At 52.3% G+C, this 57,671-nt stretch carries 53 protein-coding genes and 1 pseudogene (2 of these 54 running past the window's edge); 5 read left to right on the forward strand and 49 right to left on the reverse strand.

Annotated elements, in window-relative coordinates; all coding sequences use genetic code 11:
- The 13 genes from ACTHPM_RS11175 to cymR form a co-directional block, all read right to left on the reverse strand.
- A protein-coding gene (locus ACTHPM_RS11175) for a peptidase U32 family protein (protein WP_440395414.1) crosses the window boundary here: on the reverse strand, positions 1-1,203 show its 5' portion. Its footprint begins 75 nt before the window's first position; the window shows 1,203 of its 1,278 coding nt (coding positions 1-1,203); the start codon lies at positions 1,201-1,203; its stop codon lies off the left edge, out of view.
- A gap of 35 nt (positions 1,204-1,238) precedes the next feature.
- Positions 1,239-2,171, reverse strand: coding sequence for a peptidase U32 family protein (locus ACTHPM_RS11180; protein WP_440395237.1), 933 nt, complete (start codon positions 2,169-2,171; stop codon positions 1,239-1,241).
- A gap of 12 nt (positions 2,172-2,183) precedes the next feature.
- The gene (gene mltG, locus ACTHPM_RS11185; protein WP_440395238.1) at positions 2,184-3,230 is read right to left on the reverse strand and encodes an endolytic transglycosylase MltG; all 1,047 of its coding nucleotides are present in this window, start codon (positions 3,228-3,230) and stop codon (positions 2,184-2,186) included.
- Positions 3,231-3,335: 105 nt separating this feature from the next.
- A complete protein-coding gene (locus ACTHPM_RS11190) occupies positions 3,336-3,647 on the reverse strand; it encodes a DUF1292 domain-containing protein (RefSeq protein ID WP_440395239.1) in 312 nt (103 codons plus the stop codon).
- Positions 3,640-3,951: a DUF1292 domain-containing protein gene (locus ACTHPM_RS11195; protein WP_440395240.1), complete on the reverse strand. Its 312-nt coding sequence runs from the start codon at positions 3,949-3,951 to the stop codon at positions 3,640-3,642. The genes ACTHPM_RS11190 and ACTHPM_RS11195 overlap by 8 nt, the downstream gene beginning before the upstream one ends.
- Positions 3,952-3,963: 12 nt before the next feature.
- On the reverse strand, positions 3,964-4,380 hold the full coding sequence (gene ruvX, locus ACTHPM_RS11200) for a Holliday junction resolvase RuvX (RefSeq protein WP_440395241.1): 417 nt from the start codon (positions 4,378-4,380) through the stop codon (positions 3,964-3,966).
- A 9-nt stretch (positions 4,381-4,389) separates the two neighbouring features.
- The gene (locus ACTHPM_RS11205) at positions 4,390-4,650 is read right to left on the reverse strand and encodes an IreB family regulatory phosphoprotein (protein WP_127601893.1); all 261 of its coding nucleotides are present in this window, start codon (positions 4,648-4,650) and stop codon (positions 4,390-4,392) included.
- A 233-nt stretch (positions 4,651-4,883) separates the two neighbouring features.
- Positions 4,884-7,505, reverse strand: a complete 2,622-nt coding sequence (alaS, locus tag ACTHPM_RS11210) for an alanine--tRNA ligase (RefSeq protein ID WP_440395242.1) — start codon at positions 7,503-7,505, stop codon at positions 4,884-4,886.
- Positions 7,506-8,096: 591 nt separating this feature from the next.
- Positions 8,097-9,164, reverse strand: a complete 1,068-nt coding sequence (locus ACTHPM_RS11215; RefSeq protein ID WP_440395243.1) for an AI-2E family transporter — start codon at positions 9,162-9,164, stop codon at positions 8,097-8,099.
- Positions 9,165-9,460: 296 nt separating this feature from the next.
- The gene (locus tag ACTHPM_RS11220; RefSeq protein WP_440395244.1) at positions 9,461-9,667 is read right to left on the reverse strand and encodes a hypothetical protein; all 207 of its coding nucleotides are present in this window, start codon (positions 9,665-9,667) and stop codon (positions 9,461-9,463) included.
- A 13-nt stretch (positions 9,668-9,680) separates the two neighbouring features.
- Positions 9,681-10,202: a PRC-barrel domain-containing protein gene (locus ACTHPM_RS11225; RefSeq protein ID WP_440395245.1), complete on the reverse strand. Its 522-nt coding sequence runs from the start codon at positions 10,200-10,202 to the stop codon at positions 9,681-9,683.
- 142 nt (positions 10,203-10,344) lie between these two features.
- Positions 10,345-11,496, reverse strand: a complete 1,152-nt coding sequence (locus ACTHPM_RS11230; RefSeq protein WP_440395246.1) for a cysteine desulfurase family protein — start codon at positions 11,494-11,496, stop codon at positions 10,345-10,347.
- Positions 11,497-11,512: 16 nt separating this feature from the next.
- Positions 11,513-11,932, reverse strand: a complete 420-nt coding sequence (gene cymR / locus ACTHPM_RS11235; RefSeq protein ID WP_440395247.1) for a cysteine metabolism transcriptional regulator CymR — start codon at positions 11,930-11,932, stop codon at positions 11,513-11,515.
- A 382-nt stretch (positions 11,933-12,314) separates the two neighbouring features.
- On the opposite strand from cymR, the gene mnmA reads away from it, so the two are divergent.
- Positions 12,315-13,451 carry a tRNA 2-thiouridine(34) synthase MnmA gene (mnmA, locus tag ACTHPM_RS11240; protein WP_440395248.1) on the forward strand — a complete coding sequence of 379 codons (1,137 nt, stop codon included), beginning with the start codon at positions 12,315-12,317 and terminating at the stop codon, positions 13,449-13,451.
- Between the two features lie 124 nt (positions 13,452-13,575).
- Here the strand turns inward: mnmA and ACTHPM_RS11245 are convergent, their stop codons facing one another.
- The 25 genes and pseudogenes from ACTHPM_RS11245 to ACTHPM_RS11365 form a co-directional block, all read right to left on the reverse strand.
- On the reverse strand, positions 13,576-14,901 hold the full coding sequence (locus ACTHPM_RS11245) for a replication-associated recombination protein A (protein WP_440395249.1): 1,326 nt from the start codon (positions 14,899-14,901) through the stop codon (positions 13,576-13,578).
- Positions 14,902-14,975: 74 nt separating this feature from the next.
- Positions 14,976-16,403, reverse strand: coding sequence for an alpha-L-fucosidase (locus tag ACTHPM_RS11250; protein ID WP_440395250.1), 1,428 nt, complete (start codon positions 16,401-16,403; stop codon positions 14,976-14,978).
- Positions 16,404-16,681: 278 nt separating this feature from the next.
- A complete protein-coding gene (locus ACTHPM_RS11255; RefSeq protein ID WP_440395251.1) occupies positions 16,682-17,635 on the reverse strand; it encodes an aminopeptidase in 954 nt (317 codons plus the stop codon).
- Positions 17,636-17,685: 50 nt separating this feature from the next.
- The gene (locus ACTHPM_RS11260) at positions 17,686-18,357 is read right to left on the reverse strand and encodes an AroM family protein (RefSeq protein WP_440395252.1); all 672 of its coding nucleotides are present in this window, start codon (positions 18,355-18,357) and stop codon (positions 17,686-17,688) included.
- Positions 18,358-18,480: 123 nt separating this feature from the next.
- The gene (locus ACTHPM_RS11265) at positions 18,481-19,416 is read right to left on the reverse strand and encodes a DUF1177 domain-containing protein (protein ID WP_440395253.1); all 936 of its coding nucleotides are present in this window, start codon (positions 19,414-19,416) and stop codon (positions 18,481-18,483) included.
- Between the two features lie 34 nt (positions 19,417-19,450).
- On the reverse strand, positions 19,451-20,509 hold the full coding sequence (locus ACTHPM_RS11270) for a DUF917 domain-containing protein (protein ID WP_440395254.1): 1,059 nt from the start codon (positions 20,507-20,509) through the stop codon (positions 19,451-19,453).
- Between the two features lie 13 nt (positions 20,510-20,522).
- Positions 20,523-22,133 carry an OPT/YSL family transporter gene (locus tag ACTHPM_RS11275; RefSeq protein WP_440395255.1) on the reverse strand — a complete coding sequence of 537 codons (1,611 nt, stop codon included), beginning with the start codon at positions 22,131-22,133 and terminating at the stop codon, positions 20,523-20,525.
- A 78-nt stretch (positions 22,134-22,211) separates the two neighbouring features.
- Positions 22,212-22,850, reverse strand: coding sequence for an aspartate/glutamate racemase family protein (locus ACTHPM_RS11280; RefSeq protein WP_440395256.1), 639 nt, complete (start codon positions 22,848-22,850; stop codon positions 22,212-22,214).
- 200 nt (positions 22,851-23,050) lie between these two features.
- Positions 23,051-24,589, reverse strand: a complete 1,539-nt coding sequence (locus tag ACTHPM_RS11285) for a PucR family transcriptional regulator (RefSeq protein ID WP_440395257.1) — start codon at positions 24,587-24,589, stop codon at positions 23,051-23,053.
- Positions 24,590-24,895: 306 nt separating this feature from the next.
- Positions 24,896-25,204, reverse strand: coding sequence for a CD3324 family protein (locus tag ACTHPM_RS11290; protein ID WP_440395258.1), 309 nt, complete (start codon positions 25,202-25,204; stop codon positions 24,896-24,898).
- Positions 25,205-25,494: 290 nt separating this feature from the next.
- Positions 25,495-26,091, reverse strand: a complete 597-nt coding sequence (locus ACTHPM_RS11295) for a TetR/AcrR family transcriptional regulator (RefSeq protein ID WP_440395259.1) — start codon at positions 26,089-26,091, stop codon at positions 25,495-25,497.
- Positions 26,092-26,123: 32 nt separating this feature from the next.
- Complete coding sequence (locus tag ACTHPM_RS11300) at positions 26,124-27,089, reverse strand: SDR family NAD(P)-dependent oxidoreductase (protein ID WP_440395260.1); 966 nt, start codon at positions 27,087-27,089, stop codon at positions 26,124-26,126.
- A 158-nt stretch (positions 27,090-27,247) separates the two neighbouring features.
- Positions 27,248-29,413: a HelD family protein gene (locus ACTHPM_RS11305; RefSeq protein WP_440395261.1), complete on the reverse strand. Its 2,166-nt coding sequence runs from the start codon at positions 29,411-29,413 to the stop codon at positions 27,248-27,250.
- A gap of 297 nt (positions 29,414-29,710) precedes the next feature.
- A complete protein-coding gene (locus tag ACTHPM_RS11310; protein WP_440395262.1) occupies positions 29,711-31,261 on the reverse strand; it encodes an ABC-F family ATP-binding cassette domain-containing protein in 1,551 nt (516 codons plus the stop codon).
- Positions 31,262-31,608: 347 nt separating this feature from the next.
- Positions 31,609-32,013, reverse strand: coding sequence for a hypothetical protein (locus ACTHPM_RS11315; RefSeq protein ID WP_440395263.1), 405 nt, complete (start codon positions 32,011-32,013; stop codon positions 31,609-31,611).
- 28 nt (positions 32,014-32,041) lie between these two features.
- On the reverse strand, positions 32,042-33,001 hold the full coding sequence (locus tag ACTHPM_RS11320) for a 3'-5' exoribonuclease YhaM family protein (protein WP_440395264.1): 960 nt from the start codon (positions 32,999-33,001) through the stop codon (positions 32,042-32,044).
- 128 nt (positions 33,002-33,129) lie between these two features.
- Positions 33,130-33,346: pseudogene (locus ACTHPM_RS11325) on the reverse strand (NCS2 family permease); the annotation flags it as partial.
- 155 nt (positions 33,347-33,501) lie between these two features.
- Positions 33,502-34,257, reverse strand: a complete 756-nt coding sequence (locus ACTHPM_RS11330; protein WP_440395265.1) for a tRNA threonylcarbamoyladenosine dehydratase — start codon at positions 34,255-34,257, stop codon at positions 33,502-33,504.
- Between the two features lie 24 nt (positions 34,258-34,281).
- Complete coding sequence (gene aspS / locus ACTHPM_RS11335; RefSeq protein ID WP_440395266.1) at positions 34,282-36,066, reverse strand: aspartate--tRNA ligase; 1,785 nt, start codon at positions 36,064-36,066, stop codon at positions 34,282-34,284.
- A 21-nt stretch (positions 36,067-36,087) separates the two neighbouring features.
- The gene (hisS, locus tag ACTHPM_RS11340) at positions 36,088-37,353 is read right to left on the reverse strand and encodes a histidine--tRNA ligase (protein ID WP_440395267.1); all 1,266 of its coding nucleotides are present in this window, start codon (positions 37,351-37,353) and stop codon (positions 36,088-36,090) included.
- Positions 37,354-38,000: 647 nt separating this feature from the next.
- Positions 38,001-38,480, reverse strand: coding sequence for a hypothetical protein (locus ACTHPM_RS11345; protein WP_440395268.1), 480 nt, complete (start codon positions 38,478-38,480; stop codon positions 38,001-38,003).
- 88 nt (positions 38,481-38,568) lie between these two features.
- Entirely contained in the window at positions 38,569-39,075 is a 507-nt protein-coding gene (locus tag ACTHPM_RS11350) for a type 1 glutamine amidotransferase domain-containing protein (protein WP_440395269.1), read from the reverse strand.
- Positions 39,076-39,279: 204 nt separating this feature from the next.
- Positions 39,280-39,438 carry a hypothetical protein gene (locus ACTHPM_RS11355; RefSeq protein WP_440395270.1) on the reverse strand — a complete coding sequence of 53 codons (159 nt, stop codon included), beginning with the start codon at positions 39,436-39,438 and terminating at the stop codon, positions 39,280-39,282.
- Between the two features lie 61 nt (positions 39,439-39,499).
- Entirely contained in the window at positions 39,500-39,949 is a 450-nt protein-coding gene (dtd, locus tag ACTHPM_RS11360; RefSeq protein ID WP_440395271.1) for a D-aminoacyl-tRNA deacylase, read from the reverse strand.
- 38 nt (positions 39,950-39,987) lie between these two features.
- Positions 39,988-42,165 carry a RelA/SpoT family protein gene (locus tag ACTHPM_RS11365; RefSeq protein WP_440395272.1) on the reverse strand — a complete coding sequence of 726 codons (2,178 nt, stop codon included), beginning with the start codon at positions 42,163-42,165 and terminating at the stop codon, positions 39,988-39,990.
- Between the two features lie 278 nt (positions 42,166-42,443).
- Here ACTHPM_RS11365 and uraA point away from each other — a divergent pair, with 278 nt between their 5' ends.
- Entirely contained in the window at positions 42,444-43,748 is a 1,305-nt protein-coding gene (gene uraA / locus ACTHPM_RS11370) for a uracil permease (protein WP_440395273.1), read from the forward strand.
- Between the two features lie 243 nt (positions 43,749-43,991).
- Here uraA and ACTHPM_RS11375 read toward each other — a convergent pair whose 3' ends face one another.
- From ACTHPM_RS11375 to ACTHPM_RS11400, 6 genes are all read right to left on the reverse strand, one after another.
- On the reverse strand, positions 43,992-44,510 hold the full coding sequence (locus tag ACTHPM_RS11375) for an adenine phosphoribosyltransferase (RefSeq protein ID WP_440395274.1): 519 nt from the start codon (positions 44,508-44,510) through the stop codon (positions 43,992-43,994).
- A 40-nt stretch (positions 44,511-44,550) separates the two neighbouring features.
- The gene (gene recJ, locus ACTHPM_RS11380) at positions 44,551-46,953 is read right to left on the reverse strand and encodes a single-stranded-DNA-specific exonuclease RecJ (protein WP_440395275.1); all 2,403 of its coding nucleotides are present in this window, start codon (positions 46,951-46,953) and stop codon (positions 44,551-44,553) included.
- 54 nt (positions 46,954-47,007) lie between these two features.
- Positions 47,008-47,958: a cation diffusion facilitator family transporter gene (locus ACTHPM_RS11385; protein WP_440395276.1), complete on the reverse strand. Its 951-nt coding sequence runs from the start codon at positions 47,956-47,958 to the stop codon at positions 47,008-47,010.
- A gap of 186 nt (positions 47,959-48,144) precedes the next feature.
- Positions 48,145-49,050: a protein translocase subunit SecF gene (gene secF / locus ACTHPM_RS11390; RefSeq protein WP_440395277.1), complete on the reverse strand. Its 906-nt coding sequence runs from the start codon at positions 49,048-49,050 to the stop codon at positions 48,145-48,147.
- Positions 49,040-50,311, reverse strand: a complete 1,272-nt coding sequence (secD, locus tag ACTHPM_RS11395) for a protein translocase subunit SecD (protein WP_440395278.1) — start codon at positions 50,309-50,311, stop codon at positions 49,040-49,042. The genes secF and secD overlap by 11 nt, the downstream gene beginning before the upstream one ends.
- A 143-nt stretch (positions 50,312-50,454) precedes the next feature.
- Positions 50,455-50,697, reverse strand: coding sequence for a post-transcriptional regulator (locus ACTHPM_RS11400; RefSeq protein WP_440395415.1), 243 nt, complete (start codon positions 50,695-50,697; stop codon positions 50,455-50,457).
- Positions 50,698-50,918: 221 nt separating this feature from the next.
- On the opposite strand from ACTHPM_RS11400, the gene spoVB reads away from it, so the two are divergent.
- Positions 50,919-52,535 (forward strand): stage V sporulation protein B, encoded by a 1,617-nt coding sequence (gene spoVB, locus ACTHPM_RS11405; RefSeq protein ID WP_440395279.1) that lies wholly within the window; start codon positions 50,919-50,921, stop codon positions 52,533-52,535.
- A gap of 11 nt (positions 52,536-52,546) precedes the next feature.
- Here spoVB and ACTHPM_RS11410 read toward each other — a convergent pair whose 3' ends face one another.
- Complete coding sequence (locus tag ACTHPM_RS11410) at positions 52,547-53,416, reverse strand: YetF domain-containing protein (RefSeq protein WP_440395280.1); 870 nt, start codon at positions 53,414-53,416, stop codon at positions 52,547-52,549.
- Positions 53,417-53,593: 177 nt separating this feature from the next.
- Between ACTHPM_RS11410 and ACTHPM_RS11415 the strand changes: the two genes are divergently transcribed.
- Together ACTHPM_RS11415 and ACTHPM_RS11420 are read left to right on the forward strand one after the other, a co-directional pair.
- Positions 53,594-53,989, forward strand: a complete 396-nt coding sequence (locus ACTHPM_RS11415; protein ID WP_440395281.1) for a TIGR04086 family membrane protein — start codon at positions 53,594-53,596, stop codon at positions 53,987-53,989.
- Between the two features lie 67 nt (positions 53,990-54,056).
- Complete coding sequence (locus ACTHPM_RS11420) at positions 54,057-54,899, forward strand: phosphatase PAP2 family protein (RefSeq protein ID WP_440395282.1); 843 nt, start codon at positions 54,057-54,059, stop codon at positions 54,897-54,899.
- Positions 54,900-54,985: 86 nt separating this feature from the next.
- Here the strand turns inward: ACTHPM_RS11420 and yajC are convergent, their stop codons facing one another.
- The 4 genes from yajC to ACTHPM_RS11440 all read right to left on the reverse strand — a co-directional run.
- Positions 54,986-55,315: a preprotein translocase subunit YajC gene (gene yajC / locus ACTHPM_RS11425; protein ID WP_440395283.1), complete on the reverse strand. Its 330-nt coding sequence runs from the start codon at positions 55,313-55,315 to the stop codon at positions 54,986-54,988.
- A 68-nt stretch (positions 55,316-55,383) separates the two neighbouring features.
- On the reverse strand, positions 55,384-56,523 hold the full coding sequence (gene tgt, locus ACTHPM_RS11430; protein ID WP_440395284.1) for a tRNA guanosine(34) transglycosylase Tgt: 1,140 nt from the start codon (positions 56,521-56,523) through the stop codon (positions 55,384-55,386).
- 35 nt (positions 56,524-56,558) lie between these two features.
- Positions 56,559-57,587 carry a tRNA preQ1(34) S-adenosylmethionine ribosyltransferase-isomerase QueA gene (gene queA / locus ACTHPM_RS11435; RefSeq protein WP_440395285.1) on the reverse strand — a complete coding sequence of 343 codons (1,029 nt, stop codon included), beginning with the start codon at positions 57,585-57,587 and terminating at the stop codon, positions 56,559-56,561.
- 6 nt (positions 57,588-57,593) lie between these two features.
- On the reverse strand, positions 57,594-57,671 hold the end of the coding sequence (locus tag ACTHPM_RS11440; RefSeq protein WP_440395416.1) for a SpoIID/LytB domain-containing protein. It continues 2,019 nt past the right edge of the window; 78 of the gene's 2,097 nt are visible here — the last part of the coding sequence; the start codon falls outside the window, past its right edge; it ends in the stop codon at positions 57,594-57,596.

Here is a 57,671-nt window from a genome sequence, read left to right on the forward strand (position 1 = left end):
CCGTGCTGCTTCCAATGGTTGTCCCTCGTCATCCCACATTTCCGTCACGGTTTGTTTGAAGAAGGTTCCGTTCGGGCCAAAAAACTCGATCTCCTGGCCTTGCTTGAAATAATTGCGCTGCTGAATGACAGCCATTCGGGATGTTTCATCATACTCAAGCACTAGTCCGGCAAAATCATAGGGAGCAGCCTTATCTTCAGGCTCGTAAATATGATCCTCGTGATCCGGAATGTCATAGAAAAAGCCGGTGTTCAGCGGACGGTTGGCAGCTTTGTGGAGTTCGTCCAGCCACTCCTGCTTCAATTCATAATTTTCGGGGTCTTCGAAGTAGGCGTCGATGGCTTGGCGGTATACGTTGACCACCGTTGCAACATAATGGATGGACTTCATCCGTCCTTCGATTTTGAAGCTGTCGATGCCTGCCTCAATCAAATCCGGAATGTGCTCCAGCATACAGAGGTCCTTCGAGCCCATCGTAAAAGCAGGGTCCTCCTCTTCAAATAGCGGAATGCGCGCTATCCCCCCAGCTGGATTCTCCTCTTCCGTTCCGTCTTCGAACAGATCGTATTTCCATCGGCAGGACTGACAGCAGCCTCCCCGGTTGGAATCCCGGTCTGTGAAGTGGTTGGAAAGCACGCAGCGGCCCGAGATCGAGGAGCACATCGCCCCGTGGATAAAGGTCTCCATCTCGATTTCGACATTATTTTTAATCTCCGCGATTTCCTCCAAACTTGCCTCTCTGCCCAAGACGACACGAGGAAGTCCTTCGTCCTTCCAGAACTTAACGGCCTGCCAGTTCAGCGTGGACTGCTGCGTGCTGAGATGCACCTCAAGCAGCGGCACGGCCCGCTGAGCCACCTCGATAATGGCGGGGTCAGCCGCAATGATGGCCGTAATTCCGGCTTCATAAAGATTTCGCAAATATTCCTCAATACCTTCGATATCCTCGTTATGCACGTAAATGTTCGTAGCCACGAACACTTTGGCTCCGTATTTGCTCGCAAATTCCACACCCTCGCGCATTTCCTCGAAGGAGAAATTGTCAGCGTTTGAGCGCAGTCCGTATTTTTGGCCGCCGATGTATACCGCATCCGCTCCGTAATGAACGGCGAATTTCAGTTTTTCCAGGTTGCCGGCAGGTGCCAGCAGCTCGGGTTTGTCGAGTCTGACCCGTTTCCCCCGGTATTTCGGTTTAGAGAGCATTTCCTCCAAGGCGATTGACACCTCCCTTTCATGTTCTAATAGACTTGCTCCTTGTAAAAGAATCCGAACGTAAGCTCCCGCTCCGGGTCCTGAAGCTCCCTGACCTGATCGAGCCACTCCTCGCGGAAGACATAATCCGCCGGATGATTCAGGTACGTATCGATCGCCGTCCGGTATGCCTTCACAACTGCCGTGTTGTAATCAACGGGCTTCATGAAGCCTTCGATTTTGAAGCTGTCGATGCCTGCCTGCATCAGCAAATGCAAATCCTCCAGTATGCAAATATCGTCGGAGCTCATAATATGCGTCCCGTTATGGTCTTCAAAAATCGGGTATTTCTCCTGCGGCCGGTCTGCTTCGACCAGAAATAATCCGCGATCCTTGTCCAGACTGCCGCCTTCGACCGGCCGGCCTTGACGGATCATGTAGCTCTCGACCAGCTTCCTTTTGGAATGGTAGATGTTCGTCATGCCATGTACCTGGACCTGAGCCTCGATATCCAGATGCTGCTTGAGCTCCAGAAGCTCGTCCATGTTCAGCTCTTTAGCCGTGGCAATCCGCGTAGCCCCTTTGCGTCCCCAATAGTTGGCAGTGGCATAGTTGGTGGACATCATTTCTGCGTTCCAATGCAGTCTGATGGATGGTGCGTAAGTTTTAACGGCGGCGAGTACGGAAGGATCGCTGTATTCCACCGCGTACACGCCCGCATCCTTCAGCAATAAAATATAGTCGGGAAGCAGCTTGAGCATGTCATTCGTCATGACGTTGGTCAAACTTACGATGACTTTGGCATGGCGGGCATGTCCAAGCTGCACCGCCTCACGAATCTCCGATTCTGTAAACGGCCCGGGCAGCCTGAGCCCGAACCGTGCATCTCCGATAAGCAGTTCGCTCGCTCCCGCGTCCAGATATGCAGCACATTCCTGCAATGAGCCTGCGGTAACGAGCAGCTCAAGTTGTTTCGTCATACGGCACCTCTTTTATTTCGTCGTGCTATTGCTTTTCTTTATGTTTTTCAAATGCTCCTGATACGTCTTGGCAAACAGATGCTCATGCGAGCCGTCCTTCTTCGTAACGTAATATAAATATTCGGATGCCTTGGGGCTGAGTGCCGCTTCGATAGAGGCCACGCTCGGACTGCAGATCGGTCCCGGTGGCAGCCCGTCGTGCAGGTACGTGTTGTATGGGCTTTCGACCTTAAGGTCTTTGTATAGGAGCCTTTCCTTCGGTTCGGCTAGCGCATATTGTACCGTGGCGTCGATTTCAAGCTTCATTCGTTGATCCAGGCGGTTATAGATAACTCCAGCCACCAAAGGCCGCTCCTTATCCACCACGACCTCGCGCTCAACAAGGGATGCAATCGTCAGAAGCTCATGCAGCGTCATATCACGATCCTTCAGCTTCTGCTGCAAATCAGGAATACTGTCAATTTTACTTTGCATTTGCTCCATCATTCTATGAAAAATGTCACTGTCATTTGTTCCTTTTTTGAACTCATAGGTGTCCGGGAACAAATATCCCTCTGCTGCATGCTTCAAGTCTGCGTCTGCCGGAACCTCTTTAAAGGCAACGACCGCCTCATCTCCCGGATGATCCGCCAGCTTTATAAACTCCTCTGCCGAAGTTCCGGTTGCCTCGCTAACCTTCTTGGCGATCTGCTCGACGGTATAACCTTCAGGAATCGTAATCTTGACCATCTCTTCCTTGGCGACATCCCCGCTATTCAGCTTCGCGATCAATTCGCCGAATGTAGCACCGGGCTTCGCTTCGTACACGCCAGCTTGAAAACGGGAGCCTTCATGCTTCCACTTCAGGTATCCTTTAAAGATCGTTGAATTCTTGATCAGGCCATTCTGATGCAGCACTTCCGCGATTTTCGCGGTTCCCATACCCGATTCGATCGTGAATTTCACAGGTTGGTCCGAGGCTTTCACCGGCTGCAGGCCGTTCCATACGTAATACGCTCCTCCCCCTGCCCCAAGCAGAAGAATCACCAGAATTACTACAAATACTTTCACAGCTTTCAAGAAAAATCCAACCCTTCACAACCAAAAAGGACGGTCTGCACCGCCCTCTTAGGTTTATTCATTTTGAAATTTTGTCTGTTCATAAGGAAGCTGCAGATCTTTAATCTAATTCATGCTGTCATCCGGGAAAGTCATTTCATCGTACAGCTCGGTGATGTTTTCCCATTCGTCGTCATCATCGATCGTTGCCAGCTCGAGACTCCCGTCTTCCGCCTTCACGACTTTGAGTATATTGTACTCGCCGTCGCCGTCCTCGGGGCTTTGAAGCACCGCGTACGTTTGGCCGCCTATTTCAAATTCCGCTGTCAGATCATAGACTTCTGTGGAACCGTCTTCATCCTCCAGCTCTACAGTCGGGCCGAAGGCTTCCTTCAGAACGGAAGTCCAGACAGCCTGGTCTGCAGAATAATCAGTCATGTTCATTACCTCCGTCGAGTTCAGCCACCAGGGTGTTGAATGTTTCTTCGACGATCTGCCACTCTTCATCGTCTTCAATCATATAAAGCTTCAGGTCATCGCCGTCTTCTTCATAGCGGAATGCGTAAACCTCGTCTGAATCCTCGTCCCCGGCTTCCAGCGGAACGACCATCATGTACTTGGAGTCCGATCCGTCCACTTCGAATTTCATGATGACTTCGAATTCTTCCTCGTTGCCTTCGTCATCGGGAATATATATAACTTCCGGTTCTTCTTCCTCAAATAAGTTACGCTCATTGGCCATCTGTTATCACCCTCACCCTTTAGTCTTTGAGTCTAAATAATTTTGCAAAATCAAGCTTGCAGCCATCTTATCCACAACTTGCTTTCGCTTCTTCCGGCTGACATCAGCCTCAATCAGCGTCCGCTCGGCAGACACGGTTGTCAGCCGCTCATCCCACAGGTGGACGGGTAATTCCAGCATTTCCTTAAGCTTGTCAGCGAAATCGATACAGATTTCACCACGGGGACCGATGCTGCCATTCATGTTCTTGGGCAGTCCAACGACGAGCTCCTCGACCTCGTACTCACGGACAAGGTCCGCGATACGCTCCATCTCGGCACCGTCACGCCGGCGTTCCACCACTTCGAGCCCCTGTGCAGTCCATCCGAATAAATCACTGACGGCAACGCCAATTTTGCGGTCGCCGTAGTCCAATCCCATGATTCTCATAAAGCTCTCCTAACGGTGATTGGCTAAGTAGAACCGGACCAGCTCTTCAATCAACTCATCACGCTCTTTTTTTCTTACCAGGCTTCTGGCGTTATTATGGCGCGGAATGTAGGCCGGATCCCCGGAGAGGAGATAGCCGACAATCTGATTGATCGGATTGTATTCCTTCTCAACCAGCGCGTCATACACCGTAAGAAGGATATCCTTCGAGGATGCTTCCTTCTCGTCGCCCTTAACGTTAAACTTCATCGTTTTATCCATGGAGTCCATTTGTGACACCTCGCTTCTTCAAAAGCATGCCTTACGCACACTTTGACGAATTGATTCTTTAGGCTTCATATCTACTTCTAATATAACATACTCATCCCGCGGTAAGGAAACTCCATTCGCAAATAAAACGAAAATTCTTCGAATTTGACAGCTTCAGGGTTTATTGTATAAATGGAAGGTTCGTGCAAATCAGCCCCTGCTTCATTGCCGAATCCCTCCATTAGAATTTTGTGTTAAGCCTGCGATACGAGCTCTTCCGCCAGCTTCAGCGCTTCATCCAGCTTGCTTGCGTCCTTGGCACCAGCCTGCGCCATATCTGGACGCCCGCCTCCGCCTCCGCCGCAAACCGAAGCGATTTCCTTCACCAGCTTGCCTGCGTGCAGTCCTGACTTGGTCAGTTCCTGAGGCACGGATACGACGAAATTCACCTTGTCTTCGATCGCTGCGCCAAGAACCAGTACTGCCGATGGCAGCTTATTCTTCAGCTCATCCGCAAGGGTACGGAGCCCATCCATGCTGCCGACACTCACGCGGGCCGCAAGCAGTTCCTTGCCGCCTACCGTCTTCACCTGATCCGTCAGCTGTCCGGCTTCAATCAGGCTGAGCTTGCTTTGCAGCGATTCGTTCTCCCGGCCCAGTTCCTTCATTTGGGCATGAACCGATTCGATGCGTTTTGGTACGTCATTCAGATTGGACTTCAGCAGCTCTGCCGATTGTTTAAGCAAATCGAGCTGACCTTCGATGAACTGGTATGCGGAGCGTCCGGTCACCGCCTCGATCCGGCGCACGCCGGAGCCGATGCCGCTTTCGCTCACAAGCTTGAAGATGCCGATCTCTGACGTATTGCGGACATGGCAGCCGCCGCAAAGCTCAAGGCTATAATCCCCAATTTGAACGACGCGCACGATGTCGCCGTATTTTTCGCCGAAAAGGGCCATAGCTCCCATCGACTTGGCTTCATCAATCGGTTTGAATTCGATATTGACCTGAATGCCGTTCCAGATTTGCTCGTTGACGCGGCGCTCGATATCGGTAAGTTCTTCAGGTGTAATGCTTCCGAAATGGGAGAAGTCGAACCGCAGACGCTGCGGCTCTACCAAGGAACCTGCCTGGTTAACATGCTCGCCCAATACTTCTTTCAGCGCTTTATGAAGCAGGTGGGTCGCCGTATGGTTCTTGACGATATCCCGGCGGTTCGCTTGATCCACTTCCGCCTTCACCGTTTCACCGACCTTCAGTTCGCCGGCCTCAACGGTAACGACATGCACGTGCTGGCCATGCGGGGCTTTGTACAAGCCTTCCACTTTCGCCGTTACGCTACCGCCGCGCAGAAGCCCCTGGTCGCTGACCTGGCCGCCGCTTTCGGCGTAGAATGGCGTCGCATCCAGAATGACCTGGCAGGACTGTCCTTCTACTGCCGTGTCTACCATCGCATCATCCACGATGATGGCTAATATTTTGGACTCGGTTACGGTGTCATTATAACCAACAAATTCGCTTTTAACCGTATAATCGGAGAGTACGCCGCCCTGCACCTTCATGCCGCCGTTATCTTGACGGGCTGCACGCGCGCGGTCGCGCTGCTCCTGCATCGAGGCGTCAAAGCCGTCCTTGTCGACGGTCAGGCCATGCTCCATGGCGTAGTCTTCCGTCAAATCGAGCGGGAAGCCATAGGTGTCGTACAGCTTAAAGGCATCCGGGCCGCTGATCATTTTGCTGCTGCTTTCCAGCGCGTTTTTGCTGATGTCTTCCAGAATCGCCAATCCCTCGGACAGCGTCTCGTGGAAACGTTCCTCTTCGGTACGGATGACCTTCTCGATGAATTCGCGCTTCTCGACAACCTCCGAATAGTACACACCCATAATGTCGCCGACCGTCTCGGTCAGCGTGTACAGGAACGGACGGTCGAGACCCAGCACCTTGCCGTAACGCACGGCACGGCGGAGCAGGCGGCGGATAACGTATCCGCGTCCTTCATTGGAAGGGAGCACCCCGTCCGCTACCGCGAAAGCAACCGTACGTACGTGGTCGGCAATCACTTTAAGCGCCACGTCTTTTTCCACGCTGTCATTGTATTTCACCCCCGCCAGTTTGGCCGTCTGCTGAATAATCGGCTGGAACAGGTCGGTATCGAAGTTCGAATCCACGTTCTGCAGAATGGAAGCAAAGCGCTCGAGACCTGCGCCGGTATCGATATTCTTGTTGGGAAGCGGCGTGTAAGAGCCGTCTTTGTTATGGTTGAACTGCGAGAACACGAGGTTCCATACTTCCAGGAAGCGCTCGTTTTCCCCGCCAGGGAACATTTCGGGATCGGACAGGTCGCCGTAGGCATCGCCGCGGTCATAGAAAATTTCCGTACATGGTCCGCAAGGACCTTCGCCGATATCCCAGAAGTTGTCCTCCAGCTTCACGATGCGCTCTGCCGGCAGGCCGATTTTTTCATTCCAGAACTTGAATGCTTCTTCATCCTCCGGATATACGGTTACGGACAGGCGCTCAGGGTCGAAGCCGATCCATTCTTTACCGGTTAGGAATTCCCATGCCCATGTAATAGCTTCTTCTTTGAAGTAATCGCCGATCGAGAAGTTGCCGAGCATTTCGAAAAACGTATGGTGACGGCGGGTTTTGCCGACGTTCTCGATGTCGTTGGTGCGGATGCATTTCTGAGAGTTGGTCAGGCGCGGGTTCTCCGGGCTGATCCGTCCGTCGAAATATGGCTTCAGCGGTGCCATGCCGGCATTAATCCACAAAAGGGATGGATCGTTATGCGGAACGAGCGGTGCGCTCGGCTCGATTTTGTGTCCTTTACTTGCGAAAAACTCCAGCCACTTGGCACGGATTTCACTTGCTTTCATTTTTAACAGCCCCCAGCTTCAAAATTAGTCTTTAGCAAAAACGGTTCAACAATCACAAATAAGATTTGATCAGGGCAAGAGCAGCGGAGGTATGATCAAATGAATACAGTTGGTTATGTATTTCATGTGATATTCACGGAATCGGTCTGAAGAAGACAAGAACGATCCGTAACCGAAGTCGCCACCTTGCACGCGGTCAAGAAATTATTTTTGTTTGTTATGACCCTGAACAACATAAAAACGCCCCTGAATAAATTCAGGGACGATCATATCGCGGTACCACCCTGGTTATTGCGCTTCGTATCTTCAGCAAATGCAAGCACATGACATGCACACCGCTTCTATACTTCGAGCAATCTCCTCGTATCAGCCTGTAACGGGGCTATCCGGCGGGTTTTGCCCGCACTCCGAAATCAGCTTTCCGGCATCGCCCGCATGCGGATTCTTGCAGCCATCACGCGAAGCGTGAAGGAATCCGTTCTCTGTCCCAGGGAGCTCAGCTGCCGTACTTTATTTCGTCGACGCTTTGTCCATTTTTACTCATATGTTATCCAGTATATCGGCGGCGCATTTGAATGTCAATGAGGCAGCTCAGACGGTTTTGCGCTTCACGTAATAAGCGAATATATGCTGGAGAAGCACCTTCAGCACCGCAAATACCGGGACAGCCAAAATGAGGCCTACGATACCCGCAAGCTCTCCCCCGACCAACAATGCAAAAATGATGACGATGGGATGCAAATGCAGCTTTTTCCCGACCACCTGCGGAGAGATGACATTGCTTTCGAGCAGTTGGCAGATCCAGTTCACGACGATGACGAGCATCACCATTTTCCAGGAAATCGTGGATGCCATAACCACCGCTGGTGCTGCCCCAAGAAATGGGCCCAAATACGGTACGATGTTAAATACGGCGACGATACTGGCCATAAGCAGCGCGTACGGCATGCCGATCAGCATGTACCCGATATACGCAAGCACCCCGATGATCAGGCATACCAGGAACTGTCCGCGCACATAATTCCCGAGGGCAAGATCGATCTCCTTGAGCAGGCTCACCGTTGCTTTTCGGCGGGAGCGTGGCAGATAGGACACAATAGCCCTCTCAAACACATCAAAATCCTTGAGAATATAAAAGATAAGAAACGGAATGATGAACAGGTTCAAAACGATGTTGATCGTTGTGCCGATATGGTCGATGAAATCGGATATACCTTTGGCAAGCCTGTCCTCCCACTGCAGAAACCATCGGTCTACCCCGGCCATAACCCCGTCAGGCAGCAGCTTTTGATCCAGCCGGGTCATCAGGCTCTGGGCGTGCATGGTCATTTCGGGCAGATGCTCGTTCAGTTCTTCCATCTGTTCCAGAAGCAGCGGGATCATGTTGATCAGGATGACGGCCAGGCTGGTAAGGAAAACAGCATAGATGAGAAGCACCGCAATGCCCCTCGGCATTTTCCGGTCAGCCAGCATACATACGACGGGATTCAGCACGTACGAGATAATCATGGCCACGATGAACGGAGCCAGAATCGCCTTGAAAAAGTGATAAATATTCATGAACATCGGCCGGAGCAGCCAAATGAAATATAGTGCGATGAGGCCAAGTATGACCCATATTAACAGGCGGAACCATTTGTTAGAAGCCAGCTTTTCCAAGCGTTATCCTCCTTCCGGACTTGCTGTACACGTTATTATATGTACGAAAGGAAAAAATTAACCTTCTTCCAAATGAACCTTGCGTTCCATTGATATACCCATGTATGATGCGAAAAAAAGAAACCCATCACTAACGTGCGCCTCAAGCGAGCGCTAGTGATGGGTTTCTTTTAACATGAAAATTGCTTGTTCATAAGTTCACGATCCATTATAAAAATTGAACTAGAGTTTCGCCTTACTTCGCCCTGATTCCATATGGAATACGGGAGACATGCGTTCCCTTTCATCAGTTCAAATTATGAGGATGCATGAATATGCGGAAAGTCTTGGGGAATCTCTTCGAAAAACAGGTCATCCAGCGAACTCAGCGTTCCGTCTTCCTCTACTTGATACACGGACATTTTCTCTCCGTTGACCGTCAGTTCGATAAAGCAGCCCCAGCAATAAAACTGATGGGAACCGATTTTACCGATATCTTTGGAATTGCAGTTGGGACATCTCATATTCATTAATCACCTATCCGTTAACAGAATGAATGGTTTTCTCCAAACGCTCCTCGCTCATTGGAGGGACCATAATCGCATTTTTACCGATGGACATGTCCTGTGTAAGCGGCAGCCATTTGCGGCCTTCCATCAGGTCCGAGACAAAGCCGTCGCTGATTTCCAGACCTAATATTGTATTTCCCATTTCCTGGTCAAAATAAACATCCGTTACTTTTCCGAGCAGGATGCCATCCTCCGTCAATACGTTCTGGTCCTTGAATTTGTTTTTACCCAAAAGATAGGTATATTGTATGTCGTCGGCCCCCGTCTTTCGAACAGCCTGTTGATTACGAATCATCACAGCGTCCTCGCCATATGCCATAATGTCCTCCCAGGACACGGACTTGGCCGAACTGGAAAAGAGTCCTTTGCCCTCAAGCTCCAGCGCTTCTATTCTCCAGTCCTCGCTGATCCAAACATCGCTGACTTTTCCGATCTCCTTGCCTTCCTCTACATCAAATACGGCAAGCCCGATCAATTCTTGGAACTTCATGGCCAGGATCCCACCTATCCCTATTCAGATTTAAACCAAGGAATCCCGCCAGGCGCGGGAAGGATGCCTCCGAGGCATCAATCCATTGATTTTCCGGATGGTATGGAACACTCCTCCCTCCTTGTCCATACATAGAGAATCCCTAACTTCTATTACGTAAACGACGAAGAATGGTTGCAATTTTGTGGGCGGTGTATTCCATATCTTCAGTAGTATTACCCAATCCAAAGCTGAAACGAATCGCGGAGCGCAAAACATTTTGTGGAAGTTTCATAGCCTGAAGTACATGGGAAACTTCAAGTGAACCCGAAGTGCAAGCTGAGCCGCTGGCGGCTGCTATGCCTTCCATATCCAGGTTCATCAAGAGTGTCTCCGTGTCGGTGTCCGGGAAGCTGATATTCAGTATGTGAGGTAAAAATTCAGAGGGGTGTCCGTTGATGATAAACGAGTCTCGTCCAAGTTCCTGTTCCAGCGTGCCAATCAAGGTGTGCCGGAGCATGAGATCATGATCTCTGCGTTCCTCCAAATGCGCGGCTGCGATGCTCACGGCTTTGCCAAAGCCGGCAATTCCCGCCATGTTTTCCGTGCCCGCACGGCGTTTTTTCTCTTGCAGACCTCCGTGAAGCCTTGGCGCCAGGTGAACACCGCGGCGAACATAAAGCGCGCCTACTCCCTGGGGACCATTGATTTTATGGGCGGAAAAGCTCATCAGATCGACCGGCAACTCGTGGCAGGATATCGGTATCGCTCCCAAAGCCTGCACGGCATCGACGTGGAAAAGAACTCCACGGCGTCTTGCAAGCTCCCCGATTTCCGCGATAGGCTGCACGGTTCCGACTTCATTATTGGCATACATAATGCTGATTAACACGGTATCCTGCGTCAAGGCATTCTCCACATCTTCGATCCGTACCCTCCCCGTGGAATCCACGGGCAGATAGGTGACGCGGTATCCGAGATTCTCCAGCTCCTCGCAGGCATGCAGTACGGCATGATGCTCGATCGACGAAGTAATGATATGCTTGCCGGCGCCTTCGATGGAAGGCAGGGCACCAAACAAGGCAAGGTTGTCGCTTTCGGTCCCGCCGGCGGTAAAGACGATTTCATCCGGAAAACAGCCCAGAGACTTGGCGATCAAATCTCTGGCTTCGCTTACCGTCCGCTTGGCGGAACGTCCAAAAGCATGAACGCTTGAAGCATTGCCGAACTGTCCGGTCATCACTTTCATCATTTCTTCGGCTACTTGGGGATGTACGGGTGTGGATGCCGCATGATCCAAATAAATGGAATTCATCATTGCATCTCCTTTATTAAATGTAGAACATGTAGTTGTCGGCAGCATCCTGTTCCTGATACGATATCAAGTCCAGCAGCGTCGTTGAATCCAGGACGCTTGCAATGCCGTCGCGGATGCGAAGCCACAAGTTGCGCTTGGCAGGATCATCTTCTTCTGTAAAATCCACCGGGGAGATCGGTCCTTCCAGCACACGGATCACGTCCCCTGCCGTAATCTCAGACGCCTCGCGCGACAGGATATAACCGCCGTATGCGCCGCGGACGCTTTTGACGAGACCCGCATTTCGCAGCGGTGCGATCAGCTGCTCCAAGTAATGTTCGGAAAGCTGGTTTTTCTCGGCGATGCTTTTCAGAGATATGGGGCCTTCGCCGTATTTTGCCGCAAGCTCCATCATTATCGTCAGGCCGTAACGCCCTTTTGTTGAAATCTTCAAAGGTGGCACCTCTTTCAAAATGTTCATGTTTCTTTGGTTTTATCCACGTGGTCAGAAAATGGAAATCCCCGCGTCAACAGGCATTTCTGCGTATTCCGATCACAACCCTTTGCTTATGGTAACATATCCGGCAGGCTTTTGGTATGAAAACCGTCTTTCGAAGTACTTCCACAGAAGACAGACGCCTTCAGCGAAAATCCCCCTGCCGTTCAGGAATCGCTCTCGCTTTACCGGAACCGGGCCTTTCATTCATCTTAAATCCCCCGTGTCCGAACTTCCCACTGTTCTTCCGGTGCGGACAATCCTTTTCTGGTGTGATCCACGTCAGGTTGTGTTAAAATACGATCATGGGCACAATTTCAAAATAGAAATGGTGATTACTTTGTCAAACAACAATCAAAATACACGCGTCGTCGTCGGCATGTCCGGCGGGGTCGATTCCTCGGTTACCGCACTTCTGCTAAAGGAGCAGGGATACGATGTCATCGGCATCTTCATGAAAAACTGGGATGACACCGATGAATTCGGGGTCTGCACCGCCGAGCAGGATGCGGAGGATGTGCGCCGCGTTTGCGAACAAATAGACATCCCTTATTACACGGTCAATTTCGAAAAGGAATACTTTGATAAAGTATTCTCCTATTTCCTTGATGAATATAAGGCGGGACGTACTCCAAATCCTGACGTGATGTGCAACCGCGAAATCAAATTCGGCGAATTTCTTCAGAAAGCGCTCAATCTCGGCGCTGATTATGTAGCCACAGGCCATTATGCCCGCGTCGTGGAAGAAGACGGCGTCTTCAAACTCCTTCGCGGCGTGGACGGCAACAAGGACCAGACGTACTTCTTGAACGCGCTGAACCAGCAGCAGCTGTCGAAGGCGATGTTCCCGATCGGGCATCTTCCAAAACCGGAAGTACGCCGGATTGCGGAAGCCGCGGGCTTGTACACCGCCAAGAAGAAAGACAGCACCGGCGTCTGCTTCATCGGCGAGCGCAATTTCAAGGAATTCCTGAGCCAATATCTTCCCGCCCAGTCCGGAATTATGGTGGACATTGCTACGGGTGAAGTCAAAGGCCGCCACGACGGCCTGATGTATTACACGCTCGGACAGCGCCAAGGCCTTGGCATCGGCGGTTCCGGTAACGGCGAGCCTTGGTTCGTGGCCGATAAGGATCTGGAACAGAACATCCTGTATGTCGTGCAAGGCGACAAGCATCCAAGCCTGTATTCGACCGGTCTGGTTGCTACCGGCGTGAACTGGATTGCAGGCGAAGGGAACGTGCCCAAAGAGCCTTTCAACTGCACCGCCAAGTTCCGCTACCGTCAGCCCGATCAGCAGGTGACGCTGGAATGGCTGGAGGACGGAAGCGTCCATGTCCAGTTTGCCCAGCAGCAAAAAGCGATTACGCCAGGACAAGCCGTTGTCTTCTATCAAGATGACATATGCCTTGGCGGCGGGACCATTGATAAAGTAGAGAAAGTCCCTTACAAGCTCCCCGTGCTGCAAAAAAAATAAAGCACAAACGCTGAAGCCATTGCCCGGAAACTCCGCGGCAGTGGCTTTTTCGTCTGTGCAAAACATTTCTCTATGGAGCCTATGGAATCCTGCTCCTATCCTCGAATATTTCCCCGTAAGGCGATCATTCTTCTCCGGAAAGGAACTGTTTGCGTCTGCGCTCTTGATTGATCTGAATCTTGGACTCGTTCCCCTGCTCCGTCGCCTGGTAGAATACGCGCCGCGAAATCTCCTTCGGCAGATAATCCTGCTTCACATAATGACCCGGAAAGTCATGAGGGTATTTATAACCTTCATGCCCCAGCTTTACGGCGCCTTTGTAATGGGTGTCCCGCAGATGCAGCGGCACCTCCGCCGATTTCATGTCGTCGATCGCCGTCATTGCACGCGATATTGCCGTATAGACGGCATTTGATTTCGGACTTTCAACGGCAAACAGGATCGCCTGGGCGATGTTCAGCTTCGCTTCCGGCCAACCGTTGTTCCGGTATGCGTCAAGCGCGCTCACGGCCTGCACCATCGCCTGCGGATTCGCGAGACCGATATCCTCGCTGCTTGCCGCGATCAACCGGCGGATGAACACCATCGGGTCCATCCCCAGCTTCTCGACGGCATAGAGAAACCAGAAGAGCGCGGCATCGCTCGATCCGCGGATGCTCTTATGGAAGGCGGACAGCACGTCGTACTGCGTCGATTCGTCGGCACGCACGATGGGGCGGCGGATCGATTCCTCCGCCACCTCCAGCGTAATATGCACGGTGCCGTCAGCCTCCGGCGGCGTCGTCATGGCTGCAAGCTCCAGCGCGTTCAGCGCCCTGCGAATGTCGCCGTTCGCCATGGTCGCAATGTGAGCCAGCGCTTTTTCATCTACCTGCAGCTTCATGAAGCCGAGCCCCTTGTCGGCATCGACAAGCGCACGCCTCATGGCAATGAGCGAGTGCTCCTTCGTCAGAGGTTCCAGCTGAAATAAGGTCGAGCGGCTCATCAAGGCCCCGTTCACGTAATGGAACGGATTCTCTGTCGTGGCACCGATAAAGATGATCGTTCCTTTCTCTACCGCCGGCAGCAGCGCGTCCTGCCGCGAGCTGTTGAAACGATGCACCTCATCCAGAAACAGGATCGTCTTCGTGCCGTACATCGATTTATTGGTTTGTGCGCGGTCGATCACTTCCCGCACGTCTTTGACGGAGGCATCCACCGCATTCAGGCGGACGAAGTCTGCCTGCGTCCTTTGCGATATGATATGGGCCAGCGTCGTCTTGCCGCATCCCGGCGGACCGTACAGCAGGATTGACGAAACCTGGTCCGCTTCGATCGCCCGGCGCAGCAGCTTTCCGGGGCCGATAATATGTTCCTGCCCGATATATTCATCCAGACTGGTCGGACGCATCCGGTCGGCAAGCAGCCTGCCGCTCGGTTCCGACTCCTGCTGGAAAGAAAATAAATCCATGTGTATTCACGTCCCTCGAGCTAATTTCGTTATGAATTGCTGTCCCCCTATCATAACACATCAGTCCGCCCGGATCATGCGTTCGTATCGCTGCCATATACCTCGAAGGCGGAGAGATTCGGCCACCAGCGCGATTCGGTGATGTTCAGGCGGATGAAGCGGCTGCTTACGGCTTCGAATCCGCATATTTTTTTGCGCCCGACCACGGTACCGCTGTAGATGGACTTCCACTCGCCGCCGATCTTGCATTCGAGCGTGAAGCGCTCGATCCGCTGGCTGTAGCGGTATTCCTGCAGAATCACGCGGCCGAAGGTCTGCTCCTGGCCCAGATCGATTTCGATCGAGGCCTGCTCCGTCCCCGGCTTCGGTGCCCAGAACGAGTCGCGGTTACCGTCAACCGCCTGCTCCGCACCATGACCTTCTTCCGATTCGGACGCGCTCGCAGCGGCAGCTGCCGCCAGATTGACGCCGTATCTACGGCGAAGGGCTTCGCCCAGCTCCCGCAGTCTTTGCACATCCTTCTCATGAATGAGCCCGCGGCGGTCCGGCGGCAAATTCAGCAGGAACGTCGCATTGCCGCCGACGGAGCCTTCATACACGTGCAAGAGCTCCTCCAGCGACTTCACCTTGTCATCCTCGGCAGCATGATAGAACCAGCCCGGGCGGATCGACGTGTTCACCTCGGCCGGATACCATATGAGGCTGCGCTCCGGGCCGATCGCTTCCCTGCTGCCCAGGTCTTCATCCACCGAGCTGAATTTGCGCGCAAACTCCGGATTGTCCTCCTGCTGGGAATTTTCCTGGATCTTCTCGTTGTCCTGCAAGGATGCCGGAACGATGCTCCACTCGGACGGACGGCAGTGGCCAGCTTCGTTGCCGCACCAGCGGATGTCAGGTCCGCACACCGAAATGCAGGCATTCGGCTGCAGCTCGCGGATTAGCGCGTAATAGGCGTCCCAGTCGTAAACCTGGCGCTTGCCGTTCGGCCCTTCTCCACATGCGCCGTCAAACCAGACGCAGAAGATATCCCCGTAACCGGTGAGAAGCTCCCGCAGCTGGTTTTTAAAGTATTCGTTGTAGACCTCCGAGTCCCCGTACGTCGGTTCATGCCGATCCCAAGGAGACAGGTAGATCCCGAACTTGATTCCGCCCCTGCGGCAGGCATCGGATACTTCCCGAACCACGTCTCCCTGCCCGTTCTTCCATGGACTGCTCTTGACCGAGTGCTCCGTGTACCGGCTTGGCCACAAACAGAAGCCGTCATGATGCTTGCATGTCAATATCAGCCCCTTCATACCGGCTGACTTGACCGCTTCCACCCACTGGTCTGCGTCCAGCTCCGCCGGATTAAAGATCGCAGGATCCTCCTGTCCCGTCCCCCATTCCTGATCGGTATAGGTATTGACCGTAAAATGTATAAATGAATAAAACTCCATTTCCTGCACCGCCAGCTGCCTTTCCGTCGGTTTCACCTGCGCGGCATACTGAATTCTTTCACTCATTGCTGAACCCTCCCATGTGATTAAGCTGTAGTTCCTTAAAACATTCTTCCAGAAAAACAGGATACCTGCCGGCTGCCGGAGGTATCCTTAACATTTATTATTTCTGAAGTGCTTTCTGGTATATCGCTAAACACGGTTCCAGCCGGAGATCCTTTCTGGAATTTAGAGAAAACGCCGCAGTCCGGGTTCCGGCGGCCTGCGGCGTTATTCTTCGAACAGAAACGAACGGACGATGCTCTGCTCAATAAACTTCCTTACATAACGTTCCCCTGGGATGCTTACTTGTCCAGCAGCTCCCCGTTTTGCATTATCAGCCGATCGTCGAGATAGACATCGGGCTTGCCGACGACGCAGTCCAGGTGGACGCCTGCCGCAACCGTGCCGCCGAACGTGTTGTTGCTGCCAAAAGCCACATGGATCGTGCCATATACCTTCTCATCTTCCAGGACCACACCCGTGATTCTAGCCTTTTCGTTCGTGCCGATGCCGAACTCACCAAGCAGCCGGCCATCGCCGTCACCCAGCAGCTCCAGGAGTTTTGTTCCCTCCCCGCCGCCTTCTGCAGCAACAAGCCGTCCCTTTTCGACGCTCAGTACGATGGGACCGGCAAGCTTGCCTATGCCTGCGATCGAGCCGTCCACGACGATCTGGCCTGATGCAGAGCCCTCGATCGGTGCGATGTAGGCTTCGCCCGAAGGCAAGTTACCCGATTGTCCCGGCTCCGTATACATGCCTGTGCTCGGTACGCCGTCGCGGCCGTCGATGGAAAACTCAAGCGAGCGGCCGTCCTTTTCAATCCGTACCTTTCGGCTTTCGGTCAGCAGCTCCGTCACCTTCTCCGTAAGCGCTTTGACCTCCATATAATCGGCTGCGATAGCTCCTTCGAGGAACATATCCTCTGTGATCCCCGGCATTGTCGCAACACGTGCTCCCGCAGCTGCCGCCAGTTTGCGGGCCTGCGTATGGGTAAGCGAATGCTTCGTGATGCATACGACAGCTTGGGCGCTGGCCATGGCCGCCGAAACGGCGGCAGGCGGTTCCTCGCCGGACTTGCTCCGCTCCTTCATCAGCATCAGCATCGCTTCCGTACCAAGACGTTTGCCCGCTTCATAAAGAGACTCGGCAAGTTCCTTGCGCGTATCGTCAGATACGACGAGGAACGTCTCCCCCGCTTGTAGTCCAAGGCAGTCCGCCAGCGTATTCATGCTTATTTCCACGATTTTTTCATTCATGCTATGGTCAGCATCCTTTCATTCTTATATAAAATATCCCAGCATACCGCCTATATCATCTCGGATACGATTTTAGCCATTATCGCATTAGACAGAATAACGGGCAAGCCTGCCGCTCCGGACACCAGCTCCCGTGCTTTCTCCGTATATCCCATGCAGTCCAGCAGAATAAGGTCAACCTTATCCTTCAGCTCGTCTGCGGCCGCCTGGAAGCTACTCTGATCGAGAATATAGGGCGAAGCCACGGCAAATTCCGGATAAAGCCCGTGAAGCTCGTATTTCGGCTTCAGGCTTGCCTGTTGCTCCTCGAGCGGAACGATCACGCCGAGCCTTCGTTCCCTGACCATCGCTCTGACGACTGGAGGAATGATATGATCGGGCTCGATCATATGCGACTGTCTCGCATGCAGGCCCGGAAATACGCCTGTACACAACAGCAGGATATTGGGGATGCCTGCGATCTCCATGTCGTATATTTTTTTCTGTAGAAGCGGTTGTATTTTACTTCTCCCCATCACGACGGAACTTCCGTCCGTCAGCCGGGAGGTCAGCGTGTAGTCTTCCCCGTCCGGCCGCAGATGAGCGTTAATGTATTCCTTCGTTAGCCCGTCCAGCACACCTGCCTGAACAAGCTCCACTCGTGGCGGCAAATGATCCTCCAGAATCGGCGTTACGTCCTTGCGCGGCGCTTGGCCGATCGTAATGGCTCCGAGTTTCGTCACTTTCGTTTCCTCCCTCCGCATGCTTACCTGCAAAATGCGCTTATTGCCATCTCTCCCGCTTACCGTCTGCTGCCAAAAAGGGAAGAGAGCTTGCGCAGCTCTCTTCCCCCTTCATATCCTATTTTAGGCTTTGCCGGCAGTCTGCAGCGTTTTCATGGAACCATACAGCTTATGGATCAGATCGAATTCCGCCTCGTCATAAAAAGCGCAAATTCCGCCCGTGAATTCTTTGGCCGTTTCCACCGCGAAGCGGACGGCTGCCGCAATGTCGACTTCGTGGCTCGCACCCGTGCCGCAGCCCGGAACGATGGATTGCGTCGTGATCGCTACGCCAACCACCGGCGCATCTGTTGCGACCGCAGGCTGCAGAATCGAATTGATATGGTACAAATCATTCCCGTATGGCGTAATGTCCTGCATAGATACCGGAAAAGTCACCGGCAGAAGTCCCGTCGTCATTTCCATGATCCGCAGCAGGTCCTCGCTGACACGCAAAATGTAGCCCTCCTTGACGGTAGGGGAAATCGCAAATCCTTTATGATTGATCACGCGGTTGCCTTTGGTCGTATCGATGGAGAGCACGGCTTCCATTTCAGGCAGCACCTCGTGGGCATTCATGGCGCCGATATCGACCGGCGAATCCATGAAGTCGACCGGTTCATGCGGACGGGTCGGCGCGTCGGGACAAATATGCGTCGTGACGATCACGTCGCCCGGCAGGCAGTCACCCTTCGTACGCATTTCGGCCAGCTTAAGCGCCGAGGCTACGGCCGCCACAGCGCCGTCGGCGTCAGACACGAGTCCGATTCGGCTTGGACGGGCTCCGATGCCCCCAAGTCGGCCGACTATGCCGAACGTCGGGGCGCTTCCGCCGCCGGACTTGCCATCCGCGCCCGGAATCGTGATTTTGATGAAATCGGTACTGCCCTTCTCCCCGGCTACCTTTTGAACCTCAACCGATACCTCCGGAAATCCGGCAAAAAGCTCCTTTACCTGCCGGCCGCTTGCTTTCGAGTCATCGAGCGCCTCAAGCGCCATTAGAGTCTGTTTCAGTGTCATGTGTCCGATCCCTCCGTGTTCGTTCAATTCGTAATTAGAAAATATAATGGATTACCGGCTTCTTAATTACGTCTTCGACAGGCTGCAGAAGCTTCTTGTTATTCATCGTGCTGCTGAGCAGCAGCTTCGCCTTGGGCACGACGATGACCGTAAGCTGCTGCCCTTTCTCCAGCGCTGCCGTCACGACCGGTCTGGCCGTCTTGGCATCCAGCGTCATGATCAGATCCGGGAAGGTCGCATAGCGCTCTCCGCCCTTTTCAAGCGTCATGTATTCGTTCCAGAATGTCATCTCGAAGCCGTCGACCGTGACGCTGCCAACATCGAAGCCGCCTGTCGTTTCGATCTTAAAATCCGTGACCTCGCCGCTTCCGACCACCTTGCCTCCAAGCTTGGATACGACGGCGGCAATGGCCGCCTCGCCTTTGGCTCCGAGCAGTGCTTCGCCGACTTCAATCGCCTGCGTGATTGCACCGGGTGCGCCGTTTTGTTTGGCATACGCCGCCGTGACCGGATTTCTTGCGACGGCGACCAGTCCGCCGGCTTCGACAGACGCATTGCGGATCAGAGAAGCCGCCTTGCCGAGAGAACCGGAAATGCTGAACTCAAGATAGTTCTCATCCTTCCCCCCGACCGCCGTTTGGTGAGAGACGTAATCGCTGACCTCGGTCAGATTCATGGCACCCATGGTGCCTGTCGGGTGAGCTCTGCCGTTGCAGGCAAAATCAATGAGAGGAATGCCGGTCATCACCGACTGGAGCCAGCCGTTCACCGTTGTTCCCGCGCCATTTTCGTTGGTATGGATTGCGGAAATCGGTTTCTGCAGTCCGTGGGCAAGCATGTCAAGGGATCTTGCATAATGAATCGGCTTCAAGAATTTATCCTTTGCGCCGGGAGCGCCGACAAGCGACACCGTTACAAACGTATCGTCATCCGAGAATCCATCCATGGCATGCAGCTCGGGCTGTCCGAGCTCAAGCGCCAGCCGGCCGATCTGGAGGCCTTCTTCAATCCAGCCTCCGCCTCCGCCGCCGAGCACGGCGCCGCCAAAGACGGCGCTCTCCATCATCTGTTCGTCCAGTTTGATTGTTGCCATAACGATCATGCACCTACTTTCTGATTCTGAAGATCGAGTTAAAGAAGCTGTACAGCGCATCGCCTGCGATAAAGCCTGCAGCCAGAATGCTCATCGGCGTCTCGGCTTCCTTGCCCTTGACCTTGAGCACCACGATTCGGATCAGCAGGCCGGCGAGCACCGCCCAGCAGGCATTCGGCGTCAGGATCAGAAGACCCGTTGCGAACATGACGCCGATCTGGCGCTTTGCGCCGCCGATCCACTGCAGGATCGCGCCGGGTATGGCCCAGATGAGAAGCTTCATCGCAACGTCCGGGGAGGCACCCGCCTGAATGGTCGATACGTAGACCGTATCGATTGGCGGAACCATGTTCTGCGCGAAATAGGTGCGGTATGTCAATGCGACGACGATAACTGCGACGCCGAAAGCGATCATGCCCGTCATGTACTGATGCTTGCGTCCGCGGCGCTCAAACTCCGGATCCTCGCCGTTGCCGCGGAGAATGTAGCCTGTCTTCAGGTCATAGCCCATATCCGCGAACGCCGGCCCCGTAGCTGCGCTGAAGCCGGCCAGCATGGCGAGCGCTACCGTCGGAAAACCGATCATCATGCCAAACAGCAGCGTAATGAAGGCGACCGCAAAAGCCGGAAACCAGCCCGAGTGCATCGCCGCGATGCCGACGATGAGCTCGTGCACGAAAGCGGCAAAGGCTGCGAAGAAGAGGAACCCGATCAGCATGCCGAAGGACATTTTCGTTACCAGGCCGCCGATCAGCGCAATGATCAGCGCGATGACAAGATAAGCTGCGAAGCCCAAGCCGAGCGCGCGTTTAGCCTCGCCTTCCGTACGCGAATATGTGCTCGCGTCGGCTTCACGCTCTTCTTTTTTGGGACGTTTCAGGATCAGGAACGCGGCCTGTACCAGCGCCACGATGCCAGCGCCGATCATCACGCCGTGCGCGATATACAGCTTGTCAACATCGATATCGAACCAGGGAATGGAATATTGACGGATCAGAAGACCGATGCCGAACATGCCCAGTGCCCAGATGTTGCCGATGAAGGCTACGCCGAAAGCGGACATGGAAATGTGAAAATACGAGCCGATGAGGCCGATCACGGTACCGACGCCGAGCAGGCCTGCGCGTTTGCCGCCTTTATCCCCGGCGATGATGGATTCCGCGGTTGCTACGCCGGGCGCCCAGGTACCCGATGCCGGAAAGAGCTTCGAATCGAACAATTTATACAACAGCGCCGAGTCCACGAACATCGCGAGTGCGGCCCCGATCAGCATCGGGATAATGAGCTTGGTCTCGCCAAGGACAAATGGAATCCCGATCGGGATAAACAAACTATTCGCTGCCCCGAACGTCGCTGAGGAGATGGAGGTTTGCACCAGATTTTGGCGGTGCACCGATTTATACTTTTTAAACGCGGCCACCGGTATTCTTGCAATCAGCATAGCGACAAGCGCACCGATTATGGCCGTATTCGGCGTCACGCCGAGCGTCGTGACGATCTGAATGCCGACAATGGCGCCAAGTACGCCCGTAACGATGTTGAGAATCAGGCCGAAAGGTTCAAATATGCTGGGATGCGTTTCTTTTTTGCCTGCGTGTTCGACTTCCGTTTTGTTTTCGCTCATCCATATGCCTCCAATTTTGTCTAAGTTGATCACCCGTGCATCCCCAAGGAGAACTCCATTAGGGCGATTTTTGCCTCTTCACATTTGTTTATAATAGTTCGAAGCCAGCAATCCTTCCGCGTCGACGGGGTCAATGACCGGGATGTGAAGCTCTTGGCGGATCACGTCCGCAAATGCGATCGTCGAGAATCCTGTGCAAGCGAATACAATTGCCTTTGCTCCTTGGCTCATGAGCATGCGCGCAGCTTCCAAAGCCGCTATGCGTCCCTCGTCCGTCAATAGGTCGGTCGTATTGTGGACTCCTTCCGGACGGATATAGCCTGCAATAAGACCTTCAAGCAGGCTGCTCATCACGGGCGGAACTCCTTCGGTTATGCCCATGAGCCCCACAGGTTCGCCAAGTGAACGCGCCACAAGCGCCGCAGCGCTTCCCCCTCCGATAACCGGAACTTTCACCTTTTTACGAAGCTCCTTGACTCCTGGGTCCGCAGCACAGCTGACGATTAACAGCCGGCAGCCTTCTTTCTCCATTTCAAGGCCAAGCTCCACGATTTTCGGAAGAGCCTTCTGTTCCGATTCGTGGTCGTAAATGCCAAGCGGTTGATCAGGAATGCACTCGCTCCTTACGGGGACACCAAACCGTCCGTGGATGATATTTCCATGCGATTGAATTACTGCACTATCCTTTGCGGTATATACGCGAATTAATCCTATCATTGCCGACCACCCTTTCATCCCTTTTCTATGATTGCTCAAAATTTTTATTAAATCTGATTTTATGCTTTAAACCATTGAACAACAATGTGCTCAACCACCAAAACTGAAAACGCCCCCTTGTGCCAACAGCACAAAGAGGCGCATAATCAAAAACAAGATGAACATCTATCCACCCAGGGAGGACAACACTACTTTCCTTTTTAGGTATGCTTTAACAAATAATAGGCAGTGCACAGATACAATTCATATCGGTTCAAAGCCTGTCCAATGTCCATGCCCAAGATCGATTTGATGCGGTCCATCCGGTAATTGACCGAGTTGCGGTGAATATACAGCCGTTTGGACGTCTCGTTCAAGCTCCCGCCCGTCGCCAAGTAATGGTAGAGCGTAAACATGTAGCTTGTTCCGTTCTCTTTGTCATACTCGGCGAGGCTGCCGATTCTTTCCTTCACGAACTTGCCAAGCCGGACCGGGTCCGTGGACTCCAGCAGCAGCTGAATCATCTCCACTTCCTTGTACTGGAACAATGGGTGCCCGGGATTCAATTTGGAGCCAATAGATACCGCCGTTCTGGCTTCACCGTAACCCCGATGGGCTTCATACAGCGAGCACGGCCGGCTCATGCCGGCACGGACCGACTCCCATGAACCGAGCTGCTCGCGCAGAACTTCGCTCCACAAGAACGGCTTATCACGAGCGGGGGAATCATCATTTATATCGGATTTGGAAGTAGGCAGGAACATGACGATTTTCCCGCCGTAAATCTGCAGATGGGAACGGATCCTCCTCGCTTCGGACACCTCGTGAATATGCGCACCGATCGAAACGGCAATTTCAGACTCGTCGCTGTAAAAAGGCTCGTCTGCTTCCAGCACAGCAACCTCCCATGTCCAATCCGGCGCCAGACCCAGCTGCAGTCCTCTCGATGTGGCGAGTCTTTCGTCGGCGGCCGGGTTCAGGATCAGCTCTTCGAAAAATGTCCCCCGCAGCCTGCTTTCGGTATCCGCTGCTATTTTATTTCTCATGAGCTCCAGTGAGAAGACCAGCCTCGCCTGCTCGATCAGCATCAGGTCCAGCTCATCCAGCTCCTGCTTTTCCACCACAAACTTCCCCAATATTCTTTGATCGGCATTGACCTCCCACTGTCGATGCTTTCTCGATGCCTCATAGGGATATTTTACAGGAGACGAGGCAATCACTTCCCCGCCTTTGCCGACGACCCATATCGGCGAGCCGATCAGCTCGGATACTTTATCCGCAACGACCTGAATCCCTTTATTGTTCAGGACAAGCCCTGTCAGCGCCTTGTTCACTTCTTCGGAACGCTTCAGCAGCACCGCCTGCCTGCTCAAAATTTGCTCCATGACATTATAGGTGATATCGATATATGCCATCCCGCTCGGCAGCTGAATAATCGGGACGTCGTACAGGTTGCTTTTATCGATCATTTCCTGTGGAATATGAGGAATAAAGCGTTCCGGTTTAATCGCGACTCCCGCCCCGTTCACCTTGGCAAGCTGTTCAACCATTTCCGCCAGGAGCGAGGGATTATTGCGCGTCGAATAGCCCGTCGTCAGCACCATTTCGCCTTCCCGCAGCCAATCGCCGATATCGGGAACTTCCCAGATATCCACATACTGAACGATCCGGTCCAAGCCCTTTTCGCCGCTGATCAGCACGGCGTGCTCCATGACCGGCAGCTTAAGCATCTCCCTCACCGTAAAACCTTTCAAACTCATGCTCTCACCTCTCACGGTTCTGGATTGTCATGGTGTCGTACCTTGATGCTTCCATGACCGCTTCCATCAAAGCTCTCCTCTCATTGTAACTCGCTTAACCGGAAACATACCACCTTGAACAGCCTCACTAACAGCATCCTTGACCGCATAACTGGGGGGAAGTGTCATTTTCGATTAAGTCCGGATGTATTTTCACACAAAAAAAACAGCCGCTCCCCATTGAACGGCTTCTCTTTCATGCTATTACTTATAAAATTGAACTTGTGGCTTATGCACCGCCGAAGCGGCTCTCTATATCGAAGAGATCTAGCGCTGCGCCGATACCTTCTGATTCAGAGCTTCATGCTCCGCCCGTTTTTTGAAAATGACTTTCCGGATACTGTCCACGGATAAATGATAGGTTTTCGTTAAAAAATCTATGGTATGACCGCTGAGGTGAAGGCTGTAAATCTCTTCGTTTCTGCGCTCGATCATTTGTCTCGTTCCGCTGTTGACTCCCCAGCCGACACGTTCATTGCTTTTCTTGGGGATGTAGATCAGCTCACCCTCTATATGCTTTTGAAGCTCCTTCAGCAAACTAGGGGGAAGCACATCCCTCCCATTCCTGTAATTCACGATAAACGTCCTCCTTCGGATGATTGTTCCGAACTGCGATTTTAGTGTTGAACATTTTATCGTTACCTCCCTTCGTTATGTATGATGTATTTTTAAAAGGTAATTAGGGAGGCCTATGCCGGCCTCCCTGCACTTTGCGATTTCCGCTTTAGGCGGAAACCACCTCGTAATTTGTGATCAAAATTGCATCAGCTCCTTTCTTTCGAAAAGTTGTCGGCCGTCCGACACCTTTATTAACTCATATTTGGAGCTCAGCTTCAAGCGAAAGAACAAGTATAGACGTTCTTTACCTATTTTTTTTGGATCAATCGCATCAGGACGTCCACTTGACCGGACCAGAACCCGTCGCCTTGGGGGCTTTTCTGAAGCATAAGTCCGGTAATCACTGACAAATAACACATCAACAACGTACCGGCATCCCCCTCATAGAAATCGCCTGCCTCTTGGCCTTGAATGAACACGGGAATCAACCGCTCGATCGTCCTTTCAGGAGAATGCTGCTCGATAAGCCTCTTGGCCTCTTCCGGCACATCGTCTGAAATCTGTACCTGCCGGATCAGTAAAAAGGACGATTGATTGTCCGGATCCAGCATCAGACGGGTAAACTCCCTGATTTGTTCCGCCGGGGAGCCCGGCAGATGATGAATGCTTCCGAGCGCAGCATCCGCCTCCTCCAGCGCTTCCTTGACAAGTTCGGTGAACAGCTCCTCTTTGGATGAAAAATAACGGTATGAGAGCCCCTGACTGATGCCTGCTGCAGCGGCTATGGAGCTCATTTTCGTACCCGCGATGCCATGGAGGGCAAATTCCTTAAGCGCGGCTTCTTTGATTTGCAGTTTGCGTTCCTCCTGAATCCGCTCCAGTTGATGCTCGGTTAATGGCGACACGCTCCTCTTCAACTCCATTCCTCACTTGGTTGTTACTTCCCATTGTAGGCCTGCGGCTGCAAGTCTTCAAGCGATCCGGAAAAAACGCTGTTCACTTGTCGTTCGCTCACTTCCCACAGTCTGGCCGCACCTCCCGAATCCTGAGCAGCCCTGGATGGGATGCCGAGCTTCATATCTTTGTAATAATTCCCGCTTTGGCCGGTCAGCAGCGCAGACTCCGCAAGCCATACCAGCGTCTCGGCACCCTTCTCCGGCGTGCGGGAAAACGGCCTCATGCAGGCCATCGTCATTCTTGCGAGCTTTCCGTTATTCATGTTAAAGCCAGTGGAGACAAGTCCCGGATCAAAACAGTTCGCACTTACCCCGGTTCCTTGCAAGCGGTTCGACAGTTCGACCGTTAACAAAAGATTGGCGAGCTTCGTCTCGCCGTAGCGGAGGTTGGCGCCGCCCAAAAGCCGCTTGAAGGGGCTGTATAGCCGGTTTCCATCCAAATCCTCGTACCCGATGCCGTCCTTAGCCATTTTATGTCCATGGGAAGACGTAAAGATGACCCGTGCCTCGCCATTTTCCTTTAAACGGTCCAACAAAAGCGTCGTAAGCAGAAACGGTCCCAAATGGTTGACAGCCCAAGTCATTTCAACATGCTCTTCACTCCAGTACCTGCGGTCATAAAAGGCGCCGGCGTTGTTGATCAGTACATCGATGCGGGGACAAGCCGCCAGAATTTCTTCGGCAACGTTTCGAACCGAATGCAGGGAGCCCATATCGGCAATAAAGATATCGATCTGAGCATCACTTCTTCCACTCTCCTGACGGATCTGCTCAGCACACGCAGCGGCTCTGTCCTTGTTACGAGCGACCAGGCCAAGTCTCGCACCGTCCCTTGCCAGCGCATGTGCCGCTGCCAACCCGATGCCGTTCGTTGCTCCGGTAATCAGTACATATTTATGTTGAATCGTCCAAGGTTTCGAAGCAATATGTCCGTGTGGATGTGTCATGGGTTACTCCTCCAATTTTTTGAATGAATAATTCATTCATTTATAAAAGTAATATATTCCGTTTTTTTCCTTTTGTCAACGGCTCGAACGATTTATTTTTTATCCATAAAAAAAGAACTGTCTTTAGTAAGACAGTTCTTGTTAACGACTGGCCGTTTTTACCAGCCCGTCACAGCGATATCTTCATGCATATTTTGCAGATAATCCGGCAGCGGACCGTCATGCATCAACCATAGTTCATGCAGCGCGCGTGTGCAGCCGACATACATCAGCTTGGCATCCCAGGCCGATGTGCCGTAATGCTGCGGATCCGCATCCGCCACGATCACCGCATCGAATTCGAGGCCCTTCGACAGGTATACCGGAAGAACGGACAGTCCTCCCTCGTATGCCTTTTTGCCGCCGTCAATCAAATGAAGCTCCGGCACGTCTGGAAGGAGCTGATCATAGATCTCCTGCGCGTCGCGGAGCGTCCGGGTCAAGATGGCAACCGTGCGGTATTCGCCGGAAGAAAGCTTTCGCATCCCGTGACGCAGAGCGTCCAATCGCTTCTCCTCCGGGGCTTCATAAGGAATCATCCGGACCGGATTCCCGCTCCGGAACACGGGCACGGCGAGCAAATCGCTGTTCACGCCCTTTTCCAGAATGCGGTTCGCGAACTCAATGATTTCCATCGTCGACCGATAGCTTCGCGTGAGGGCAAAGTAAGCTGTCTGCTCGGCCGCAAACAACGAGCTCATCTCTTCCCAGGCATGAACGCCCCGGTACGCATGAATGCCCTGCGACAGGTCTCCGAGAATCGTAAAGGAATGGCCCTTCACGAAGAGATCGAGAATGGCAACCTGGAAAGGCGAGAAATCCTGCGCTTCGTCGATGACGATATGGTCAAAGCGCTGGTCGCCCGAAATATCGTTCAGCAGGTAATGAATGTACAGCAGCGCCGGCAGATCCTCTTCACGGATGACATCCTTTTTCAGATCCTTTTGCGTTGATTTCTGCACGCCTGCGGGGATGGCCGACAAAAGTTCTTCCGGCCAGCCGGCCTGCAGCTTCAGCGCCTTGAACATCTGCTTGTAAAGCACGAGCGGCTCGTATTTCGGCCATTTGGCGGCATAGGATTTTTCGCGCTGCGCCGCCTTTTTCTTCCGTTCTTTCAGCGCTGCGGCCGATGGGGACTTCTTCAGCTCCATTTCGACCCAGCGGTGGACTCTGGCCATGACCCGTTCCTTGCGCTTGGCCAGCGGGTAGGGCTTATATTCCTCATTGAACCAATGAAGAATGGTGCTGCGCTTCAGTACGGCGCCTTCCCACGGCATGAAATCCGCTTCAGGCACCGAGGAGCCTTCCATGGCTTCCAGACAGCCGCGAATCATATCCATGAACTTCACCGAGCCCTTAAAGCGCCCGGGAACGTCATCGCTGATTTCCAGCATTCCCCCCGGGGATTCAAACCAGTAATCCAGCGTCTCTGATGCGTCCGCAAGCGGAAGATCGATCTCAAGCAGCCTCAGTGCCCAATCCGCAAACGTGCTCTGCTGAATGTCCCCTACCCCGAGCTCGGGGAGGACATCGGAAATATAATCGAGGAACATGTGGTTCGGCGCGAAAATGATCATTTTCTCGGCCGTGACCTGTTCCTTGTACTGATACAGCAAATAGGCTAGGCGGTGAAGGGCTACCGTCGTTTTCCCGCTGCCCGCAACCCCCTGAATAATAAGTGCTGTGTTTCGCGCGGCCCGGATAATTTTATCCTGTTCAGCCTGTATGGTGGATACGATATCGCGCAGCTTGTTATCCTTGTTCTCCCCAAGCCGGTACACCAGAAATTCGTCTGACACGGCCGGTTGGTCGCTGCTCCGGTCATATGTATCGGATACTCGCTCCAATATCTGTTTCCGGATCACCAGGTTCCGTTTCAAGTAGACGAGGCCTTCGATCGTGCCTTCGGGTGCTTCGTACGCTGCCGGGTCATCGCCGCCCGTGAAGGAATAGAAGACGCTGGCGATCGGAGCGCGCCAATCGATGACCATCGGCTGGTCTCCGACCTCGCCGTGATCCACACCGATTTTCCCGATATAAAGCGGCTTCGGCTCCTGGTCTTTATCCTCCTGAAAATCCAGGCGTCCGAAATAGGGCGCCGTCAGGCTTTTTGCAAGCGACTGTCTTTTCTCCTCGCGTCCTGCTTCCAGGACCTGTTCCGTAAAGTCATGCCCTGTGTACACGTCAATACCGCGCAGCCGCTCCAGTTGTCTGTCAATTTCTGAGATCGTTTCATTTAGCCTTCGCTCTTCCTCTTGATAGGCACTTTGAAAAGTCTGCTCCAATTTCAGTTACCTCCTAAAAGTATTTCCGCAGCCGAGAAGGCTTCGGGTGGACCGTTCGTGCCGCCTTCCGAAGGTGCACCGGGAAGCGCCGCCGAACCGTCCATTCCCTGGTAAGCTGATGCTTATGTCATGAGCCGTAAGCCCGCTTAGAAAGGATTTTCAGTATATCACACTGATGGCGCATTCACCATAGGCCCTCAAACAGCCGCAGCAGCCATCCCTTCCAAAATGAAGATGTCCGGTTGGTGCGGACATCTTCTAACGGAGCTTCGCTCATTCGCTGCGCCCGCCGATAGCTTACTTCAGCAGGTCCGATCGCCACTCTCCTACCTTCCACACATCGCTGATCCAATCCTCATAGAAGGCAGGTTCATGTGAAACGAGCAGAATGGTGCCTTTAAAATCCGCCAAACCTTTCTTCAGCGCTTCCTTGGCCCTGATATCCAGATGGTTCGTCGGTTCGTCCAGGACCAGCAGATGGCATGGCGTAAGCATCAGCTCCGTAAGCCGTACTTTAGCCTGCTCTCCGCCGCTGAGGGTCCGGATCTTCTTGCGGATATGCTCCGCTGTCAATCCTGACATGGCCAGCGCCTTCCGAATGTCCTTTTGCGTTAAGTCAGGTCGCAGCGACCAGACCTTCTCCATCGGCGTCTCATCCGGCGCCGTGTCCTCCTGGCGGTAATAGGCGACCGTCAGCCGCTCGTGGGCCTTCAGTTCGCCGCCAAGGGGCTTCATCTGCCCCAGCAGTGTATTCACCAGCGTGGACTTGCCAGCCCCGTTTTCACCGACGATCGCAATTTTATCGCCTCTGCGAACCTTCAGCGTCACAGGCCTGAACAGCGGCTTGTCATAGCCGACTTTCAGCTGCTTCGTGTCGAACACCGCTGCGCCTGCCGCGGTACCCGGAACGGAGAACGAGAATCGGGGTGCCGGTCCCTCCTCCGGCTTTTCTACCCTCACCATCCGGGAGAGCATCTTCTCGCGGCTCTTGGCCTGTTTGGCTTTCCGAATCCGGTTCTTATCGATAAAAGCCTCCAGCTTTCCGATCTCCTTGTGCTGCTTATCATACGCAGCCTGCTGCTGGGTCCGGCCGAGTGCCAGCTCTTTTCTGAAAAACTCATAATTTCCCGCATAGCGCTTCATCTTCTGATGGGACAAATGAAATATCACCGTCGTAATTTCATTCAGAAAATGCTCGTCATGAGATACGACGATATAGGCATGCCTGTAACGTTTCAAATAACCGGTAAGCCATTCAATATGAACTTGATCCAGATAATTGGTCGGTTCATCCAGAAGGAGCACCTGCGGCTCTTCAAGCAGCAGTTTGGCCAGCAGGAGCTTCGTTTTTTGGCCGCCGCTCAGCTTGCTGACGTCTTTGTTTAGTCCGATTTCGGTCAAGCCAAGTCCCGAAGCGATGTCTTCCACTTTGGAGGAAATCTGGTAAAACTCATGGTGCTCTAAGGCTGCCTGAAGTTCTCCGTATTTGCGAAGCAGCACATCCAGCTGATCGCCCGCATCACCCAGCCGTTCGGCAATCGCGTTGAGCTCCTGCTCCATCTGGAACAGCTGGACAAAGGCCCTCTCAAGATACTGCCTGACGTTCATGCCGGCCTGCAGTTCGATATGCTGCTCCAGAAAGCCGACCTGCACCTGTGATGCCCATTCGATCGTCCCCTCGTCCGGTAGCAGTTGGCCGGTTAACAGCCTGAATAAAGTGGATTTGCCTGCGCCGTTGACGCCTACAAGCCCGGCATGTTCTCCCGGCAGCAGCCGAAAATTCATTTGCCGGAACGTTATCTGATCACCGTACATATGCGTCAGATCGGTTACATTCAGAATACTCATGATCATGATCTCTCCTTTTGGTTTCAACTCGTTTACAAGTGAAGCCATCCGGAGAATCAGCAGCTATGAATGGGAAAGAAGCATATTTCTTATCGTTCATCTGCTTCAGGCATAAAAAAATGGGTAAGGCGAATACACCTTACCCATTGATGCTATGGCAGAGTAAGAAAGGATTCGGATCATATCAACTGTTCTCGAGATGGCTTAAAATGGGCAGACTTCTCCCGTTTTAATGCAGATCTCTTCTTAGAACAGTCGATAATATTTCCATTCCCTTTCCACCTCATATCGTTAAAATGATGATCAGACTGATGCATGACACCATCCATGCCGTCTTCACGCAAAAATTATAACGGAATCCGTTCCTTGATGTCAACAACCCGGACGACTTCAAGCTGGCTCAGACGATAGTATCCGGATGGCGTCCAGCCCTCGGCCGAGATGGAGAACTGATCGAAGCGGCAGTAGGCAGACAAGCCGCCGGACGTCGTCCGCAGGATCGTGCCGGTGCCATATTCCGGATGCTGTTTGTGTCTCACTCTGGTGCCTGGCGTCCATCCGGGCAGGAAGCAAAGCACCGGGGCAGGAACCGTTTGGTCCATCTCACGCATGATGTCTGCTGCCTGCCGGAGCTGATCCTTCAGCTGCGGAAAAACCGGACTGCCGCTTTCCCCTGATCCGGATGCATGCCGGCGGCTTCCCCTGCTCAGCCGGAATGTCTTGTGCGGAGCGTCATTATGCTGTTCTGTCACCGTAGGTTCGCTCCCATGCTGTGATGTCCTATTCGCCTTTAGCCCGGTAAAACGCCTTGTTCTCCAGTGCCCGAACAGGTGCGGTCCACTGCTCCGTGGACGGCATCATGGAGATGGCATCCTCTGCCGCCTGAAGCTTGGCATCCATCTGATCGATCAAATGCAGCGCCAGCGCCTCCGGAATCTGGGGCTGTACGGTGCTTCCCCATTCCGGCAAATTGTGATGTGCGAGGATCATATGCTGCAAAAGCACGACTTTTTCCGAGTTGACGTCGATACCGTTAGCCAATGCGGCTTCCGTCACCCAGCCGGCGGCAAGGGGAATATGTCCGATCAGCTTCCCTGTAAAGCTGTATTCGCTGACAATCCCAAGCTCCGCTGTAAGCTCCTCCGTCTTGGCAATGTCATGGACGATGATGCCTGCAACCAGCAGATCCCTGTTCAGGAACGGGCGCTGCTTGCAAACGAATTCGGCGAGTTCTAGCATCCGCACCATATGGTAGGCAAGTCCCGCGTAAAAGGCATGATGCATTCCTTTTGCAGCCGGATAATGCATCAATTTATCGCCGACTTTTTCAAAGCAATGCTCGAGGATCACCTGCAGTTCCACGTCCTGGATGCTGGCTGCCGCATTTTTAATGGCGAATACGAGATCGTTCGGCGGGACCGGAGCCGCGCGGACGAACTCCGTAATGTTATAGCCGTCTTCGTCGGTTGCCGGACGAATTTTATTAACCTTGAACTGCAGACGGTCACGGTATAGCTGGACCACGCCGCGAACCTTTACGAGCATCGGCGCGAAAAAGGTTTCCTTGTCCGTCGCGGACGCGTCCCAATATTTAGCCGAAATTTCCCCGCTGGTGTCTGCAAGAATAATATCCAGATAGTCCTTGGGCGGCGTGGAATTCGTTTGCTTGACCATGGCTGACTTGAGCAGATAATACCCTGTTACATCCTGACCTTCCGTGAATGATTGTATAAGTGTCAATGTCATTCCTCCTCCCCAAATCTTGCGAGCGAATCCTGCAATCAAAACCAATGTTTTGCACTTTAAAGCAAGGGACCGGCTTATGGAAGAACAAGCGGCCCCGTTTCCCCGAATATGATTGGCCTGCTCTATAACAAGTCAAGCAGCATGAAGTTGGCTGCGAATACGGCGGCTATGCACAAAGCACATTAGAAGCCTCCTGCCTTGTCCCCGCGCCAGCTTTACGAATAAATTGAATAAGCGATGAATTCAACAAGCCATGCCGTCCACAATACTGTATGTGAAAGGCATCCTGACCATGATCAAAATTGCCGGAAAAGCTTCCGTCAGACTGCTAAAATCCATCCCTGCAAAAAACCTTCTCTTTCTTCTTACCCTCAAAGTCTAGCAAACGCAGCAATTTTACCATAAGCCGGAAAGAAAAAGGCGTGACCGCCGTTATATACGGCCATTCACGCCATATGATTGTATCCCTTTCGAGTTCCGCATAAAAGCGGTCTTTATACCTCGATGCCGGCTTTTTTCAGCAAATCCTTCACGGCAACACTGACCATGATCAGGCCGGCTACAGGCGGAACGAAAGCATTGCTCGCCGGAGGCTGCTTTGCCTTGCGGATGGCCGGCGCGTTTTCGGGCACGATTTTTTCCGTCACGTCGACGCGCGGCTTCATCGGCTCCTCGGTCGAAAATACGACCTTCACGCCCTTTTTGATACCGTCCTTGCGCAGCTTCGTACGGATAACTCGCGCAATCGGGTCGACCGTCGTCTTGGAAATGTCCGCCACCTGGAAACGGCTCGGGTCCATTTTGTTCGCGGCGCCCATGCTGGAGATGAGCGGAATTTTGCGTTTAAGGCATTCTTTGATCAGATGGATTTTGTAGGAAACCGTATCGGAAGCATCCAGCACATAATCCAGATCATATTTGAAGAGCTCTTCGCAGGTTTCTTCGGTATAGAACATATTTAGCGCGATCGCTTCGCACTCGGGATTGATCAGCTTGATCCGCTCGACCATCAGATCGGCTTTTTTTTGGCCGACCGTCGTGGTCAACGCATGAATTTGACGATTGATGTTCGTAATGTCCACGACATCCTTGTCAATCAGGATCAATCTGCCGACGCCCGTGCGGGCAAGGGCCTCCGCCGCAATGGAGCCCACACCGCCGATACCGAGCACCGCCACCGTGCTGTTCTTCATGGCTTCCAGACCTTCCGGTCCAATGGCTAGTTCCGTACGGGAAAATTGGTTGAGCATCGAGTATGGAGGCCTCCCTTTTTCTTAGGCATTCGCCTTTTTATCTTCAGGCTTTTTCGCCAGTTTGATATGAAGCTGTTCAAGCTGCGCTTGGTCGACCGGCGACGGCGCATCCATCAGCAGATCGGTCGCGCTTGCCGTTTTCGGGAAGGCGATCGTTTCGCGCAGGTTGGTGCGGCCGGCCAGCAGCATGACGAGGCGATCCAGACCGAAGGCAATGCCGCCATGCGGAGGCGTGCCGTATTCGAACGCGTCGAGCAGGTGACCGAATTTGTCTTTTGCTTCCTCAGGCGACATTCCAAGGGCAGCGAACATTTTTTCCTGCATGTCGCGTTTGTAGATCCGCATGGAACCGCCGCCGACTTCATAACCATTCAGCACAATATCATAAGCCTGGGCCAGAATTTGTCCTGGATCCGTATCGAACAGATGCTGGTCTTCATCGCGTGGACGGGTGAACGGATGGTGCAGAGCTACATAACGTTTCTCCTCTTCATCCCACTCCAGCAGCGGGAAGTCGACCACCCAGGCGAACTTGAACTCGTTTTCGTTGATCAATCCCAGCTGTTTGCCGATTTTCAGGCGCAGCGCGCCAAGCACGTCGGCCACAACCTTTTTATTGTCGGCGGAGAAGAGCAACAGGTCGCCTTCTTCGGCTCCGGTGCGCTCTCTCAAGGCTTCGATTTCCTCAGGCGCAAAGAACTTCACGATCGGCCCTTTGAATTCGCCTTCCTTCACTTGAATCCAAGCGAGCCCCTTGGCGCCGTAACGTGCAGCGAATGGACCCAGATCGTCGATTTCCTTACGGCTCCATGTGCCGCAGCCTTTGGCGTTCAGCACTTTGACCTCTCCACCCTTCTCGATGACCGAAGCAAACACTTTCACACCGCTGGACGCGACAAGGTCGCTGACTTGAATCAATTCGAGGCCAAAACGAAGATCCGGTTTATCCGAGCCGTATTTGTCCATGGCTTCGGCATAAGTCAGGCGCTGGAAAGGCGTAGCCAGCTCGACGCCGACCGTTTCCTTGAACAACTTGACCATCAGCTTCTCCATCATGTCAAGCAGCGTGTCGCGGTCCAGGAACGAGGTCTCGATGTCGACCTGCGTGAACTCCGGCTGGCGGTCAGCGCGCAAGTCCTCATCCCGGAAGCAGCGGGCGATTTGGAAATAGCGTTCGAGGCCGCCCACCATCAGAAGCTGCTTGTACTGCTGAGGAGATTGCGGCAGGGCGAAGAATTCGCCATCATGCACGCGGCTCGGCACCAGATAATCGCGCGCGCCTTCCGGGGAGCTTTTGGTAAGGATTGGTGTTTCCACCTCGATAAAGCCTTCCCCGTCCAGGAAATCGCGGAACACTTTGGATGTCTTGGAACGAAGCAAAAGGGTCTTCTGCATTTCCGGGCGGCGCAGATCCAGGTAACGGTATTTCAGGCGCAGGGCTTCATCGACTTCCACGCCGTCTTCAATGAAGAAAGGAGGCGTTTTGGCGGAATTCAGCACTTCGATCTCGGTAATTTGAACTTCAATCTGACCGGTCGGCAGATTCGGATTGATCGTTTCGGCGTCACGTTGTACAACTTTACCGGATACGGACAGCACATACTCGCTGCGTACTTTATCAGCGATAGCCAGCGCCTCGCCGGAATAAGCAGGATTGAACACGACCTGCACGATGCCGCTGCGGTCACGAAGGTCGATAAACAATACGCCCCCAAGGTCGCGGCGGGTCTGTACCCATCCGTTCAGTGTTACGATTTCTCCAATATGGCCTGTCGTCAGGCTTCCGCATTGATGAGTCCTAAGCATGTTTCTCATACCCCTTTTCGGTTATTGCGCCTTTTCGGCGAATTCTCTTAATTTTGTCACCAGTTCACTGATCTTCACGGTATGCTGCTCGCCGGTAACCATGAGCTTCAGGGCAATCTCTCCCCGCTCCAGCTCATCGTCGCCAAGAATTGCCGTCACTTTGGCGTGGAAGCGGTCCGCAGATTTCATTTGGGCTTTCATTTTTCTGCCCAAATAATCGCGTTCGCCGGACAGCCCCTCTTTGCGGGCAAGATAGAGCTGCTTCGTAATTTCGCGATCCGCCGCTTCGCCCAGCGCCACGAAATATACATCCAGCGGTTTGACCGCCTTCAAATCGATCTCCTGCTTTTCCAGAATGAGCAGGATGCGCTCCAGACCCAGCCCAAGACCGATACCCGGCTGCTCCGGTCCGCCGATCTCGCTGACGAGTCCGTTATAGCGCCCGCCGCCGCCGATCGTATCGATCGCGCCGATGCCTTGGGCTTTATATTCAAACGCCGTGTGCGTGTAATAATCGAGTCCGCGCACAAGGCGGTGGTTGACGACGTAATCCACGTCCATATCGGTCAGGTACTTCTTGACCTGCTCAAAGTGGGTCGTGCATTCCTCATCCAGGCTGTCCAGAATCGAAGGTGCATTCGTGAACTTATCCTGATCCACCTTGCAGTCCAGCACGCGCATCGGATTGCGCTCCATCCGGGACTGGCAATCCTTGCACAGGCTTTCCTTCATCGGGGTCAAGAACGCCAGAAGCGTCTCACGGTAGGCCGCGCGGCTAGCCGGGTTGCCAACGGAGTTGATCTCCACCTTGACGCCCTGCAGGCCAAGCTCCTTGCAAAATTGATAGCCGAGCGACACGACTTCTGCATCGATTGCCGGATCTACCGCGCCGAATGCCTCGATGCCAAACTGATGGAACTGGCGGTACCGTCCCGCTTGCGGACGTTCATAACGGAACATCGGTCCGATGTAATACAGCTTGCTCACATCCGGCTCTCCGTACAGCTTATTCTCCACGTAAGAGCGAACGACGCCTGCCGTTCCTTCTGGACGTAGGGTCATGCTGCGGTCGCCTTTATCCTTAAACGAATACATTTCCTTTTCGACGATATCCGTCGTCTCGCCAACGCCACGCTCAAACAATTCTGTCTGCTCGAACAGCGGCGTGCGGATTTCGCGATAATTAAAACGCTGGCACAAGTCTCTGGCTTTTTCCTCGACGAACTGCCACTTTTCCACCACACCAGGCAAAAAATCCTGGGTACCTGTCGGTTTTTGGTAAGCCATGGTTCTACCCCCACTCAAATTGTTCTATTTCTATAGCTAAGCAAGACTTATCAAAGCATGAGGTTGCTATCAGGATATGACAAAAAATCCCCCGCCCCGCTGCTTCAACAAGCAAACAGGGACGAGGGATTGTTACTTGATCAATCACCCGTGGTGCCACCCACATTCCGGATATGCAGCTTACAAGCCGCTGCGATCCGCTTCATACGATTAACGCCCGTTCCGCGCAGTGCGTCTAATCACATGATCTTTCTCCTTGCACGAAGATTGATCTGCTTTCGCCGCCTGTTCTCGGGGAAGTCATTCATCCGGTCATCCATAGAATCCTTCCAGCCTAAGGGATTCCTCTCTGTATGGTGGGGCGCGAACTACTTGGTCCCGTCATCGAATCAAATTTAGATTATTTTTAGATTGTAATGAACCGCTGTACTAAAGTCAAGCCCAACGCAAAAGAAAAACCTACAATCCGTATTGTAGGTCCAAAAGGTTATATATTAAAAAAGGGGGTCATGCTGTTATTATAAACAGGCTATATTAAGGGATCATGAAGCTAATATTACAGTTACATTACAAACAAGAAAGCGCTTTTAAATATATACCCGTAAAAAAGCTCTCCAACAGCTTGCGGCTGATGGAGAGCTCCCGGTTTAATCGAAGATCTCGACGTAGCCGCCACTCGTGCGCAGCTTATTCACGACGTCTTCATAATTGGCATCATCTACTTTGCAGGAAAGCACATAATCCAGGTCACCGAAGTCATCCGGATTCGGGGTGGCGTCCGCAACGCCGAACAACGGCTCGTCATTGTTCGTATCCCGGCGTGTCACGCGTTCCTCGGGCGGCGTATCTTCGCTCTGCCGATAAAGGTCGTTTTCATCGTCTGCCAACGGCACGACCGGAGCGGTATAAGCAATGCCTGGCACGCCTCCGGCTCCGACAGCGCCACCTGTATTCATGTTTCCGACCATATTGGCGGGAGCGATCGGAAGCAGGACTCGCCTGTCATTGTCGATTCCCGTGGCTAAACGGCTGACCTCCAAATGCTCGGTACGCGTACCGATTAATTTGGTTTTTGCCGTTTCCGCGTCGTCCTCTGTCTTGAAGTAAGCTTGAATTTGCTTCGTCATGATCATTACCTCCTCGAATTTAGGATTGGGTCAATCCTTGCAACATAATGATTCATAGGCTCAGCTTCAAAGCACTCCGTATGATGGCTTACAGCACTTTCAGCAGTTCCCGGACAAAGGCCGGTTCGTCTTTTGGAGTCCGTGAAGTAATGTAGTTGCCGTCTACAACGACCTCTTCGTCTTTGAATTCTGCGCCTGCATTCACCATATCGTCCTGAAGCGGCGGATAAGAAGTGATCGTGCGACCTTTCAGCAGATCGGCGCTTGCCAGAATTTGCGGGCCGTGGCAGATTGCCGCGATCGGCTTTTTCGAGCTGTTCATTTCTTTTACGAATGTGAGTATGTCTGGATCCAGACGCAGATTCTCAGGAGAAGAACCGCCAGGAATCACGACTGCATCGTAATCAGCAGGATTGACCTCGGAAATGGATTTATCCGTCGTGTAATTGGCTTCGCCATTTTTTCCTTTTAACGTTTCGCCTTTCTGGAGGCCGATGATATCCGTTTCATGACCTGCTTTATTCACTTCGTCATAGGGAACTTTCATTTCAGAATCTTCAAATGCGTTAGCCAGTAAAAAAGCAACTTTACTCATGGATGTCGATCTCCTTTCAGGTTGTTGTCCACGCTTTGTTATTACCCTAAAGAATGGGCTTTATAACAGGGCTCCGCAACTTTGCGCAAGGCCTAAGCCTTTCGAGGAACCAAAAAAGCAGGCTCCCTTGGCCCTTCCATTGTTCATCAACCTGACAATGGGGTAGGACGTAAGGAAACCTGCTTTTTTGATTGTTCATCCGGCTTATCGCATCAGGTAGGGCGAACCTTTCCCTTTGCGGTAGCCGTTCCATAAAGGGAAAGGAATTTCGCCCGCACGCTCCAGCCGGACGGCTTCTTTGGCCGATTCGAGCGGAATCAGCGGGACTAGCTTCAATGCGATTGCATGGGAGGATTGTCGCATAGATGACGGCTCCTTCAGGTGCTTGCTGTTATAGTATCAGCATTCCCCTGATGCCGGGATTCTATGCCGTCGTTTTGCTGTCGATGATCAGCGTGACCGGTCCCCAGTTGGTGAACGTCACGTCCATCATTTCCCCAAAACGCCCGGTTGCCACCTCAAGGCCTTTTGCCGCCAGTTCCCGGTTAAAGCACTCATAGAGAGCGAGCGCCGCCTCAGGCTTGGCCGCAGCCATGAAATTCGGGCGCTTGCCCTTGCGGCAATCGCCATATAATGTAAACTGCGATACGGACAGGATACCTCCGCCCACATCCGTCACGCTGAAATTCATTTTGCCTTCCTCATCCTCAAAAATTCGCAGCCCGGCCACTTTATCCGCCAAATACTGCGCGTCTTTTTCCGTATCCTCATGGGTCACGCCGACAAGCACCATAAGCCCTTGGCTGATCTCCCCCGTGATTTCCCCATGCACAGTGACCTTCGCTTCCTTACAGCGCTGTACGACGACTCTCATGCTGTATGCTACGCTCCTTTTTGACCTGAAACTTCTAATTACTGAATGATGCGGTGCACCGTGTATACATCCGTGACCCGCTTGATCCGTTCCACGACCGCATGCAGGTGGTCGGTATTGCGGATGAGGATCGTCATGTGGATCAGTGCCATTTTATTTTTATCCGAACGGCCGGTGACCGCCGAAATATTCGTTTTGCTCTCCGATACCGCCTGGAGAACCTCGTTCAGCAGGCCGTTACGGTCATGTCCCGTAATCTCGATGTCGACGCTGTAATTTGCCTCGATTTCGGTTTCCCATTCGACTTCGATGACGCGAGCGGCTTCTTCGCCGTCGCCTGCGGCCGGAATGTTCGGGCAATCGGTCCGGTGCACGGACACGCCGCGTCCACGGGTCACATAACCGACGATTTCGTCGCCCGGTACCGGATTACAGCAGCGGGCAAAGCGAACGAGCAGATTATCGATGCCTTTGACGCGAACGCCATTGGTCGGGCGCGATTTTTTCTCCGAAGGAACTTTGATTTCCTTCTTCTCGGATGTCAGCTCCAGCAGGCTTGCTTCTTCCTGCTCCTTACGGAGGCGTTCGGTAAGGCGGGTGCAAATCTGTGCGGCAGTAATGCCGCCGAAGCCGATGCCCGACAGCATGTCATCAACATCGTTAAAGGCGAACTTCTTCGCGACCTCCAGCAGCTTGTCGTCAGTCGTCCATTCGGACGCATCGAGGCCGCGGCTCTTCAGCTCGCGCTCGACCATGTCGCGTCCCTTCTCGACGTTCTCTTCGCGTTTCTCCTTCTTGAACCATTGCTTGATCTTGCTTCTCGCATGGGAAGACTGAGCGATCTTCAGCCAGTCCCCGCTTGGTCCGTAGGAGTGCTTCGAGGTTAAAATTTCGACGATATCGCCAGTTTTCAGGCGGTGGTCCAGCGGCACGATCCGTCCGTTCACCTTCGCTCCAATCGTTCGGTTGCCGACTTCGGTATGGATGCGGTAAGCGAAATCCAGAGGTACCGATCCCGAAGGAAGCTCAATGACCTCCCCCTTCGGCGTGAACACAAAGACCAGATCCGAGAAAAAGTCCATTTTCAAGGACTCGACAAACTCCGAGGCATCCTTCGCTTCGTGCTGAAGCTCCAGAATTTCACGGAAGAACGTCATTTTGTTCTCAAAATTCCCACCTGGGGTCGTGCCTTCCTTGTATGCCCAGTGTGCTGCGATACCGTATTCCGCCGTCCGGTGCATTTCCGTGGTACGGATTTGCACTTCGGTCGGCTCCCCGTTCGGTCCGACGACGGTTGTATGCAGGGACTGATACATGTTTGCCTTCGGCATGGCGATGTAATCTTTGAAACGTCCGGGCATCGGCTTCCAAAGCGTATGGATGATTCCGAGCGTAGCATAGCAGTCTTTGATGTTGTCCACAATAATCCGGATGGCGATCAAATCGTAAATCTCGTTAAACTGCTTGTTCTTTGTCGTCATTTTATTAAAAACGCTGTAAATATGCTTCGGTCTGCCGGACAAATCGCCGTCGATGCCCATTTCATCCAGCTTCTCGCGGATGCGGGAAATGACCGTGTCGACAAACTGCTCGCGCTCAGCGCGTTTTTTGTGAATCAAATTGGCAATACGGTAATATTGCTGCGGATTCAAGTAACGAAGGGACAAATCCTCCATTTCGCTCTTGATCGCCGATATACCGAGCCGATCTGCGATCGGACAGAAAATCTCCAGCGTTTCGTAAGCAATGCGGCGCTGGCTTTCCTCGGACTGGTATTTCAGCGTTCTCATATTGTGGAGCCTGTCGGCCAGCTTGATCACGATCACCCGGATGTCCTGCGCCATGGCGATGAACATCTTGCGGTAGTTTTCGTTCTGCTGCTCCTCCTTGGAACGGAACTGAATGCGTTCCAGTTTGGTCAGCCCGTCGACCAGCATCGCACAGGCGTTGCCGAACTTATCACGGATTTCCTCCAGCGATACGGTCGTATCCTCAACGACATCATGCAGCAGCGCGGCCACGATGGAGGTTGTATCCATCATCAGGTTCACGACAATATCTGCAACCGCAAGCGGATGCAGAATATAGGGCTCGCCCGATTTGCGGACCTGGCCGTGATGGGCTTGATCCGCGAAATGATAGGCTTCCCGGATGCGCTCCAAATCTGGCTCTTTTATATAGGCTCCAGCCTTTTCAAGTAATCGCTCTATGCCCATCTAGTCGTTTCCGTTTCCCTTCTATATGAAATAGAACCCGCTGACGATCCTCTTTAGCAGGTTCCCTGTTCAAACAAGATTTTATATAATTATGACGCTTGAAGGGCTCTACGTCAACATTTCTTACCAGGATCAGGAAAGGCTGACGGCAACAAACTTCACTTTTTTGCATTTCTTGGTTGTTCACTAAAAAAATGATTGAAAAATGTCGGTTTCTTGGCTAATCTAGATTGAATGCAATTTGAGATACGATAAATTTTAAATGGGGAGTGAGCTCATTGCAACGCGAAATTCAAGTAAATGAAAGGCTTCCTTTCGGTCCGGGATTCCTTCTCAGCCTGCAGCACCTCTTCGCCATGTTCGGCAGTACGGTGCTTGTGCCTAACCTGTTCGGCGTAGATCCCGGTATGATTTTACTTATGAACGGAATCGGAACACTGCTGTACATTCTCATCTGCCGCGGAAAAATCCCCGCCTACCTCGGTTCAAGCTTCGCCTTTATTTCTCCTGTACTTTTTGTTCTCGCTGGAACCACGGATAACTACCCGCTAGCACTCGGGGCCTTTATCGTCACTGGCGTCATTTTCGTAGCGGTTGGGCTTATTGTACAATTTGCAGGAACGAAATGGATTGATGTTGTATTCCCTCCCGCAGCCATGGGCGCCATCGTCGCTACCATCGGCCTCGAGCTTGTCCCTGTCGCTGCCGGTATGGCAGGTATTATTCCGAAAAGCGGTGCTGGAGCAGATTGGTTCAGTTCCAATGCGGTTATTCTCTCCATGACAACACTTGGCGTAACGGTTATCGGAGCCGTATTGTTCCGCGGTTTCCCCAAAATCATCCACATCCTGATTGGTATTGTAACAGGATATGTCATGGCGTACTTTATGCCGGGCATGATCGATAAAGGTGCAATCGCAAGCGCCCATTTGTTGACGACACCTACCCTCACGACACCTAAGTTCGAGCTCGGTGCCATCCTCACCATCATTCCCGTCTCCCTCGTCGTTATTGTCGAGCATATCGGACATTTGCTCGTGACGAGCAATATCGTCGGCAAAGATCTCTCTAAGGACCCTGGCTTGAACCGCTCCCTGCTGGGCAACGGCATTTCAACCATTATTTCCGGATTTGTGGGATCTACTCCCAATACGACCTACGGCGAAAATATCGGCGTCATGGCGCTCACCAAAGTCTACTCCGTGTTCGTCATTGGCGGAGCTGCCATTATCGCCATCGTGCTATCCTTCTCAGGTACCTTTTCTTCCGTGATAGCCCACATTCCCGAGCCGGTTATGGGAGGCGTATCGCTGCTGTTGTTCGGTGTCATCGCAGCTTCGGGTTTACGGATCTTCGTGGAACAGAAAGTGGACTTCTCCAAACCGACCAACATGATCCTGGCCACCATCATTCTCGTCGTGGGCATCAGCGGCGCCAAGTTGAATATCGGCAGCGTGCAATTGAAGGGCATGGCGCTGGCCACGATCGTCGGCATTGTGCTGAGCTTGTTCTTCAAACTGATTGAGGTACTGGGCCTCTCCAACGAAAAAGACGATGAGCTCGTCGAGAAAACTCCTGATTGATCCGCTGCATACATGAAAAAGAGCCGGACAGGCCCCTGCCAGGGTGTCTGCCGGCTCTTCATTTTGATTTTATCATTACCATACCATATACCTTGTTACTTGCATGCTTTATTGATTATCATTCATTACTGTTTTAAGTCCATATAACTCTCATAAAATAAAAAAACACCTTCAGGCCCTGTCGACCTAAAGGTATTTATTTCCCGGGAAAACAACCTCCCGAAAGAGTGGGAGACTGTTCTCCTAGTCTTCGTATGTCATCAAGGAAAATACTTCAACGTCAGGAAGCTTGGCACGCCCGTTCAAGGCCGAAAGCTCAATCAGAAAGGCAGCACCAACCACATTGCCGCCGAGCTGTCTGACCAGGTCCACAGAAGTGGCAATGGTGCCTCCGGTAGCCAGCAGATCATCCGCAATCAGCACATTTTGCCCTTTGCGGATGGCATCGGTATGCATCGCCAGGCGATCTTTGCCGTATTCCAGGTCATATCCGACCTCGATGGTTTCATAAGGAAGCTTTCCGCTTTTGCGGATCGGTGCGAAGCCGACGCCAAGCGCATAGGCCAGAGGAGCTCCAACCACAAATCCACGTGCCTCGGGTCCGGCAATGACATCGATTTTCAGCGCGGAAACCATCTCTTTAAGTTCGTTGATGGCTTTCTTGTAAATTTCCCCGTCCTGAAGCAATGTCGTAATATCTTTAAAGCTGATACCCTGTTGCGGGAAATCAGGTATCACCCGAATGTACTCTTTATAATCCAAAATAATCTCCTCCTAAAAATTATGCAAAAACGGTCATGCGCTAGCTGGCACCTTCCAAGCGGGATATGAACCAACGGGTACACTGTGAAGTGCTAGCATACAGCAAATGCTGCTCCATTTCGGCCAGACTCCCCAGTCTGGAAAAGTGTAAGGAACTGCTTAGTTCGCGTTTCGGCGGCTTCGGAATCATCACGATATGTCCATCACGCCGTTCAATAAACGATAGCTCTTCAAAGACATCCATCATCATCGTTACCATGCGAAGGCTCGAGGAAGACTGCTGACTAAGTCTCGCGAGTGCCTCCTGCTCCCGGATCGGTTCTGCAGCGAGACGCATCAACAAAACATACAGAAGTTTAAATTGTTCGCGATCCGGAATGGTCAGCTGCTCTGCCTTCTTCCTTCCCGAGTGAAGAAGGAACACATTGGAGAGATTCTTGAACGAAGCCAGGAGCGCATCAAGCTGATCCGTGGATTCCGGCACATGAAGCATGAACAACGTCGTAATCTGGTCCGTGCCGTAAGATTTCGCCGCCTGGTTATATGCCAAAATTCCAGCTTTCTTATCATATACCCAAAGGGTACAATCATTCAATTGCATTTTAGGTGAACTTTCAATGTCGGGATCAAACACCGCAGCGATATGACGCGGATCCAGCCGCATATGGGGCGAGATCCGGTCGTATACGCGCTGAATTTCTCCCCACGGCTCTTTGGAATCACGCAAATCGAACACCTGTGGACCGGTGATTTGCATATCCTGCAGCATCAGCTGCGGCTTCCTAGCACCGTTCCATTCGTTCACGGATACTTCCCCGAGTATGTCCAGCGTCATGCCTTCTTCCAGCAGATCGGCCAGATCGCCGCGTCCAAAGGCAACGGCTTCGATCTTGGCTCCTCCCTGCCGAAGAACCAGCTTCAGATGTTTTCCTTCTTTCCCCATCTTCCGCTTTTCTACCAGCTGGGTTCCCCGGAACACGAACTTGGGGACCGGATTGGACATGCCGAATGGGGCCAGCATCTCCATCTCATCAATGACGGGTAGCGGAACATCGGTGAGCGTCCACTCCCCATCCGTCATCGTAACCGGGAGATAATCCTCTTCGCTCATGACCTCTGATGCGAAACGGTTCAAGGCGGACTCGAATGCCGGCAGTTGCTCTCGCGCCAAGCTCATGCCTGCTGCGGAAGGGTGGCCGCCATAGTGATCCATGAGTTCCTTGCAGGAAGTCAAGGCTTCGTATATGTCGAGCCCCGGGATGGATCTTGCAGAACCTTTGCACATGCCGGTTTCGGGATCAATGCCCAGAATGATGACCGGTCTGTAATAGCGCTCCAGAATTTTGGAGGCCACGATCCCCACCACGCCGACATTCCATCCTTCTCCTGCCAGCACGATGACGTCCGGTACGGAGCCATCTGCCATCTTATCCTGCAGCTGGAGCAGTGCCTCTTGAACGATTGTCTCGACAACCTGCTGCCGTTCCTTGTTCAATTCATCCAGCGCATAGGACAGCTGCTGCGCTTCTTGCGTATCTTCCGTTGTCAGGAGCGCTACAGCTGAACCCGCATGATCCAGACGGCCGCTGGCATTGATACGCGGTGCCATGCCGAAGGCAACGTTGATTGAGGTGACCGTTCCCATCGTAATCCCGCTGACCTCCATTAAAGCCTTAATCCCTGGAAATGCGGTATGCCGCATACACTCCAGACCGCGGCTGACCAGAATGCGATTCTCGCCGGTTAAAGGCATCAGGTCGGCGATCGTTCCGATGGCTACAATTTCCGTCCACTCTATTGGCGGATCCGTAAGTACGGCCTGCGCCAATTTATAGGCCACGCCGACGCCTGCGAGACCCTTGAACGGATAAGGGCATCCCGGCTGTTTCGGATTAATCAGCGCATAAGCATCCGGAAGCACGTCCGGTGGCTCATGGTGATCCGTAACGATGACGTCCATGCCCAAAGAATTCGCATATGCGATTTGGTCGACGGCACTGATGCCCGTGTCTACCGTGATGACCAACGTAACTCCCTGTTGATTCGCCCAATCAAGCGCATGGTTATGAAGACCATACCCTTCGTTGGAACGATGCGGGATGTATATATCGTAAGAAGCTCCCAAATAACGCATAAAATAGATCATTAGCGACGTGCTGGAAACCCCGTCCGCGTCATAATCCCCGTAGATGAGAATATGTTCCTCGTTCTCAATCGCCTGCCGAATCCGGGGCACCGCTTTTTCCATGCCGAGAAGCAGGTATGGATCATGCAGCGCCTCCATGTTTCCATTCAGGAACATGCCCGCTTCTTCCGCGGTGCTGATCCCCCGGGAAGCCAGAAGATTCGCGGTAAGCGGAGAAACGGATAACGTTTCTGCCAGGCTTTGCGCCGTGTCCTTACGGACCGCCTGAGCCTGCCAACTATATTTTGATTCAAACAATCGTTTTTCACCTTTCTTTCCCTGCCAGTCATTCGGGTGCATCGCTGTGGATGTCTATTGAAGCAGTGTCGGCATTTCATTATCCGTAAGCTGATGATTCGATTTATACGGATAACCGGGATCATAAGGAACGACTTGAATATTGACATCGCTGATATGCACAAACCGATGCATCAGCAATTTTTTAGCCCGTTCGGCGATTTCGTTCGCTTCCTGCACCGTTATCCGGGGATTCACGCTGACCCGCAAATCGACGGTGACGTAATGCCCTTGTTCCCGGGCTTTCAGATCATCGACCGTAATGATGCCATGCACGCGCTGAACCGTCTCTATAAAGCTGATGGCATCCTCCTGCTCGGTTTCCTGAACCAAAGAACCGTAAACGGAATTCACGATGAGAAAATATCCTTTCCGAATGACCAGAACTGCCACAACAAGCGCCGCTACGGGATCCATATACATCATGGCGGTCCAGCCGAAGCTATCTCCTAATACAGACAACAGCACGCCCACGCACACGGTGAGCGACGTATAGAGGCTGAAACGGTGCTCTTCCGCATAGGCCGTATGCTGACCGTCCCCCTGCTTTTTCGAATGACGATACTGAAACTGGAACATCGCCTCTTTTACCGCCAGCGACACGAATATGGCAATGACTGCGAACGTAGCCGGCACATGAATATTCCCGGATGCGATCTCACGTACGGAAGCTACTGCAATCTGCAGCCCACCCATCAACACAAGCACTGCAAATAAAATCGAAAACACGGGTTCCGTTCGGTTCGCCCGGTTCGTCTGTTTGCTTGCGATCCGCCCCTTCACGGACGAAAATTGCGGAAGAAGCCGGTTAAGAGCAGACACAGCATCGGAGGCGGAATACAAGGCATCGCCCAGCAAAGCCTTGCTGCCCGAAAAATATCCTACAAATCCTTTAAAAACAGCAAGTGACAAGTCACCGATCATCCCTGTCCAGGTGACCGTATCGGAAGAATGTGATCGTTGCATACTCATGTTTGCCTCCTCTCCGGCAGTCCCTACATGCCGATTCTATTCTATGAAATGGATGAAATAACGTATGACATCCAATTCTTCGAGCGGAATGAGCCATGAATGAGTTTACACATGGAAGGTTCTTTATCAGATTGAAAGCCGCGTCGCATGAGACGCGGCTTTCACCTGTACAACTTTAGTTTAGGCTTTGGAAGGCTTTACCGCTTTCCCTTTTGGTTTCTGCTTGAATTTAAGGAATAGCCACAGCGGACTGGCAATGAAAATCGAAGAATAGGCGCCGAAGATCAAGCCGATAACCATGGCAAGCGAGAACATCTTGATCGATTCTCCTCCGAATAAGAACAGGAAGAACGCAGCGACGAATACCGTAAATGCCGTATACAAGGAACGCATCAGCATTTGGTTGACGCTATGGTTCAGCAGATTCGTCAGATCTTCGCGTGTCTTCTGCTTGCCGAATCGCAGGTTCTCGCGGATTCGGTCAAAGATAACGATCGTATCGTTGATCGAGTAACCAATGATTGTGAGCACTGCGACAATAAAGGTCAGGCTGACTTCCAGACGGAAGATCGAGAACACGGCCACAACCATGAAGGCATCGTGCAGCAGCGCGATAATGGCTGCCAAGGCGAAGCGCCATTCAAACCGGATACTCACATAAATGATGATCCCGATACAGGAGATGAGAACGGCGTAGATTGCGTTCCGCCCGAGCTCCTTTGCCATTTCCGGATCGACCGTATTCACTTCGAATGAAGCGGTTTTGTCGAGCTTTTGTATGGCTGCTTTGAGCTGTGCATCCTGGTCCTCGGTCAATTCTTTCGTGAAACGGATGTTCATGCGTTTGTCGCCGGGAGAGATGTGTGCATCCTTGCCGATGCCGATTTCTTCAAGAATCGGTTCAACTTGTGCCTTCGTCAGGTTTTCGGAAAGCTTCATGTCCACGTTCGAACCCGCACGGAAATCAACGCTGTAGTTCAGACCGAAAGAGGCAAGCGCGATGATACCCGCAATCGTGATCACGATCGAGAATATGAACGCAGCTTTGCTCATCTTCACAAAGTTAAATTCCTTTTTAAAGTGCATTGATTTCACTCTCCTTTACCCCGAACTGCTTCGGTTTTTTCAGCAGCCCAGCTTTCACCAGCAGGCTAAGCAGGTAGTGGGTGAAATACACGTTGGTCAGGATACTCAGCACGATTTCGACGATCAATACGAGCGCAAAGCCTTTAACGGCACCTGTACCGAAGGCGAACATGACCGCTCCAACGATGATGGTCGTAATATTCGAGTCGAGAATCGTACGCAGGGAGGATTTGTTACCCGCTTTGACCGAAGACATGACGCTTCTGCCGTTGCGTATTTCTTCCCGAATCCGTTCGTTCGTAATAATGTTGGCGTCGACCGCCATACCGATACCGAGAATAAATGCGGCTACGCCCGGCAGCGTAAGCGTAAAGTCAGCCCACACGAACACCAGAATCAACAGCCAGGTATGCACGATGAGGCCAAAGCTGGCAATAATGCCTGGAATACGGTACATGGCAATCATAAAAATCAAGATGACGATCGAACCGATAATACCGGCCTCAATGGTCTTGTTCAGCGATTGTTTACCCAAGGTAGCGCCTACGCTTTGCGAGTATTTCTCGGTCAGCTTCAGTGGCAGGGCGCCCAGGTTGATCGTATCGCTGATTTTCTTAGCTTCTTCAATCGTATAGCTACCCGAAATCTGCGCTTTGCCGTCCGTCAGTTCAGCTCGAACCGTCGGATCCGACAGCATTTCCTCATCAAGGAAAATAGCCAGTGGTTGTCCAATCAAACGTTTCGTAACGTCGGCGAATTTCTTCTTGTCCTTCACCTTGATATCGATAACCGGTTCATTCAAGCTGCTATATCCGACAGAAGCCCCGTTCTCGACGAAATCACTGCCGACGAGCTCTACCTTGCAGTATTTATCTTTTGGCGTCGCGTTGGCGTCAGGTGCCTTACAACCCTCCGCGCTGCGGAAAGTCAGCGAAGCAGGTTCCCTCATCTTCTTTTTCACTTCGGCTTCGTTGGTCACGCCCGCGATTTTAAGGCGAATGCGGTTCGTGCCTTCCGTTGTCACCTCGGGTTCGCTTGTACCCAGCAAATTCGCCCGTTTTTCCAGGCTCTCTGCCGTACGCGTGAGGGACTGCTTCGTAACCTTTTGCCCTTGTTCCAGTGGACTGGCTTCATATAATATTTCGAAGCCTCCCTTAAGGTCAAGGCCTAACCGGACGCGATCAAGCAATTCCGGTGTGGACCAGGCCATGATTCCCACCGCAACGAGCACGACGATAATAAATGTAGCAAATCTTTTCATGCCGTTCCTAGTTCCCCTTTCGTTCTCAATATTCCTATTATAGCCATGCGTCAAAATGCAGTCAATTTATCAATATTTGTCGTTTCTATATTTTAGCGGCCTTTTCCCCCTCTATTGGCTGACCAGAAAAGGTCCCTCTCCATTTAATCGAAAGAGGAACCTTTATATGCAGATATCGTCATATAATTCATAAATGTCAACACTTTCAGAGAGAGAATATCATTTACCAGCTTATACAGCGGAGGGATTCCTTCCTTCTCGTATTTACTGCTGACGCAGGTCCAAATGTCCTTGCTCGTAACATGTTCATAGCCGACGAGTCTGAACTCCTCCGCCTTGCTCCGGCACAAAGCCTCGATAGCCATGTCCATCTCGCTTTCGCTCATATTCTCCGGGCTCACATGCGTAGCCTCCTCTCAATCTACCTGATGTCCAAGTACCAGATTCGCATCCTTTCTACATTCGACCCAAACGGCCCGCATTCCTTCTTTTTTTCTCCAGGGCTTGTATAAAAGTGATGGTATGAATGGACGAGTAGAGCATATCCATATTAACAAAAGGTCTGTCACAGAAACTGCCGCAGCAGCACGGAAGAGGGAGTGGGCATTTGAACAAGCTAAAACCGAAAAACCTGGCCTCCAAGAAACAGACATTTATTCAAGGCACGATGATATTGCTTGCGGCCGGGATCATCAACCGCATTCTGGGCTTTATACCGCGAATTGCCCTCCCACGCATCATTGGTGCCGAGGGTGTCGGAATTTACCAGCTGGGCTATCCCTTCTTCCTTGTACTCGTCACCCTCATTACCGGAGGGATCCCGCTGGCTGTGGCCAAGCTGGTATCCGAAGCGGAAACGGAGAACAAACCGCAAAACTCCCGTTTTGTTCTGCGCGTCAGCCTTATGCTGACCGTCGGTTTGGGAATTGTATTCATGGCGGTCTCGCTTTGGCTCGCTCCTTGGTTGACGCGCAGCGTTTTGACGGACTCGAGAGTCTATTATACCTTTGTCAGCATGAGTCCGATCCTCGTTATCGTGGCCGTATCCTCCGTGTACAGAGGGTACTTCCAGGGCAAGCAAAATATGATTCCTTCCGCAGCCTCTTCCATCATCGAGACGCTTGCCCGCATTGTATTCACGTTGTGGTTTTCGTATTTGCTGCTTCCGAGAGGAATCGCATTTGCAGCCGCTGGAGCGATGCTGGGGGTCATGGCAGGGGAATTTTTTGGTCTATTGGCGTTGTTATGGCAATTCCGCAAGGAGCGGCAACGAACGTCTATCCAGGCAGCAGCACACCGTCACGTACATCCAAGCCGAGGCCTCTTTCCCCGCCTGATGGGGATTACCGTTCCGGTAACGGCAGGCAAGCTCGTAGGATCCTTCTCTTACCTGTTTGAATCGATTATCACCGCGCAGAGCCTCGCCATTGCCGGCATCGTAACTTCTGTAGCTACGGCCCAGTACGGCGCCCTGCAGGGCATGATCATTCCTGTACTGCTGCTGCCCGGTGCATTGACGTCCTCCCTGGCGATATCGCTGGTGCCCTCGCTGTCCGAGGCTGCCGCGCGCAAAGACAGGCTCACCATCCATAAACGGCTGAATCAGACGGTACGCCTCGCGCTTGTGACAGGCGCCCCTTTTGCCGTAATCATGTATGTTTTGGCTGAGCCTTTATGCCTTCTGCTCTACAACAACACGGATATTTCGGGCATGCTGCGCATGCTGGCTCCCTTTGCGCTCTTTCTTTATGTACAGGCTCCGCTTCAAGCCACCCTGCAGGCGTTGGACCGTCCAGGGAGAGCCCTGTTCAACACCCTTGCCGGTGCTGTCATTAAACTTTACCTGATTTACTATTTATCATCCCAGCCTGAATACGGCATATACGGGGCTATCATTGCAATCATTGTCAACAGCATTATCGTCACGTTCCTTCACGGTTACAGCGTCAGCCGTCTTCTGGCCTACCGTTTCAGGATTCTCGACATGCTGAAGCTCGTATGCGCTATGATCGTCATGGCGGCTGCGACCACTTTTTCCTACCGTCATCTAACCTTAACGCATGAAAGCTGGATCCAGTTTTTTGCAGCCCTATTCATCGGCATTACCGGTTTTCTCATTGCGGTTTTCTCGGCGAGACTCATCTCCCTCCGCGACTTGAAAAGAATGCCTGTCATCGGTAAATGGTTCGGTGCAGACGAAGAACCGAAAAATCCGGCTGCATAGCATGCAGTTCGTTATTTCCGGTCCACGTATACCTTGCCTTTATGATCGATGGAGCACAGGAACACATCTTTAAAATCCTTGACGCCCTGCTCCTGGATCTGGTTTTTCAGCCAGAACCGGTTTTTCTTAAGCCTTTGCAAATTGTCATCCTGTACTTTTCCGTCCATGATCAGCGGTACGGGCAAAACTCCGTAGCTGAATTTCCCGGCGGGAACCAGGATTTTCTTGTTGGTTCTGCTCTTGGTTGTTGATGAAGAATTGGTACTTTCCTGTGCTTGGGCCTGTCCGCCTGAGTTCGCAATGTTCCCTTTTGCCTTAAGCCCGAGCATCGTGTGCGGCTGGCGCTGCGAAGGAGAGGTTTGCTGCCGCGATGGGGAATTTTGTCCGCCGAACAATCCTTCGGATGGCCCTGGTGAAGACGCAGATTGTGATTTAGGTATCACTGTCAGCTGCCCGGAGTTCTCCAGAATGGCAAACTCTACGTCTGCGATATTCTCGATATTTTGGCCCCGGAGCTGGAGCAGAAGGTCATCCAAATTGTAGCGCTGCTTCTTCATCTCTGACCGATGGAGCTTGCCCCCGGATACGAGAATGCTCGGTTTTCCTTCGAACAACAGACGGGCCTTCCTGCTTTTGAGGCTAATAAATGCGATCGTAATTTGAATGATGACCAGCGTCGCCATCGGAAAAATGCCGTCATAGATCGGACGCTTGATATCTTCCAGCACAAAAACGCCGATTTCGGCAATCATGATGGAAATGACCAGATCGAATATGGACAACTTCCCGATTTCACGCTTTCCCATGATTCTCAAGGTTAAATAAATGAGGAAATACATGAGGACGGTACGAAAAACGGGGATTAGGATATGAGATGCCATACACCGTGCACTCCTTTTTACGCATATTCGCGGAAAACATCGTGATGGTATTTTGGCCCTTCCCCAGTAACACCATTCACTGCCGCCATGATTAATTATTGGAAAACTTGTACTACCTCTATGGGCTTGGACATAGATTTACAATAACTTATGGAATATGAAGGGGGTTTCCTGTTTATGCACATGATCCGGCGCGTACTATCTTTCCGCATCGCCAATCCCATCCTGTCCGGGCTCTACTACTCTTTTTTCTGGATGATGCTCGGCGCGCTTCTCCTCTCGCTCCTGCTGTGGTCCAGCGGGATGCAAGAACAAAGCCTTTCCCGTTTGATTTACGTGGTTCATGCGGTTGCAGCCATTTTCGGCGGACTGGTAGCGGGCAAGCGTTCAGGCAAAAAGGGCTGGTACCATGGAGGAATGACAGGCATTTTATACGGCCTGCTCATCATGGTGATCGGCTTTCTCGCTTTGGATACGTCCCTGCGAGTGGGCGATCTGCTCCTCCTGAGCACCGTCTTCGCTGCTGCAGCCATCGGGGGCATGTTCGGTGTGAACCTTAGAAATAATTTATAGGGTCCCTTCTCTTGAAATGTGGTAAACTATTTTCACGTGATTCTTACAAGAGGAGGCTTTTTCTGCTTTGCTATATCAATCCATGCAGGGGATATCCATCGCATCGACGATAACGGTTATTTTGTTGATCTGGCTGGGTACACTCCGCAATCCGTTTAAGGCAGCTTACCTTTTTATCAGGGAACTGCTGACCTCACGCAAGTTTTTGCTGTTGTTTTGCATAATGGTATGTATTCTTCTAGCCAATAAATACGAATTGAAAATAGAGGAAAGCTTTAATTATCAGAAAGATTTTACTCCCTGGGTGTTCGGCTTGGAGGGGCATTTCGTTAAGAATCTGCAGGATTTCTTTCACAGCAGCTTCATAACGCCGATTTCTGTTTTTTTCTATGTGATTGTGTTCCAGTCTCTTTTGATTGCTTCAGTCGGTGTTTACGTTTCCGATCAAAACAAAGTGTTCGTGATCGCGACCTGCTTCGCGATTATTATGAACTACGCGGTAGCCATCCCTTTCTATCTGTTCTTCCCCGTCAACGAGGTCTGGTCCTATCCGCCTTCAGGGGTGTCGTTCCTCATGCTGGATGTATTTCCGCGCTTTGAGGAAGAGTACAGGCCGTTATCCGGGCTCAATAACTGTTTCCCAAGCCTGCACACCTCGATTTCGGTTACCATGATGGTACTCGGCCTGCGGTCGGGCAACCGCCGTTTCGGCATCATGACGACAATCAGCGCCGTTGTAATCATTTTCAGCATTTTCTATTTAGGCATTCACTGGTTAACCGACATGATCGCCGGTACGGTGCTGGGCCTTCTCGCTTCAAACCTGGGCATCCTGTTCGCCAAGATGTCCTTGAAGGGCAAGGAAAGCACACTGCAGCAGCATCGGAGCAAAATGTACGACAGCCTATAAATACGGAATCGTTCATATGGATAAAAAGAGGCAGTCCCTCTCGGGACCGCCTCTTTTTTATGTGTAATGACTGGTATATACGCAGCTTACGCCTGGCTGTCAGAAGCCGAGCTTGTTGCATGACTGATGGAACTGCGGTCGAATGTAAGCTTCGTTACATCATTGACGCGCAGGACAACGATGTCATCCGTAATTTCCATAATGGTCCCATGGAGACCACCGATCGTCACAACCTTATCCCCCTTTTTCAATGCGCCGAGCATCGAGTTGCGGGTCTTTTGTTTCTTTTGCTGTGGACGAATAAGCAGGAAATAGAAGATAGCGAACATTAATACCAGAGGCAAAATCATGGTTAACAATCCGCCGCTGCCTCCACCTGTTCCTGTGCTTGCTGCCAATTCGATTGATTCGAACATATGCTTTCCCCCCTTTCATGGACTAACCCCGTTAATATGCGGTTGTTCGGATTCGACAGAATCCTTTTTTAGAAGCCTTTATCATTGTTATGAAGCCCATACTGTTCAAAAAACTCATCGCGAAAATCAAGCAGCCTGTCTTCCATGATGCTCTGCCGCACTTGCTTCATCAAATTGATGAGGAAATGCAGATTGTGGTACGTTGTCAGCCTCAGGCCGAAAGTCTCATCGGCTTTGATCAGATGCCGCAGATAGGCTCTTGAATAGTTCCGGCAAGTATAGCAATCGCAAGCGGGGTCAAGGGGGCCAAAATCTCTGGCGTATTGGGCGTTTCGGACCACAAGCCGTCCCTGGCTTGTCATTGTCGTTCCGTTACGTGCAATCCGCGTCGGAAGAACGCAGTCAAACATGTCCACTCCGCGGATCGAACCCTCAATCAGAGCGTCAGGAGAACCGACACCCATCAGATATCGCGGCTTGTTGTCCGGAAGCAGAGGAACGGTATAATCCAGCACTTCATACATCAGCTGCTTGGACTCTCCAACGCTGAGTCCACCAATAGCATACCCCGGGAAATCCATGGAAGTCAAATCACGCGCGCTCTGCTTCCGCAAATCCTCATACATGCCTCCCTGGACGATGGCAAACAGCCCTTGGTCATGCGGACGGCCATGGCTGTTCAGGCACCGTTCAGCCCATCTTGTCGTGCGTTCCAGCGATTTTTTGACATAATCATATTCAGCCGGATACGGCGGGCATTCATCGAATGCCATCATAATGTCCGATCCAAGCGCATTCTGGATTTCCATCGCCACTTCAGGCGACAGGAACAGCTTATCGCCGTTCAAGTGAGAACGGAAATGCACGCCTTCCTCGGTGATTTTGCGCATTTCGCTCAAGCTGAACACTTGAAAACCGCCGCTGTCCGTCAGAATCGGACGATCCCAGTTCATGAACTTGTGAAGCCCGCCCGCTTCCCGGACGATTTCATGACCCGGACGAAGGAACAGATGATACGTGTTGCTCAAAATAATTTGAGCGTCCATCGCTTTAAGCTCTTCGGGACTCATCGTTTTTACTGTGGCCTGCGTCCCTACCGGCATAAAGGTCGGCGTTTCGATCACGCCGTGAGGCGTGTGTACGCGGCCTAGTCGCGCACCGGACTGTTTGCAGGTTTTAATATGTTCGTAATAAACTGCTGCTGTCATGTATATACCATCCTCTGTATTCCGCGTAACCGGACTTAATAAATGAACATTGCGTCGCCGAAGCTGAAGAAGCGATACCGCTCTCGGATGGCTTCCTCGTACGCGTGCAAAATATGTTCCCTGCCTGCCAGCGCGCTGACCAGCATCACCAGTGTAGACTTCGGCAGATGGAAGTTCGTGATCAGGGCATCCACGACCGTGAATTCATACCCTGGATATATGAATATATCCGTCCAGCCATTGCATGGTTCAAGCACTCCGCCCTTAAAGCGGTTGCCGATCGTTTCCAAGGTCCGGCAGGAAGTGGTCCCTACCGCGATCACGCGTCCGCCGCGGCTGCGCGCCGCATTCAGAATGTCGACCGTCTCCTGGTTAACCGAGTAATATTCGGCGTGCATGACATGGTCTTCCACCTTGTCTACGGACATGGGACGGAATGTGCCGAGTCCGACATGAAGCGTCAGATACGCAATCGTCACGCCTTTGCCGCGAATTTCATCCAGAAGCTCTTTGGTAAAATGCAGCCCTGCCGTTGGAGCAGCCGCAGAGCCTTCATGGCGGGAATACACCGTCTGGTAGCGCTCCTTGTCATCTAGCTTCTCTTTAATATACGGAGGAAGAGGCATTTGACCCAGCCTGTCGAGGATTTCCTGGAAGATTCCCTTATAGGAAAACTTCAGCACACGCTCTCCCATATCGCCCTCTTCTTCAATAACCGCCTTCAATTCGTCGCCGAATACGATGACACTTCCGTTTTTCAGCTTCTTGCCGGGCTTTACAAGCGCCTCCCAGCGGTCTTCACCGAGATTCTTCAGCAGAAGGACTTCAGCCTTGGCGCCGGTATCTTCTTTGACCCCGAACAACCTGGCAGGAATAACGCGGGTATCATTCAGCACCAGCGTGTCCCCGGACTGGAGCTGGTCCACAATGTCCTTGAACGTATGGTGGGCAATGGCCCCATCCTGCTTGTTTAATGTCAGCAATCGCGATGCCGTCCGCTCCTTCAGCGGAGTTTGGGCAATCAATTCTTCAGGTAAATGAAAATCATACAAATCTACATTCATATCTCGTCATTCCTTAGTAATAGTAACGTTCTGATAATAGTGTTTCAATATTTCCTGGTACCCATACCCGGCATCCGCCATTCC

The sequence above is a fragment of the Paenibacillus sp. SAFN-054 genome (assembly GCF_051966755.1).
Lineage (GTDB): Bacteria > Bacillota > Bacilli > Paenibacillales > Paenibacillaceae > Paenibacillus_AQ.

Bases quoted from the DNA above. Each gene is read 5' to 3' on its own strand.
- ACTHPM_RS11250 (WP_440395250.1), bottom strand. From the start codon at position 16,403: ATGAGTGAAAGAATTCAGTATGCCGCGCAGGTGAAACCGACGGAAAGG.
- ACTHPM_RS11345 (WP_440395268.1), bottom strand. From the start codon at position 38,480: ATGACGAAGCAAATTCAAGCTTACTTCAAGACAGAGGACGACGCGGAA.
- ACTHPM_RS11220 (WP_440395244.1), bottom strand. From the start codon at position 9,667: ATGAGATGTCCCAACTGCAATTCCAAAGATATCGGTAAAATCGGTTCC.
- ACTHPM_RS11355 (WP_440395270.1), bottom strand. From the start codon at position 39,438: ATGCGACAATCCTCCCATGCAATCGCATTGAAGCTAGTCCCGCTGATT.
- ACTHPM_RS11255 (WP_440395251.1), bottom strand. From the start codon at position 17,635: ATGAATGAAAAAATCGTGGAAATAAGCATGAATACGCTGGCGGACTGC.
- ACTHPM_RS11195 (WP_440395240.1), bottom strand. From the start codon at position 3,951: ATGGCCAATGAGCGTAACTTATTTGAGGAAGAAGAACCGGAAGTTATA.
- ruvX (WP_440395241.1), bottom strand. From the start codon at position 4,380: ATGAGAATCATGGGATTGGACTACGGCGACCGCAAAATTGGCGTTGCC.
- ACTHPM_RS11350 (WP_440395269.1), bottom strand. From the start codon at position 39,075: ATGAGTAAAGTTGCTTTTTTACTGGCTAACGCATTTGAAGATTCTGAA.
- aspS (WP_440395266.1), bottom strand. From the start codon at position 36,066: ATGCTTAGGACTCATCAATGCGGAAGCCTGACGACAGGCCATATTGGA.
- alaS (WP_440395242.1), bottom strand. From the start codon at position 7,505: ATGAAAGCAAGTGAAATCCGTGCCAAGTGGCTGGAGTTTTTCGCAAGT.
- ACTHPM_RS11385 (WP_440395276.1), bottom strand. From the start codon at position 47,958: ATGCAACGATCACATTCTTCCGATACGGTCACCTGGACAGGGATGATC.
- ACTHPM_RS11410 (WP_440395280.1), bottom strand. From the start codon at position 53,416: ATGGCATCTCATATCCTAATCCCCGTTTTTCGTACCGTCCTCATGTAT.
- ACTHPM_RS11300 (WP_440395260.1), bottom strand. From the start codon at position 27,089: ATGACACATCCACACGGACATATTGCTTCGAAACCTTGGACGATTCAA.
- ACTHPM_RS11245 (WP_440395249.1), bottom strand. From the start codon at position 14,901: ATGGATTTATTTTCTTTCCAGCAGGAGTCGGAACCGAGCGGCAGGCTG.
- yajC (WP_440395283.1), bottom strand. From the start codon at position 55,315: ATGTTCGAATCAATCGAATTGGCAGCAAGCACAGGAACAGGTGGAGGC.
- ACTHPM_RS11205 (WP_127601893.1), bottom strand. From the start codon at position 4,650: ATGGACTCCATGGATAAAACGATGAAGTTTAACGTTAAGGGCGACGAG.
- ACTHPM_RS11400 (WP_440395415.1), bottom strand. From the start codon at position 50,697: ATGAGCGAAAGCGAGATGGACATGGCTATCGAGGCTTTGTGCCGGAGC.
- ACTHPM_RS11330 (WP_440395265.1), bottom strand. From the start codon at position 34,257: ATGCTCAACCAATTTTCCCGTACGGAACTAGCCATTGGACCGGAAGGT.
- secF (WP_440395277.1), bottom strand. From the start codon at position 49,050: ATGCACTTTAAAAAGGAATTTAACTTTGTGAAGATGAGCAAAGCTGCG.
- ACTHPM_RS11280 (WP_440395256.1), bottom strand. From the start codon at position 22,850: ATGATAGGATTAATTCGCGTATATACCGCAAAGGATAGTGCAGTAATT.
- dtd (WP_440395271.1), bottom strand. From the start codon at position 39,949: ATGAGAGTCGTCGTACAGCGCTGTAAGGAAGCGAAGGTCACTGTGCAT.
- ACTHPM_RS11270 (WP_440395254.1), bottom strand. From the start codon at position 20,509: ATGGCAACAATCAAACTGGACGAACAGATGATGGAGAGCGCCGTCTTT.
- queA (WP_440395285.1), bottom strand. From the start codon at position 57,587: ATGAATGTAGATTTGTATGATTTTCATTTACCTGAAGAATTGATTGCC.
- ACTHPM_RS11310 (WP_440395262.1), bottom strand. From the start codon at position 31,261: ATGAGTATTCTGAATGTAACCGATCTGACGCATATGTACGGTGATCAG.
- ACTHPM_RS11265 (WP_440395253.1), bottom strand. From the start codon at position 19,416: ATGACACTGAAACAGACTCTAATGGCGCTTGAGGCGCTCGATGACTCG.
- ACTHPM_RS11275 (WP_440395255.1), bottom strand. From the start codon at position 22,133: ATGAGCGAAAACAAAACGGAAGTCGAACACGCAGGCAAAAAAGAAACG.
- ACTHPM_RS11415 (WP_440395281.1), top strand. From the start codon at position 53,594: ATGCACATGATCCGGCGCGTACTATCTTTCCGCATCGCCAATCCCATC.
- tgt (WP_440395284.1), bottom strand. From the start codon at position 56,523: ATGACAGCAGCAGTTTATTACGAACATATTAAAACCTGCAAACAGTCC.
- secD (WP_440395278.1), bottom strand. From the start codon at position 50,311: ATGAAAAGATTTGCTACATTTATTATCGTCGTGCTCGTTGCGGTGGGA.
- ACTHPM_RS11190 (WP_440395239.1), bottom strand. From the start codon at position 3,647: ATGACTGATTATTCTGCAGACCAGGCTGTCTGGACTTCCGTTCTGAAG.
- hisS (WP_440395267.1), bottom strand. From the start codon at position 37,353: ATGGCTTACCAAAAACCGACAGGTACCCAGGATTTTTTGCCTGGTGTG.
- ACTHPM_RS11230 (WP_440395246.1), bottom strand. From the start codon at position 11,496: ATGAATTCCATTTATTTGGATCATGCGGCATCCACACCCGTACATCCC.
- ACTHPM_RS11180 (WP_440395237.1), bottom strand. From the start codon at position 2,171: ATGACGAAACAACTTGAGCTGCTCGTTACCGCAGGCTCATTGCAGGAA.
- ACTHPM_RS11365 (WP_440395272.1), bottom strand. From the start codon at position 42,165: ATGGGCATAGAGCGATTACTTGAAAAGGCTGGAGCCTATATAAAAGAG.
- ACTHPM_RS11225 (WP_440395245.1), bottom strand. From the start codon at position 10,202: ATGAAGTTCCAAGAATTGATCGGGCTTGCCGTATTTGATGTAGAGGAA.
- ACTHPM_RS11285 (WP_440395257.1), bottom strand. From the start codon at position 24,589: ATGAGTTTGAAAGGTTTTACGGTGAGGGAGATGCTTAAGCTGCCGGTC.